The organism is Agarivorans sp. D1326, from assembly GCF_056958115.1.
In genome coordinates this window covers 230,687-288,357 of record NZ_JBTWEN010000006.1, presented here as the reverse complement: position 1 = coordinate 288,357, position 57,671 = coordinate 230,687, and the positions used below count along the sequence as shown (strand labels likewise).

Annotated in this window: 56 protein-coding genes (2 of these 56 running past the window's edge); 18 read left to right on the top strand and 38 right to left on the bottom strand. The window is 43.7% G+C overall.

Annotation, left to right across the window (positions count from 1 at the left end):
• From glnD to ACYFDN_RS13800, 3 genes are all read left to right on the top strand, one after another.
• Positions 1-407, top strand: the final stretch of a protein-coding gene (gene glnD, locus ACYFDN_RS13810; RefSeq protein ID WP_472590593.1) for a bifunctional uridylyltransferase/uridylyl-removing protein GlnD. 2,203 nt of this gene lie to the left of the window's left edge; 407 of the gene's 2,610 nt are visible here — the last part of the coding sequence; its start codon lies beyond the left edge, outside the window; the stop codon is at positions 405-407.
• A gap of 36 nt (positions 408-443) precedes the next feature.
• Positions 444-1,481, top strand: coding sequence for a 2,3,4,5-tetrahydropyridine-2,6-dicarboxylate N-succinyltransferase (gene dapD, locus ACYFDN_RS13805; RefSeq protein ID WP_483511587.1), 1,038 nt, complete (start codon positions 444-446; stop codon positions 1,479-1,481).
• A 190-nt stretch (positions 1,482-1,671) separates the two neighbouring features.
• The gene (locus ACYFDN_RS13800; protein ID WP_016401191.1) at positions 1,672-2,049 is read left to right on the top strand and encodes a DUF3461 family protein; all 378 of its coding nucleotides are present in this window, start codon (positions 1,672-1,674) and stop codon (positions 2,047-2,049) included.
• A 61-nt stretch (positions 2,050-2,110) separates the two neighbouring features.
• Here the strand turns inward: ACYFDN_RS13800 and ptsG are convergent, their stop codons facing one another.
• A complete protein-coding gene (gene ptsG / locus ACYFDN_RS13795; RefSeq protein ID WP_152779264.1) occupies positions 2,111-3,547 on the bottom strand; it encodes a PTS glucose transporter subunit IIBC in 1,437 nt (478 codons plus the stop codon).
• Positions 3,548-4,100: 553 nt separating this feature from the next.
• Here ptsG and lamB point away from each other — a divergent pair.
• A complete protein-coding gene (gene lamB, locus ACYFDN_RS13790) occupies positions 4,101-5,393 on the top strand; it encodes a maltoporin LamB (RefSeq protein WP_152779266.1) in 1,293 nt (430 codons plus the stop codon).
• A gap of 310 nt (positions 5,394-5,703) precedes the next feature.
• Here lamB and ACYFDN_RS13785 read toward each other — a convergent pair whose 3' ends face one another.
• The 4 genes from ACYFDN_RS13785 to ACYFDN_RS13770 all read right to left on the bottom strand — a co-directional run bounded on the left by ACYFDN_RS13785 (position 5,704) and on the right by ACYFDN_RS13770 (position 9,715).
• Positions 5,704-6,702 (bottom strand): MalM family protein, encoded by a 999-nt coding sequence (locus ACYFDN_RS13785; RefSeq protein ID WP_483511586.1) that lies wholly within the window; start codon positions 6,700-6,702, stop codon positions 5,704-5,706.
• Positions 6,703-6,792: 90 nt separating this feature from the next.
• Positions 6,793-8,079 carry a carbohydrate porin gene (locus ACYFDN_RS13780; RefSeq protein WP_406608986.1) on the bottom strand — a complete coding sequence of 429 codons (1,287 nt, stop codon included), beginning with the start codon at positions 8,077-8,079 and terminating at the stop codon, positions 6,793-6,795.
• Between the two features lie 419 nt (positions 8,080-8,498).
• Positions 8,499-9,260, bottom strand: a complete 762-nt coding sequence (gene truC / locus ACYFDN_RS13775) for a tRNA pseudouridine(65) synthase TruC (protein WP_483511585.1) — start codon at positions 9,258-9,260, stop codon at positions 8,499-8,501.
• Complete coding sequence (locus tag ACYFDN_RS13770) at positions 9,260-9,715, bottom strand: YqcC family protein (protein WP_483511584.1); 456 nt, start codon at positions 9,713-9,715, stop codon at positions 9,260-9,262. The genes truC and ACYFDN_RS13770 overlap by 1 nt, the downstream gene beginning before the upstream one ends.
• Between ACYFDN_RS13770 and ACYFDN_RS13765 the strand changes: the two genes are divergently transcribed.
• Genes ACYFDN_RS13765 through ACYFDN_RS13755 form a run of 3 tightly spaced genes read left to right on the top strand, consistent with a single transcriptional unit; the run spans position 9,699 to position 11,815 of the window.
• Positions 9,699-10,745 carry a DUF3549 family protein gene (locus tag ACYFDN_RS13765; protein WP_483511583.1) on the top strand — a complete coding sequence of 349 codons (1,047 nt, stop codon included), beginning with the start codon at positions 9,699-9,701 and terminating at the stop codon, positions 10,743-10,745. The genes ACYFDN_RS13770 and ACYFDN_RS13765 overlap by 17 nt on opposite strands.
• Before the next feature lie 9 nt (positions 10,746-10,754).
• Positions 10,755-11,039 (top strand): hypothetical protein, encoded by a 285-nt coding sequence (locus tag ACYFDN_RS13760; RefSeq protein ID WP_483511582.1) that lies wholly within the window; start codon positions 10,755-10,757, stop codon positions 11,037-11,039.
• A gap of 2 nt (positions 11,040-11,041) precedes the next feature.
• Complete coding sequence (locus ACYFDN_RS13755) at positions 11,042-11,815, top strand: Zn-ribbon-containing protein (protein ID WP_483511581.1); 774 nt, start codon at positions 11,042-11,044, stop codon at positions 11,813-11,815.
• Positions 11,816-12,080: 265 nt separating this feature from the next.
• On the opposite strand, the gene syd is transcribed toward ACYFDN_RS13755, so the two are convergent.
• Positions 12,081-12,623: a SecY-interacting protein gene (gene syd / locus ACYFDN_RS13750; RefSeq protein WP_483511580.1), complete on the bottom strand. Its 543-nt coding sequence runs from the start codon at positions 12,621-12,623 to the stop codon at positions 12,081-12,083.
• Positions 12,624-12,683: 60 nt separating this feature from the next.
• On the opposite strand from syd, the gene queF reads away from it, so the two are divergent.
• The 7 genes from queF to ACYFDN_RS13715 all read left to right on the top strand — a co-directional run bounded on the left by queF (position 12,684) and on the right by ACYFDN_RS13715 (position 22,952).
• Complete coding sequence (gene queF, locus ACYFDN_RS13745; RefSeq protein WP_483511579.1) at positions 12,684-13,547, top strand: NADPH-dependent 7-cyano-7-deazaguanine reductase QueF; 864 nt, start codon at positions 12,684-12,686, stop codon at positions 13,545-13,547.
• A gap of 14 nt (positions 13,548-13,561) precedes the next feature.
• Complete coding sequence (locus tag ACYFDN_RS13740) at positions 13,562-15,736, top strand: tetratricopeptide repeat protein (protein ID WP_483511577.1); 2,175 nt, start codon at positions 13,562-13,564, stop codon at positions 15,734-15,736.
• Positions 15,737-15,850: 114 nt separating this feature from the next.
• Positions 15,851-17,443, top strand: a complete 1,593-nt coding sequence (locus ACYFDN_RS13735; protein WP_483511576.1) for a GGDEF domain-containing protein — start codon at positions 15,851-15,853, stop codon at positions 17,441-17,443.
• Positions 17,444-17,535: 92 nt separating this feature from the next.
• The gene (gene ppnN, locus ACYFDN_RS13730; protein WP_472590580.1) at positions 17,536-18,897 is read left to right on the top strand and encodes a nucleotide 5'-monophosphate nucleosidase PpnN; all 1,362 of its coding nucleotides are present in this window, start codon (positions 17,536-17,538) and stop codon (positions 18,895-18,897) included.
• Between the two features lie 24 nt (positions 18,898-18,921).
• Complete coding sequence (gene xni / locus ACYFDN_RS13725; protein ID WP_483511575.1) at positions 18,922-19,704, top strand: flap endonuclease Xni; 783 nt, start codon at positions 18,922-18,924, stop codon at positions 19,702-19,704.
• Positions 19,705-19,863: 159 nt separating this feature from the next.
• Entirely contained in the window at positions 19,864-21,750 is a 1,887-nt protein-coding gene (locus tag ACYFDN_RS13720; RefSeq protein WP_483511574.1) for a methyl-accepting chemotaxis protein, read from the top strand.
• A gap of 194 nt (positions 21,751-21,944) precedes the next feature.
• Positions 21,945-22,952 carry an isocitrate dehydrogenase gene (locus ACYFDN_RS13715; RefSeq protein ID WP_016401209.1) on the top strand — a complete coding sequence of 336 codons (1,008 nt, stop codon included), beginning with the start codon at positions 21,945-21,947 and terminating at the stop codon, positions 22,950-22,952.
• Positions 22,953-23,019: 67 nt separating this feature from the next.
• Here the strand turns inward: ACYFDN_RS13715 and rlmM are convergent, their stop codons facing one another.
• The 6 genes from rlmM to guaB all read right to left on the bottom strand — a co-directional run bounded on the left by rlmM (position 23,020) and on the right by guaB (position 30,418).
• Positions 23,020-24,081 carry a 23S rRNA (cytidine(2498)-2'-O)-methyltransferase RlmM gene (rlmM, locus tag ACYFDN_RS13710; RefSeq protein ID WP_483511573.1) on the bottom strand — a complete coding sequence of 354 codons (1,062 nt, stop codon included), beginning with the start codon at positions 24,079-24,081 and terminating at the stop codon, positions 23,020-23,022.
• On the bottom strand, positions 24,074-24,439 hold the full coding sequence (locus tag ACYFDN_RS13705; RefSeq protein WP_483511572.1) for a DUF423 domain-containing protein: 366 nt from the start codon (positions 24,437-24,439) through the stop codon (positions 24,074-24,076). Before ACYFDN_RS13705 ends, rlmM begins: the two co-directional genes overlap by 8 nt.
• Before the next feature lie 2 nt (positions 24,440-24,441).
• Positions 24,442-25,368, bottom strand: coding sequence for a transcriptional regulator GcvA (locus ACYFDN_RS13700; protein ID WP_016401212.1), 927 nt, complete (start codon positions 25,366-25,368; stop codon positions 24,442-24,444).
• 426 nt (positions 25,369-25,794) lie between these two features.
• Positions 25,795-26,970: an MFS transporter gene (locus tag ACYFDN_RS13695; RefSeq protein WP_483511571.1), complete on the bottom strand. Its 1,176-nt coding sequence runs from the start codon at positions 26,968-26,970 to the stop codon at positions 25,795-25,797.
• Positions 26,971-27,301: 331 nt separating this feature from the next.
• Positions 27,302-28,882: a glutamine-hydrolyzing GMP synthase gene (guaA, locus tag ACYFDN_RS13690; protein WP_152779295.1), complete on the bottom strand. Its 1,581-nt coding sequence runs from the start codon at positions 28,880-28,882 to the stop codon at positions 27,302-27,304.
• A 75-nt stretch (positions 28,883-28,957) separates the two neighbouring features.
• Positions 28,958-30,418, bottom strand: a complete 1,461-nt coding sequence (gene guaB / locus ACYFDN_RS13685) for an IMP dehydrogenase (protein WP_016401215.1) — start codon at positions 30,416-30,418, stop codon at positions 28,958-28,960.
• A 131-nt stretch (positions 30,419-30,549) separates the two neighbouring features.
• Between guaB and xseA the strand changes: the two genes are divergently transcribed.
• Positions 30,550-31,884 carry an exodeoxyribonuclease VII large subunit gene (gene xseA, locus ACYFDN_RS13680; protein WP_483511570.1) on the top strand — a complete coding sequence of 445 codons (1,335 nt, stop codon included), beginning with the start codon at positions 30,550-30,552 and terminating at the stop codon, positions 31,882-31,884.
• 354 nt (positions 31,885-32,238) lie between these two features.
• Entirely contained in the window at positions 32,239-34,068 is a 1,830-nt protein-coding gene (locus ACYFDN_RS13675) for a bifunctional helix-turn-helix transcriptional regulator/alpha/beta hydrolase (protein WP_338621701.1), read from the top strand.
• Positions 34,069-34,116: 48 nt separating this feature from the next.
• On the opposite strand, the gene ACYFDN_RS13670 is transcribed toward ACYFDN_RS13675, so the two are convergent.
• The 20 genes from ACYFDN_RS13670 to trmJ all read right to left on the bottom strand — a co-directional run bounded on the left by ACYFDN_RS13670 (position 34,117) and on the right by trmJ (position 51,391).
• Entirely contained in the window at positions 34,117-34,350 is a 234-nt protein-coding gene (locus tag ACYFDN_RS13670) for a zinc ribbon domain-containing protein (RefSeq protein WP_483511569.1), read from the bottom strand.
• A 9-nt stretch (positions 34,351-34,359) separates the two neighbouring features.
• Positions 34,360-35,829, bottom strand: coding sequence for a ribosome biogenesis GTPase Der (der, locus tag ACYFDN_RS13665; protein WP_338621702.1), 1,470 nt, complete (start codon positions 35,827-35,829; stop codon positions 34,360-34,362).
• An 84-nt stretch (positions 35,830-35,913) separates the two neighbouring features.
• Complete coding sequence (bamB, locus tag ACYFDN_RS13660; RefSeq protein WP_483511568.1) at positions 35,914-37,104, bottom strand: outer membrane protein assembly factor BamB; 1,191 nt, start codon at positions 37,102-37,104, stop codon at positions 35,914-35,916.
• Positions 37,097-37,732: a YfgM family protein gene (locus ACYFDN_RS13655; protein ID WP_016401222.1), complete on the bottom strand. Its 636-nt coding sequence runs from the start codon at positions 37,730-37,732 to the stop codon at positions 37,097-37,099. Before ACYFDN_RS13655 ends, bamB begins: the two co-directional genes overlap by 8 nt.
• A 13-nt stretch (positions 37,733-37,745) precedes the next feature.
• On the bottom strand, positions 37,746-39,023 hold the full coding sequence (gene hisS, locus ACYFDN_RS13650; protein WP_221077465.1) for a histidine--tRNA ligase: 1,278 nt from the start codon (positions 39,021-39,023) through the stop codon (positions 37,746-37,748).
• 85 nt (positions 39,024-39,108) lie between these two features.
• Positions 39,109-40,206, bottom strand: coding sequence for a flavodoxin-dependent (E)-4-hydroxy-3-methylbut-2-enyl-diphosphate synthase (gene ispG, locus ACYFDN_RS13645; RefSeq protein ID WP_016401225.1), 1,098 nt, complete (start codon positions 40,204-40,206; stop codon positions 39,109-39,111).
• A 15-nt stretch (positions 40,207-40,221) separates the two neighbouring features.
• The gene (locus ACYFDN_RS13640) at positions 40,222-41,259 is read right to left on the bottom strand and encodes a RodZ domain-containing protein (RefSeq protein ID WP_483511566.1); all 1,038 of its coding nucleotides are present in this window, start codon (positions 41,257-41,259) and stop codon (positions 40,222-40,224) included.
• Complete coding sequence (gene pilW / locus ACYFDN_RS13635) at positions 41,249-42,022, bottom strand: type IV pilus biogenesis/stability protein PilW (RefSeq protein ID WP_016401227.1); 774 nt, start codon at positions 42,020-42,022, stop codon at positions 41,249-41,251. The genes ACYFDN_RS13640 and pilW overlap by 11 nt, the downstream gene beginning before the upstream one ends.
• A gap of 22 nt (positions 42,023-42,044) precedes the next feature.
• A complete protein-coding gene (gene rlmN / locus ACYFDN_RS13630) occupies positions 42,045-43,163 on the bottom strand; it encodes a dual-specificity RNA methyltransferase RlmN (protein WP_483511565.1) in 1,119 nt (372 codons plus the stop codon).
• A gap of 157 nt (positions 43,164-43,320) precedes the next feature.
• On the bottom strand, positions 43,321-43,746 hold the full coding sequence (gene ndk, locus ACYFDN_RS13625; protein WP_483511564.1) for a nucleoside-diphosphate kinase: 426 nt from the start codon (positions 43,744-43,746) through the stop codon (positions 43,321-43,323).
• A 61-nt stretch (positions 43,747-43,807) separates the two neighbouring features.
• Positions 43,808-45,103 (bottom strand): aminopeptidase PepB, encoded by a 1,296-nt coding sequence (gene pepB, locus ACYFDN_RS13620; RefSeq protein WP_483511563.1) that lies wholly within the window; start codon positions 45,101-45,103, stop codon positions 43,808-43,810.
• A 43-nt stretch (positions 45,104-45,146) separates the two neighbouring features.
• Positions 45,147-45,347: a Fe-S cluster assembly protein IscX gene (gene iscX, locus ACYFDN_RS13615; protein ID WP_016401231.1), complete on the bottom strand. Its 201-nt coding sequence runs from the start codon at positions 45,345-45,347 to the stop codon at positions 45,147-45,149.
• A gap of 11 nt (positions 45,348-45,358) precedes the next feature.
• On the bottom strand, positions 45,359-45,697 hold the full coding sequence (fdx, locus tag ACYFDN_RS13610; protein ID WP_016401232.1) for an ISC system 2Fe-2S type ferredoxin: 339 nt from the start codon (positions 45,695-45,697) through the stop codon (positions 45,359-45,361).
• 1 nt (position 45,698) lies between these two features.
• Positions 45,699-47,552, bottom strand: coding sequence for a Fe-S protein assembly chaperone HscA (gene hscA / locus ACYFDN_RS13605; protein WP_483511562.1), 1,854 nt, complete (start codon positions 47,550-47,552; stop codon positions 45,699-45,701).
• A 5-nt stretch (positions 47,553-47,557) separates the two neighbouring features.
• Positions 47,558-48,076 carry a co-chaperone HscB gene (gene hscB / locus ACYFDN_RS13600; protein WP_016401234.1) on the bottom strand — a complete coding sequence of 173 codons (519 nt, stop codon included), beginning with the start codon at positions 48,074-48,076 and terminating at the stop codon, positions 47,558-47,560.
• 12 nt (positions 48,077-48,088) lie between these two features.
• A complete protein-coding gene (iscA, locus tag ACYFDN_RS13595) occupies positions 48,089-48,412 on the bottom strand; it encodes an iron-sulfur cluster assembly protein IscA (protein ID WP_016401235.1) in 324 nt (107 codons plus the stop codon).
• An 18-nt stretch (positions 48,413-48,430) separates the two neighbouring features.
• A complete protein-coding gene (gene iscU / locus ACYFDN_RS13590; RefSeq protein ID WP_016401236.1) occupies positions 48,431-48,814 on the bottom strand; it encodes a Fe-S cluster assembly scaffold IscU in 384 nt (127 codons plus the stop codon).
• Between the two features lie 31 nt (positions 48,815-48,845).
• Positions 48,846-50,060 carry an IscS subfamily cysteine desulfurase gene (locus ACYFDN_RS13585; RefSeq protein WP_016401237.1) on the bottom strand — a complete coding sequence of 405 codons (1,215 nt, stop codon included), beginning with the start codon at positions 50,058-50,060 and terminating at the stop codon, positions 48,846-48,848.
• A gap of 35 nt (positions 50,061-50,095) precedes the next feature.
• Positions 50,096-50,569: a Fe-S cluster assembly transcriptional regulator IscR gene (gene iscR, locus ACYFDN_RS13580; protein WP_016401238.1), complete on the bottom strand. Its 474-nt coding sequence runs from the start codon at positions 50,567-50,569 to the stop codon at positions 50,096-50,098.
• Between the two features lie 90 nt (positions 50,570-50,659).
• Positions 50,660-51,391 (bottom strand): tRNA (cytosine(32)/uridine(32)-2'-O)-methyltransferase TrmJ, encoded by a 732-nt coding sequence (trmJ, locus tag ACYFDN_RS13575; RefSeq protein WP_483511561.1) that lies wholly within the window; start codon positions 51,389-51,391, stop codon positions 50,660-50,662.
• Between the two features lie 171 nt (positions 51,392-51,562).
• Between trmJ and suhB the strand changes: the two genes are divergently transcribed.
• Entirely contained in the window at positions 51,563-52,366 is an 804-nt protein-coding gene (gene suhB, locus ACYFDN_RS13570; protein WP_016401240.1) for an inositol-1-monophosphatase, read from the top strand.
• Positions 52,367-52,465: 99 nt separating this feature from the next.
• Entirely contained in the window at positions 52,466-53,002 is a 537-nt protein-coding gene (locus ACYFDN_RS13565; RefSeq protein ID WP_338621710.1) for a hypothetical protein, read from the top strand.
• Here ACYFDN_RS13565 and ACYFDN_RS13560 read toward each other — a convergent pair.
• The 6 genes from ACYFDN_RS13560 to tgt all read right to left on the bottom strand — a co-directional run.
• A complete protein-coding gene (locus ACYFDN_RS13560) occupies positions 52,995-53,264 on the bottom strand; it encodes a hypothetical protein (protein WP_483511560.1) in 270 nt (89 codons plus the stop codon). The two genes, ACYFDN_RS13565 and ACYFDN_RS13560, sit on opposite strands and share 8 nt — an antisense overlap.
• A gap of 4 nt (positions 53,265-53,268) precedes the next feature.
• Entirely contained in the window at positions 53,269-53,640 is a 372-nt protein-coding gene (locus tag ACYFDN_RS13555) for a rhodanese-like domain-containing protein (RefSeq protein WP_483511559.1), read from the bottom strand.
• A 49-nt stretch (positions 53,641-53,689) separates the two neighbouring features.
• The gene (gene secF, locus ACYFDN_RS13550; protein ID WP_016401244.1) at positions 53,690-54,640 is read right to left on the bottom strand and encodes a protein translocase subunit SecF; all 951 of its coding nucleotides are present in this window, start codon (positions 54,638-54,640) and stop codon (positions 53,690-53,692) included.
• Between the two features lie 10 nt (positions 54,641-54,650).
• A complete protein-coding gene (secD, locus tag ACYFDN_RS13545; protein WP_472590558.1) occupies positions 54,651-56,504 on the bottom strand; it encodes a protein translocase subunit SecD in 1,854 nt (617 codons plus the stop codon).
• A 28-nt stretch (positions 56,505-56,532) separates the two neighbouring features.
• On the bottom strand, positions 56,533-56,871 hold the full coding sequence (gene yajC, locus ACYFDN_RS13540; RefSeq protein ID WP_016401246.1) for a preprotein translocase subunit YajC: 339 nt from the start codon (positions 56,869-56,871) through the stop codon (positions 56,533-56,535).
• Positions 56,872-56,976: 105 nt separating this feature from the next.
• On the bottom strand, positions 56,977-57,671 hold the 3' portion of the coding sequence (gene tgt, locus ACYFDN_RS13535) for a tRNA guanosine(34) transglycosylase Tgt (protein ID WP_152779321.1). Its footprint extends 430 nt past the window's final position; only the last 695 of its 1,125 coding nucleotides appear in the window; its start codon lies beyond the right edge, outside the window; its stop codon occupies positions 56,977-56,979.

Genomic DNA, 57,671 nt, shown 5'->3' with positions numbered 1-57,671 from the left:
CCTTTGTGGTGCTCGATCATGAGGGCGAACCTCTCTCACTAGAGCGTGGTATTTTGCTGCAGCAAACATTGGCCGAAAAGCTCCATGTTGCTGCGCCAATTGATTTAAAACAGCGCCGTGTGCCACGCCAAGTGCAGCAGTTCTCTATCGCACCTCGTGTAGAGTTTTTGCCCACTAAAGGTAATCGAACCTTGATTGAAGTTGTCGCCTTGGATAAGCCTGGTTTATTGGCTAAAATTAGCGCCGTATTTCAATCCTTTAATTACACGATTCACGCAGCTAAAGTCACCACCATTGGTGAGAAAGCAGAAGATTTTTTCAGTATTAGTAACTGTGAACGTGAAAAGCTAAGTCCAGAGCAAAAGCAGCAGCTTAAGAGCATTCTGGAACAAGCACTCAAACAATAATATTTAGCAAGCTCAACCACTATTTTGGAGACAACCATGTCTAAAGACTTTTTTAGTTACGCCGTTGGTGTGGGAAGTAAAAACGCAAATGGCCAATGGCTAGAAGTTTTTTACCCTGCTCCGGTTTTAAACCCAAGCGAAGCAGAAGTATCAGGCCTAACTAAAGGTTTAGATTACAACAATGGCAAACAAGACATTGAACTAGACGATGCTGCATTGAACATTCTAATCGCCAATGCTGAAGCTCTAGGTTTAACAGCGCAAGTAACAGCACTTAACGCTTTATTAGGCAGCAAACAGCCTCGCGTTTTATGTTTACTAAGCCAAGATGATGCAGCTGCCTCAACACCAGAAGCTTACCTTAAACTGCACCTACTCTCTCACCGCTTAGTTAAACCTCACGGTACCGATTTAAGTGGCATCTTTGCGGTACTTCCTAACGTAGCATGGACTAACCAAGGTGCTATTGATCTAGCCGAGTTACCAGCCCGCCAGTTAGAAGCGCGTGCTAAAGGTGAATTACTACAGGTTACTTCTGTAGATAAGTTTCCGAAAATGGCTGACTACGTGGTACCAAATGGTGTTCGTATTGCGGCAACTTCACGGGTTCGCCTAGGTGCTTACATCGGAGAAGGCACTACAATTATGCACGAAGGTTTCTGTAACTTTAATGCAGGTACTGCAGGTACTAGCATGATCGAAGGCCGTATCTCTGCTGGAGTATTTGTAGGTAAAGGCTCTGATTTAGGTGGTGGTTGTTCAACCATGGGTACCCTGTCAGGCGGTGGTAACATTGTTATCGCAGTAGGTGAAGAATCGCTAATTGGTGCAAACGCTGGTACTGGCATCCCACTAGGAGACCGCTGTACCATTGAGTCTGGCCTATACATCACCTCGGGTACCAAAGTAGTACTAATAGACGAAAACAAGCAACAGGCAGGCACCATTAAAGCCCGTGAACTTGCAGGTAAATCAGATCTGCTATTCCGCCGTAATAGCCTTACTGGCGCAATCGAATGTTTAACCAACAAAACAGCGATTGCCTTAAACGAAGAGCTACACGCACATAACTAAGTTAAAACGGCTCAAGTTACTGCAGTAGCTTGGGCCTACTTTCCCTCTTAAATTCCTCCACATAAAAAGCCCACTAGTTCACACTCCTTCTACGCGTAATGAGCTATGCTGCAATATACAGGCTCTGCAGAACAATGCGGCGGCGACTGTTTCTAGCACTAGAGTGACAATTCGTTATGAAGGAAATTTTATGTACAAAAATCTAAAAAGCATTGGCATTACCAACCCAAGCGACATTGAACGTTATAGCCTCCGCCAAGAAGCCAATTCTGATACGCTCAAGATTTACTTCCATAAGGAAAAAGGTGACTTTCTCACCCGCAGTGTAAAATTCAAATATCCAAGACAGAAAAAAACGGTACTCATTGATGGTGGTCGCGGCACTTACAAAGATACAACTGAAATAAACGCCAACCTACGATTTATCGTAGAAGAACTAGATAAAATTACTCGCAGAGACCAACAAGAAAAAGATACCAAACAACAAGTACTTTCTGAATTAAGACATTTGGAAAAGGTAGTATCTAATAAAATTGCTGAGATTGAGGCTAAACTAGAGCGTTTATAAACGCTAAAAACAGATACAAAAAAAGGAGGCTTAAGCCTCCTTTTTAACACTTACACTAAACCTAAACGGTTGCGAGGTAAGATTCCATATCAGTTTTCAAGTTGTCTGACTTAGTACCAAAGATAGCTTGAACACCTTGGCCAGCAACTACTACACCAGCTGCACCTAAGCTCTTAAGCTTTGGTTGGTCAACAGATTCTACCGACTTAACCTGAATACGTAAGCGAGTGATACAAGCATCTAGGCTAACAATATTAGCTTTACCGCCAAACGCTTCTACTAGGTTCTTAGACATTTCGTCTTCAGATACCGGAGCTGCAGCACTAGCAGACTCATCTTCGTCTTCACGGCCTGGGGTTTTAAGGTCTAATTTAGCAATAACCACACGGAACACTGTGTAGTAAACAGCTGCATAACCTAAACCAATTACAGGGAATAACCAGAACTTCTGAGCATTAGTAGATAGAACGATGAAGTCAATCAAACCGTGAGAGAATGATGTACCGTGAACCATACCCAAAGAGTTTGTAATAACAAATGCTAAACCAGCAAGTAGTGCGTGAATTACGTAAAGAACAGGAGCAACAAATAGGAACGCAAATTCAATAGGTTCGGTAATACCTGTTAGGAATGAAGTAAGCGCAGCCGAGATCATAATACCGCCAACTTTAGCGCGGTTCTCAGGTTTAGCAGCATGCCAGATAGCAATCGCCGCAGCAGGTAAGCCGTACATCTTAAACATGTAGCCACCGGCTAGTTGACCAAAGCCATTACCCGCAGCGCGAGTAGCTTCATCTGCTTGTAAGTAACAGGTTAATACGCCGTTAGCCACTTCGCCAGCAGCCGTTTTACACTGACCAGCTTCAAAGAAGAACGGTACATTCCATACATGGTGTAAACCAAATGGAATTAATGAACGTTCAACAATGCCATAAATACCAAAGGCTAGCGTTGGGTTTTGCTCTGCTGCCCAGTGAGAGAATGCTGCGATACCACTACCAATAGGAGGCCAAATAAACGCTAGTAGCACACCTAAGAAAATAGTTAGGAAACCAGTGATAATCGGCACACTACGCTTACCCGCAAAGAAACCTAGATAGGCAGGCAGTTGAATGCGGAAGAAGCGATTGAATGCCCAACCGGCAACAGCACCCGCTAAAATCCCACCAAGCACACCAGTATTGATCGTTTCAACGTCCATTATAGGCGCCATAACGGTCAATGTTTTTTCCATAATGGTGAAGCCAACAATAGCCGCTAATGCTGCAACACCATCGTTGTTGGTAAAACCTAAGGCAACACCTACGGCAAACAACAATGCCATGTTACTGAATACAGCATCACCTGCGTTCATCATCAATTGAGATACGATATGCGGCATCCAACTGAAGTCTGCAGCGCCGACTCCTAACAAAATACCCGCAACAGGTAGTACTGATACTGGTAGCATCAGTGCCTTACCTACCTTTTGCGCTTGTGCAAACAAATTTCCAAACATAGTGAGCTCCTAGGGGCTGATAGTAAACTAAATAAAGCCTTAGCCATTTTCCTTCAAAAGGCCAATTTTTAAGCGGCTTAAATATAATTATTTTGATGTTGCCGCTAAATTCGTTTTCTTACGATTTCAGGGCCTTAGTTTAGGCGTGTACGGAATAGAAAAATGCGATTTGGCACAAGTTAAACCTCACTTTTTGTAACACTTTGTAACACTTATTTTCAATTAAGATAAAAATGCCATATCGAGTAACTATTTCGTTTTATTCACCTTCTACCTTCCCATAAATTAACAAGCTGCTAGCTTCCCCCAATACGCACAACAAAAGCATATAAAACCAAACACTCAACCATCAGAAGAATAAAAAACCATCAAATAAACAATTAAAAGCACAAGAAAGGGTTTTCACACTACAACTGTGAGTTTCCTCACACGACAAACCACAAAACTACTGAGACAATGCTTTCGACATAATGTTCCATAGGAATTGGAATTTACAGAACAGGGTGCTTATTTATGTCCTAATTTGGAAATTAATACACATAAGGTTTATGTAATGAAATTAAAAACACTTTCGATCGCAGTAGCATCAGCCGCGATGTCAACTCAAGCAATTGCCGCAACACCAGAATTTAACGGTTACATGCGTTCAGGAATTGGCGCTACCGGTTCAGGCGGCGAGCAAATGTGCTTCCAAGCCGACGGTTCACCATATAAGCACCGTTTGGGTAACGAATGTGAAACCTATGCTGAAATAGCATTATCTGCACCTTTGTATGAAGAGGGCAACAAAGCAATGGGTGTACATACCCTACTTGCTCACTCTGTAGACCAACGTAACGATTGGGAAGAAAGCCCTTCTGCAGTGCGCGAAATGTACGTTTCTGGCCAAAACATGGTTGAATCTTTCGAAGGTTCAAACCTTTGGGCTGGTAAGCGTTTTTACCAACGTCGTGACGTTCACCAAATTGATTACTACTACTTGGCAAATGCTGGTGCAGGTGCTGGTATCGAAAATATCGATGTAGGCTTTGCTAAGCTTTCTGCTGCATGGGTTCGTAATACTTCTGAAGCATTATTTGATGCCAACATTGCCGGCTCTGGCCAAACTATGGCTGATTTCTCTGGTAACAACTTAGATTTACGCCTAGACGGCATCTCTACTAACTCAAACGGCGAGTTGAGCTTAGTAGGTATTTACGGCATGTACTCTGAAGCGGCTGACCAAGATTTCAACATCGAAAACCAAAAAGACAACGGCGTGTTCGTGATGGCTGAGCACACTCAAGGTGATTTCTTTGGTGGCTTTAACAAGTTCTCTGTATCTTACGCAACAGACGCTATGGCGGGTATTGGCGCAAGTGGTCAACTTCGTGGATTTGGCTACGAAAATATGGCTGACGAAGGTGATGATCCGGTTTACCGCACCGACAGCAATGAAGGCAGCTGGTACCGCTTGCTAAACTGGGGTGTGGTTGATTTAGGCGAGTCAGCAGCCATGTCTTACGTAGTTAACTACGAAAACTACGATAAAGATGATAACAAAGGCTCTACCTTGTTCACTGTTGGTGTTCGTCCTCAGTACAACTGGAGCAATAACCTATCTACTATCTTAGACCTAGGCTACGATGTAGTTGAATTCCAAGATGCAGCTAAAGCTAATGGTAGCGAAGATAACAAACTAGCTAAAGTAACTATTGCCCAGCAGTGGCAAGCTGGTCCAAATGTATTTGCACGTCCAGCTCTTCGTGCATTTGCAACTTACGCAAAATCAGACCAATACATCTCTCGTGACTCTAGCTCAAAAGATGAAGTAACCTTTGGTTTCCAAGCAGAAGCTTGGTGGTAAACACCAAATAATAAAAATGCCTATTTTTAGCCCTCGTAAAGAGGGCTTTTTTATTGCTAGTAAGTCTCTCACCTTCACTAACAACCCCAAATGCTCTCATCGATAAGACTCGTAAAATAGGAACACTGATTAACGCAAAGCATTATGCGAACTGCCTTTTTGACTGACCCCAAATAAGACTTTCCCCACTCTACTCACCGCACAAGAAGTTATGCTAAGGCCACAATAACTAAGCCCACCTGTTTCTACCGAATATCGGGCAACAAAAAAGCCAGCTTAACGCTGGCTTTATATCAAACTAAAAGAAGTGTTATTTGTTTTTCACTGCTTCAATAAAAGTATTTCTTGCTGAGCGTGAGCCTGCGTATTCTGCTTCTTCTACCAACTTAAGCGCTTTTTCTACTTCGTCATTGTTAACCATGTCTTCAATTAACTTGTTGTAAAAAGCCTCTGTTTCGGGAAGCATCGCTTTTTTAAGTGTTCTATTATCAGAGCCACTTGAACTTGTTGATGAAACGGCCACTGCTGCTCCAGCGGAGCTTGCTGCTGCCACGGTTCCCTGACTAGAGGGAGAAGGAAGAGGCTCTTCTTTTTTCCCACCAAACCATGCTTGATCAGAAAAAACCGAAGAGTTGGCAGAGTTGAATGTCATATTCACCATTCCCATAGCGGAATGTGGAATTAGTGGATCAGGTAGACCTGGATCAGCTTTAGCCTGAGCTTTAGCATATGTCCTAGCTGGGTGCACAATTTGAGTCTCATCGCTCAATGATTGATCTGTCGTATATACAATCATGTAGCGTTCACGCTCTTCTGGTAAGCCCGACGCCAAGCGGATCTTAAAAGTAGCCGCTAACATATTGGGCTTAAAGTGTTTAGCCTCTACATACTTAAAAAAATCAGCGGGCAATACTCTTAATACTTCAAAATTCTCATTTAATAAAGCAACTGTGGGAGCAAAAACAGTTTCACCAATTTGCGCTTCTAGCGTAATAGGAATGTCTTCGCCCAGATCAGGCAACTTATAAGCCAATATAAAACTTTTTCCCGTATTGAACTGAAATGCTTGACGATTTTGGTCTATCGCTTCTTCAGTTTGGTAGTTATAACTAGTGGCTTTATAGCTGATATCTTGAAAACTATTACAACAAACTGGTGCCGAGTCTAATGTACGCCCTGTAACAAGGGTATCGGCGTATAGGTACCGAGTATCGGCGCCTCCGCTTAGCATAGAGCTATCTGAGCCAGAGCTACACGCTGTCAAACCTATCATTGAAGTTAGAACTACTACACCAAGTTTCGTTCTCATTACTACCTCCTCAAAACTAAAAGACCCTTAAAATATTCTATTTTAAGGGTCTTGACTAGCGTTCTAACTATTTAAGTTAAAAAGCAGTGTTTACCACCAAGCTTCAACTTGAGCGCCGTACATAAGGTCATTTTTCTCTTGAGCCATGTCGCCACCGAACTTCGCTACGAAGATACGGATTTCAGGACGAGCCCAGAAACCACCTTTCTCTTGAAGAGGAGACCAAGCTTGAGCTAATGCAACCTTGTTAAGGTCAGCACTTTCGCTCATCCATGGGTCTTCTGCATTGTAGTATGCAGCTTCAAGGATTGTGCTCATGGTGTTGTTCCACAAGTAACGAGGACGTATTGTTACGCCGTAACGAGTACCATCGCTCTTGTTGTTGTCACCCGCGTCATCTTGATCAAGTTGCGAGTAAAAAGCAGACCAACCCATATCTACATTGCTACCAAATTTAACCACACCGTGGTCAATGATACGCCATGATTTACGACCTAAGTCACCGCCACCACCGATGTTGTATGAATCACCTAAGTGGTTGTTCATACCGTAACCAGACCAACCGTAGCCTTCAGTAGAGTACTGAGCAACTAACTTGTTGAAACCACCTGGTAGACCAACAGCCCACTCAGCAGTTAACTGAACACCAGTTTTGTCGTTGTAGCTGCCATCAGTTTGAGCTTCTTCTTGAGCATCGCTTAGGTTAGCTTTGCCACCCATTGCGATTAGGTCGATAGAACCTAAACCGATATCAATACCACTTAAACGAACGTCTAATTGAGGAGTTGAAGTGAAAGGTTGGCTAGAGTCACCACCTACATCATGCCATTTGTTATGGCGTACAGCTACACCCAAACGAGCGAAGCCTAGGTCAATGCTATCAACACCAGCACCGTAACCAGAACCGTTTACGTAGTACCAGTCGTTGATGTGTACATCTTTACGACCGTAGTAACGGTTACCAGCCCAGATTTCTGTGCCGCTAGCCATAGTGTACTTAGCGTAAGCTTCACGGAAAGATAGACGTTGGCCAGACCATGGGTTCTCTGGGTCACCTACACCTTGCCAAGAGTTACCACGTTGGTCAGTGTTACCTTCTTGAGTACCGTAAGCAACTAAAGTGTGAATAGAGAACTTTTCACCAGTGTTACGTTCTACAACGTTTTGGCTCAATGCTAACTCTGCGTATGTATCACACTCATCACCTAAACGACCAACAACGTGAGCGTTAGGGCCACCATCACCATAACAGTACTGTGAACCACCATCAGCGTTTAAGCCGAAGCCAGCACGGAAGTAACCGTTGAAATCAAGAGCGAATGCGCTTGAAGAAATTGTTGCCGCAGTAACTGCAACAGCAAGTGTTTTCAGTTTCATAATCCTTTCCTTTTCCTTTAGAACTACTAAGTCCCTTACCTTATTTAGTAAGAGCCAGCGGTGCATTTGTAAGTGTGCTTATATCCGCTAACTGAGATGGATTATAGGGAGCCTATTTCCAGACAACTTTGAACTAGCTCACAGAATGATTTTTCTGAAAATCGCTTGAAAACAAGGGTTTCAGGGGTGAAAACAAGGTATGGATCACATCATCAAATAACCATAAGAAAAGCTATGAAAATGCTTTCAATCACAAAGAAAAGGCTTTCAGTAGGTTAATTACTAAAAAAAAACAAAATTTGCACTAATATTTAAGGTTAAGACCTAAAAAAAGTAATTTTTTTTCACGACCATGAAAGCCTTTTCAAAGTTCCAATTACCTTTCACAAGTGTGACGCAGATCACCAATAAAAAGGGAACTATTTCCAAGACATTCGCTTAAATAACTGTTTCCAGCGCTCGGGCAAGGGGCAATCAATGATGATTTCGTTGTCAGTATAAGGATGAACAAAGATTAATTGTTTAGAAAACAACCAAAGCCCAGGTAGCCCCAGCTCACGAAATAAGCGGTTGTGACGACCATCGCCGTAAGTGGTGTCACCGATAATATGATGACTTAGGTGATGCATGTGACGGCGCAATTGGTGCTTTCTTCCAGTTTTAGGTTTAAGTGACACTAAACTATACCGAGAAGTTGCAAATTTACCTGATGGATAAGGTAACTCTGCTTTTTGTAATCCAGTGTAAAAAGTAAGGGCTGACTGGGCAGGTTTATCCTGCTGTGCCTTAGCATCCACCATCTTATCTAGCTTTTCCTTCAACGGATAATCTAGCTGGTGTTCCCCCTCTATATAACCTCTAACCAAAGCAAGATATTGCTTATCTATATGTTGTGCAGCAAATTGTTCGGAAAGCCTGCGGGCAGCTTCAGATGACTTAGCCATGATAAGTACACCACTGGTTGGTCTGTCTAAGCGGTGCACTGGGTAAACATATTGGCCAATTTGATCACGCAAAATCTGTAAAGCAAATTGGGTAGCTTCTTTAGCTATCCAACTTCGGTGAACTAACAACCCAACCGGTTTATATACCGCTACATAATGGTCATCTTCAAACAAGATCTGAAGTTGTTCTGGAATAGCTTCAACAAGCTCTTCATTAGGCTTAGAATCGTCAGTCATTACTTAAAACTCTCATCGATTGTTTTTATAACGTCCAACAAAGGCTTAGCTTCAAATGCCAATTGCTTAACCGCCTCTTCTGCATAAGGGCTTATCTCAACTTTTTGAGGTAACGGAGCGCCGAGTTCAATGAGTTCACGCATTTTAGGGATAAAAATAAACTGTAACCATTGCGGCAAACTTAAGGTGTCGATACAAAATGGCTGAGTACTAGCAAGTAGCTCGTTACTTGGTAGAGTGTTTTGCCAACTATTAGCTTGTTTTAAGCACTGCTCAAGTTCCAAAAGCAATGGCATGATTTGTTGCGGCATCGTATTCATTAAAGCAAAAATGGCAGTGTAACATTCCAATCTAACATTACCTACCAAACTGAGATAATTGCCCTCTCCACTATAAATGTGGATACTGACGCCAAATGTTGTGGATCGAACAGTAACAATGAATAAACTAAGCACATTAAGCGAAATCCTTCAGGCTTCGGGCAGTGACCTACGAGTGTATGAAATGGGTCGACAGATCCATCACATCAGCAACCAAGACTTCTACCAAATGGAAGTAGCAAAGCAGCCCTACCCTGCCCCCATTCAACAACACGCTAGATTTGCAGTTTGTTTTTGGCAAAAACAACAATCTACAACACCTTATATATGGTTTTTGCAATTACCTGTTAACGAGCAAGGTTTTATCAATCTTGCTGCACGCGATCAGTTCATCCAACTGGTTATTGAAGCACTAGGGCAAGAGCTAAATCTGAAACCGAGTGAAGAGCAACAACAGGCATTAGCCAACAATCAATATATCTATAAACCCATTGAGGAAAAGCTCGCTTTTTTTAATGCCTTATATAAAAGAGATACTCAATTAGCGCCATCGGAGCATTACTTGGCTGTTCGTCGCTATTTGCAAAACGATGGTGAATGGGAAAATTGGCAGAACCTAGCACTGCAAGGCATTGCAGACTTAGTGGCAAGGTTAGATAGAGATGATAATAGTAAACTGCTTAGCCAAGCCTTCCCACATCTGCCACTAGAAGTTGCCAACAAAACCCTAGAATTACTTGAACATGCTAAGTTAGATCAGCAGCTTAGTCATGTAATTGCATCTTTGCATCAGCAGCAATTGTTAAGTGATGAAGAGCTTGCAAGTTTGTATCTTCGAGCTTTAGCCGGGGCTTCTGTTAAGCCGCTTACCCATCAAGCAATTAAGCAACAGCTTGCAAATGCAAACTCGATTCATAGCTTTATCGCGGTGGCAGGAAGGTTGTGGCAATCCTTAAGTGACCCCCACTTACTCAAATATTTCTTAGAAACGATTGCGGACCAAAACGACCCAGAGCTGTTTCAACAGATTTTCGCTGATTTAGTATTCATTCCAAGCTTACGTAGTTTTGTATTAGCCCAGCTTCGTGACCCCAATAACTCAGAAGCTCTGCAGCTATCCATTACGCAGTTGATTAAACTGTATCAATCACCTAAACACCATTAAGGATTAGTTATGTCTCAGCAAATTGCATTGATCGCGATAAAAGCCTTATTGGACGAAAACAAACAACCTACCCTTGCTTTAGTAAAAGGTAAGCTCACTACAAGGCTACCAATGCCTACGGTAATTGCAGCGCTAAATGCTTTTAAAAAGGATCCCTCTATCGTTGAGAATCTAATAGCTGAAGCGCCTCTAGTTAAAGAGGCACCAAAGGCTATTGAACAACGCGTTATGGAGCTAGAAAGCCAAGTTCAGCTACTATTGCAACGCATCGAGCAACTAGAAGCGAAGAACTAGCGATGTTCTTAAGCGAAGTAAACTTTGAATGCTATACCGACACAACCGTTACCCGCGCTGAAAAAGCGATAAACCTATTGTTAGATAGTTGGCGTTACCATGGGCAAATCATTGGTCGCGAATTCCCTATTGTATTAAAAGACGCCATTTTTTCAGTGCGAGTTGTTTGCCCCGAAGAAAATAGCCTATTAGACAGTTTTCAAAGTAAGCAAGTAAAACGCGCCAAACTAGCATTAAGTGAGGCAGGTTTACTCAGCCCAAAACTTAAAAATCTTGGTCGAGACATTAACTCAGATGACAGTGATACATGCGAAACACCTAGCTGGCAGGTCTTGTATACTAATTATCTGCAAAGCTGTTCTCCAGTTCGCTGTGGTGACCATTTTACCCCCATTCCGCTTTACCACTTGCCCGCAGTAGCCAATGGCGATCACAAGCAGCTAATTAAGTGGCAAGAAGATTGGTCAGCCTGCGACCAATTGCAAATGAATGGCAGCATATTAGAACATTCTGCATTAATAGAGATGAGTGATATCACTAGTCGCCTTTATCGCAGAGGCTCAGACCTAACCAAACGTTTGGAATACTTAAGCAAAGTACCTACCTATTTGTATCTCTATAGGGTTGGTGGCGAAAGCCTTAAGACAGAAAAAGAACGATGCTGCCCAAATTGCGGTGGAGATTGGTTATTAGAAAATACCATTCATGATATTTTTGACTTCAAATGTGACACCTGCCGTTTAGTGTCCAATATTTCTTGGGATTTTAAGCGCTAAAGTTTGTTGCTCTTTCGAGCAACTCTTTGCAGCAATTTGCGGTTGCTTATACAAATTAGAGGCTTTGAACCAGAACAAAAAGCCGATAAGGTATTAGAACAGCCACAAGCGTTGCCCGAAGGGTTTGGCTAAAATCGTTTGATGCTTTTGGTTACACTTATTCTTAGTTAATAAATGAATACTTAAAGTAACTAGGCTACGCACTCGTAGCCAAAGCCAAAACGATTCTATCTCCAACAAAATTTCATCGCGAAGGTTAATTGGCTTAGTCACACAGCTCAAATTTAGCTACAAACTCTTCCAGTGTTTTTGCCAGCACGCGGTCAATTTCTTTTCCTAACTGCTCTAGTACAACCTCTCCGGAATCATTATCGATGCTAACGACTTGCATCTCGTCTTCTGTACTAGCAATAAACACCGTTTCTTTTTGCTTCAAGCGACGTTGCATTAATACATGACCAATGATGTTCTCAAGTAGCATCTCAAAGTCTTGTTCATTCCAGGCTTGAACCAACTCAATGCGATTGTTTTGAAAGTCCACCGCTAGGGTTTCAGAGAAGTAATCACCGTAAAATGCTTTAATACTAGGGTGTAAAGTTATTTCTAAGGCACGCTCAATGCCAGAGAAATCGCCTTTATCCTCACGTAACACCGGTTTCCAACTCACCTCTTGTTGCTCTGGCTCTCCAATAATGCAAGGAGACAACCATTGCTCATCATACTCAACCTTCGGATAGGCGCTGCTTTGCCAATGCTGTTCAAACTTATTAAAAACGAGAGATAATGGTTGTGATATGACGCTGCTCATGGATGTGTTTCACTAAGAATTAAGATAGACTAAGCCTAACTAATTCCATGTAACAACACCATGAAAAAGCAGCCTTTAAACACTTCGCAACAGTTAAAAGACAGTTTGAGCCTCGGTAAACCTACCGATTACATTAGTAACTACTCTCCCGAGTTATTACAAGGCGTACCTCGAACCTTAAATCGCCAGCAAATAAATTTGGATGAAAGCCATGCCTTGCCTTTTACCGGCTACGACTTGTGGAACTTGTATGAACTATCTTGGTTAACCCCATCGGGTTTGCCCGTTGTAGCAGTAGCCGAGGTGAAAGTGGCGGCTAGTTCGCGCTGCTTAATCGAGTCAAAATCATTTAAGTTATACTTAAATAGCTTTAACCAAAGCCACTTTAAAAACTTTGATGAGGTTGCTGCAACCCTTGAGAAAGATTTACAACATTGTGCTGAAGGCGATGTAGAAGTAAAACTGTTACCTATCTCCAGTGAAATGGACTCAAGGCCAATTCCCGGCGTTAATATTGACCAACAAGAGATTAGCATTAGCAACTATGAGCTAGACCCTAACCTTTTAGAAAATGCAGCCGATCCGCAGCAAGTAGTCAATGAAACGCTAAATAGCCATCTATTAAAATCAAACTGCCTAATCACTAATCAGCCAGATTGGGCCAGTGTTTACATTGATTATCAGGGCTCAAAAATAAACCAAGAAGCGCTACTTCGTTATTTGGTATCTTTTCGTCAACACAACGAGTTTCATGAGCAGTGTGTCGAGCGGATCTTTTGTGACATTATGCAGTTTTGTAAACCCAGTACCTTAACTGTATATGCTCGTTATACCCGCCGCGGAGGGTTAGACATAAACCCTATGCGCTCTAATGACCCTAAGGTTGACGAAAAATTAGGTAACTGGCGTTTATTACGCCAATAAAAGGTAATTATTTCTTGAGAGTTCAAGCTTATTTAACTGGATTGTTGGCCTTAATTACGTGCTTAGTAAGCTTCAATGGTTCTGCTTACGAGCACGGTTTTGTTCATGTACCCAAAGCACTAGAGCCACTCCGCCAGCTACTGATTGCCAATCCTCGAGAATGTATAAGGCAAACCGAGCAGCAACTAAGCAATCAGCAACCATCCCCTCAAAATGCAGAGTCGCAAAGCGTTACCTTACTAAGTTATCAACTCGGTGCGCTATGCGCCTATCGAATCAAAGATACCCGACAGGCTCAGCAATACATTGATCAAGCTATCGAGCTAGCGAAACAACAGCAACATCAAGCTCACTTAACTCAAGCCTACATCATTGCCGCATTAGTGTTGAGCAATGATCCTAACCGAGCAAGTGAAACAGAAACTTACCTCAATCTGGCACAAACTAATTTAGATAAACTCAAAATCTTCCCATTGCCTAACATGCGCTTTCAACTTCAAAAAGTATTGGCGCTTTATCATCTAAACCAAGGTAAAAGCAACGAAGCAAAAACCTACCTACTTAAAGCAAAAGAAGAAGCGTACGCCAGCAAATCCCCCATATTACGCGCCTGGTCCGAAGCATTACTCGCTAATTATTACCTAGCGAACAGTCAACCTGAACTGGCACTTAGCCATTTAAGTGAAGCCGAGTTGGACCAACAAGACATTAATAGTAATGAAGCACTGTTGCTCACCAGCATGCTACAAGCCAATATCGCTCGGGTATATCTTGGGCAAGGAGAGTTGGCAATAGCCCAACAAATTCAACAAGATGCTATTGCCAATGCGGTTGACTTAGGAAATTTTGATTTACAAGCCGAAGAGATTGCCACCTTGGGCAATATGTCTGAGCTCGCCGGTGATATAGACGCAGCTCTAGTGCACTATCTCAATGCGAAAGAGATAGCCAAAGCCAATAACAACCTCCCCTTGTTAGCGGACATTGAGCTGCAACTAGGCAAAACCTATATGGAGTTGTCAGACTACACACCGGCACTAGTCCATTTACAAATTTCTCGACAGCTTTTTATTAGCTTAAATCAACCTGGAAAATTACTGCGCAGCTTATTGTTGTTAGGTGAATTGCACATCAATAATAATGAGAACGGCTTAGCCATTTTGCAGCTAGAAAAAGCAGAAGAGTTGGCTAACACCATGGGGCTAAGTAGCAGCCACAGTAAAGTGTATAAGCTGCTTACTCAAGCCTATGAGAAAAATGGCAACTACGCGTTAGCACTAGAGCAATTTAAGGTTTACCACAGTCTAAATCAGCAGTATCAGCAAATTCGTAATGAACTTAAACGCGAGCAGTTTAAACAACACTATCAATACATAGAGCAAGCTCAGCAACTGTCTGACCTCACTCGTGAAAAAGCGATTATTTTGCAGCAAAGTAACTTTCAGCAATTGGTACTTGTGCTGGTTTGCGTATTTGGCATCATGCTGCTGTTCCTATTCTTAGTGACCCGTCAAAAGCTACTGAGCCGAAACGCTTCGCTTAACGACATAAGCCATCAGCTCAATCACCACCCGGTAACTGGGCTACAACAGCTAGCGAACAGCGACGCACCATTAGTATGTTTACGCGACAAACTGTCCAACAAACAACAAGCTCGTATTCTATTAATGCTTTCGATAGAGAGCATTAGCCTAGCCAGCCAACAAACACTTGGCTTTAAAGCTCAGCGCGACCTAATTAAACGCTTTATTGAAGAATTGATTGAAGACATAGAAGGCGATTTCCACTTAGGTCATATTAGCGACAAGCAGTTGGTGTTATGCATAGAACAAGCAGATTTAAGTCCGCAAGAGTTGGGCGAGCGGCTTAGTGGTCGAGCCAAAATATGTGCAGAACAACAAAAAATAAAACTAATTATGGCCATTGGATGTTGTAGCTTGCCATTTTTAGCTAAAGCTAAAGATGCAATTGACGATAAAGGAATGACCGAAGTTGTATGGTTAGCTCTTGAAGGCGCTCAACAGCTTTGTAAACACACTAATCAAAACCAATGGGTTGAACTTACAGCAATGAGTGGTTCACATGCTGCATTTTTCTGTAGTGACGTTACCCAAGATGTAAAACAAGCGATTGCCAAAGGCTTGGTAAAAGTAAACGCTTCCAGCGATAAGAGCTTAATAAATTGGTAAACTTATGCAAACAGCAGCCAAAAACTATGACACTTGAGCTGCTGTAGTTAATAAAGATCTCATGTTATGCTAATTTTATTATGTTAGGCACGCTAGGAAGTATTGGTTTAAACGATGAGCGATATCATCACTATTAAGAAGCGACTTGCGTTGGTGAGAAACGAAATTGACAGTTCCAACAAAAATCCTTCAAACCAAGATGCAAAGGTTAGAATGGAAAAAAAAGCAATCAGCCAGCTAATTTCTCGCCTGTCAAAAATTTGTTATGGTCTAGACGAACAGCTCGATCAAAAACTTGAACAACTTATCCAAGAAGTTGAAAGTAATGAAGACCTGTCGGCTATTTCTCAATACCAAAACGAATTAGATGGGCTGTTCAAGCAACACAGCGAAACACTAAAAACACTACTGGCGCACAATCAACGAATTATTAAAACGTCGGGCGAATCTCTTAAACGTATCAACGGTTTACCACCGCAATTACGTCGTAAACTAACCGATTTTTTAGAACAAGAGCCTGCTTATTCTCACAACGACAATCAGCAACGCCTTGAACAACTACTAAATTATTACTACCAAGCATTGATCAACAAACCAGCTCTTGGTGGTGCTCCCTTATCAAACGACTCAACATCTGCTGTAAAACCTAAAGAAAGCATCCTTAATAATCGCCTTCACAAGCGAATTTGCGATGACCTTCAACGACTAATTACCGAACTAGATTATACCGGTGATGTAGGAACCAAACTTGGCCAAGTTCGCTCAGACCTATTAGTAGGCATTGAGCCTGAAGAACTACCAAGTTTGTGCATAAAAGTTATTCAACTAGTCATTGAAGGTAGCCGTGAAGAGCGCAAAGCTTCCCAAGAGTTTTTATATTCTCTTAATGAGAGCTTAGGCGGTGTTCACGACCAATTTAATGACTCCTTGAGTCAATCGAAGTCTATTCATAAAGACCAAAAGCAAAGTGACGGCCTACTTAAGAATCGATTGTTAGAGTTAGGTGCCGAAGTTCGTTCAAGCAACGACCTAGATACCCTAAAAAGCTCTATTCAAAATCGCTTGATTCAAATTGCCGACGTGTTCAAAGAGAAAGAACAACTTGAGCAACGTACTAGCGAGTTGTTAGATGAACTAGGTAACGTAGAGCTAAAACTTCGTCTGGTTCGTGAAGAAACTCACGAGTACAAAAAACGCCTTAATGCTCACAAGCACAAATTGTTTATTGATAGCCTAACCCAAGTGTATAACCGCGCGGCTTTAGATGAACGACTAGAGCTTGAGTACAAACGCTGGAAGCGTTACGGCTACAACCTTGGCATGGCCGTTATTGATATTGACCACTTCAAATCAATTAACGACAAATTTGGCCATATGGCAGGAGACAAAGCACTTAAAGTGATTGCCCGTGCTTTGCAAAACAACCTAAGAGACACCGACTTCTTGGCACGTTTTGGCGGCGAAGAGTTTGTGCTACTTATGCCAAATATTTCACCCGACGCGGTAATGGTGCCACTGGACAACATCCGAGAGCAGATAAAAGCCTTGCCGTTTAGGTTTAAAGACCAACAAGTGTCTATCACGGTGTCTATTGGTGCGACCTTGTTTAAAGAAAGCGACAAACCGCTAGATGCTTTTGAACGAGCCGACCAAGCTCTGTATGAATCGAAGAGTAGTGGTCGTGACAAAGTTAACATAATCAGCTAGTTAGTTTAGCGTTGGGTTGAGAAACTCAACGCTAACTTGACGCCTCACGCTATACTCTAAGTTGCGATCCGCAAATTAACCGTGAGGTGTCGATGATTACCCATATAAACCCTGTGGGCAGTATGAACTTACTGTCAAAGCTCGAAGTAGATCAACTCACCTTAAGTGCCTCAGAAGATATTTATCTATTATACCGAAACTGCAGCTTGGCAGTGCTCAACTCCGGCAGTAAAACTGATAGCAGCCGTGAAATTCTAGAACGTTACAAAAACTTTGAGATAAATGTATTAAGCCGAGAGCGAGGAGTAAAGCTCGAACTCGCCAATGCCCCTGAAGATGCCTTTGTTGATGGCGAAATTATTCGCGGTATTCAAGAACACCTGTTTAGCGTACTTCGCGACATTTTATATGTTTCTAACGAAATTAAAGAGCAAGCCCACCTCGATCTCAATCAATCATCGCACATTACTAACCTAGTCTTTTCGATGCTGCGAAATGCCCGAGTTATTCACCCCAGAACCGAGCCAAATTTGGTAGTGTGCTGGGGCGGTCATTCAATTAATGATGTTGAATACCAATACACACGAGAAGTAGGCAGCCAACTGGGATTACGTGAGCTGAACATATGCACTGGTTGTGGCCCAGGCGCTATGGAAGGTCCAATGAAAGGAGCAGCAGTAGGCCATGCCAAACAGCGGGTAAACGAAGGTCGCTATATTGGCTTAACCGAACCCAGTATTATTGCGGCCGAGCCACCCAATCCAATTGTGAATGAACTGATCATTCTTCCCGATATCGAAAAGCGCTTAGAAGCCTTTGTTCGAATGGGACACGCTATCGTTATCTTCCCTGGTGGTGCCGGTACAGCTGAAGAATTGTTATATATTCTTGGCATTATGCTCCACCCCGAAAATGCCCGCCAGCCTTTGCCTATTGTACTTACCGGCCCAAAATCCAGCGAGGAGTACTTTAGAAGCATCGATGAATTTATTGGTGCAACATTAGGGCACGAAGCTCAACAACGTTATCAAATAATCATTGATGATTCGGCTCGAGCTGCACAAGTTATTAAACAGATGATGCCGAAAGTGAAAGACTACCGCCGCGCAATTGGTGACGCCTATTCATTTAACTGGAGCCTAAAAATTGATAGTGACTTTCAACACCCATTTGAGCCGCTACACGAGAATGTAGAGAAGCTTAATTTGCACTTCGACCAAGCACCGCAAGATCTAGCGGCTAACTTACGTAGAGCATTTTCTGCCATTGTAAGTGGCAATGTAAAAGATGAAGGCATCAAACAAATAGAAAAACACGGTCCTTTTATTATTGACGGTGACCCTAAAATAATGAAAATGTTAGATAAACTCTTAAAAGACTTTGTTTCTCAACACCGTATGAAGCTACCAGGAAGCAATTACGAGCCCTGCTACAGGGTTGGAAAAGCTAAATGACATTTGCCATAGGCGAATTCGAAATTGGCTAAGCAACTTGTCATCATCGACGCATTAAACCTCATTAGACGTATCTATGCTGTGCAGCAGCAAAGAACGCCTAATGGGGCTTTAGATAATGCCACCACCATGGCCTTAAGCAGCGCCTGTAAGCGCATTATTGCTAGCCTGAAACCTTCACACATTATTGCGGTATTCGATGGAGAACGCTGCGCTTGGCGTGAACAGCTTTTTCCCGATTACAAACAAAACCGTTCGCCCATGCCGGAGCAACTTGCCAAACAGTTAGAAAGCTTAAAAGACCATCTATTAGATCTCGGCATTGATTCAGTATCAGCTCCAGATGAAGAGGCCGACGATATCTGTGCCACTATTGCCAGCAAAGCAGCTGCGGCTAGTTACCCGGTAACCATAGTGTCTACTGACAGAGGCTACTACAGCCTGCTCAACAACGGGGTTAATCTGTACGATTATTTTCGCCGTGAATACATATCCATAGATGAAGTAGAAAACAAATTTGGCATTACCATCTCCCAACTTACCGACTACTGGGCCCTTGTTGGTATTAGCAGCGTTAATGTTGCCGGCGTTGCAGGAATAGGAGCTAAAAGCGCTAAAACCCTGTTAAACAACTATTCCAATGCACAAGCTATATTAGATGCCCCTACCCCCGACAAACTCGCCCAGAAAGTACAAAGCAATGCCGAACAGCTCAACTTAGCTAAGCAGCTATTAAGCCTGCGAACCGATTTACAACTAGGCTTTTCTCTCAAACAACTGCGCTATCAACAAGCGCACGGTAATTAACACCCTTGGCTCATTTGGTCACGGTCCTTTTAACTGCGTTTTTAATTTAACTCCTAAAAACTATCAAGCTACTTAACACCCGTTTTTGTGGGCTATAGTGTAAGAACAGTTTTTATTTATTACTGCTAATTCTCTTGTAAAAGTTAAAGGACTAACTCTATGAGCGCTAAGGCCAAAATCCTTTCAATAATGGGTTTACTCATTTCAGCCATCATCATTTTCATTTCTGTCATCGGTTTTTTAAATTTTAAGTCTGCATCAGAAGTTAATTACAGCAGCCAACTAAACAATCAGGCGTTTTTAATTTCTAAAGCCATTGAACAAAAAATGAATCGTTACTTCGATACGCTTAAGCTCAAAGCTTCTGAGCTACCTTTAAGTGCTAGCGGAAAAATTGATGAAAAGCCGCTAGTCGCTAGCCTGCACAAAATACAAGACGCCTTAGAAGTACTTAATGCTTATGTAGGTTTGGAAAATGGCGACACTTACGCTGCAAGTAATGACGGTATCATCCCTAACTTCAACGCAAAGCAACTAAATAGGGAGTGGTATCGAAGAGGCATGGCCAATGAGCCTAAGATCGTGACCACTCCTTATACAAGTAGTACCGGTGATGTTGTGATGGCGGTGGCAGTGCCAGTTATTCGAAATGGTAAGCCGGTAGCCATATTGTCGGTCAATCTCGCGCTTAATCAGATCACTAGCTTCATTGACGGTCTATCGGAAAATAACCAATTGTTTGTGAGCCGAGAAGACGGCTTTGTTATAGCCTCGAAGTACACAGACTACATCGGCAAAAACCTATTTGAATTACGTCCATCCTACCGTCAATACAACGATCAAGCTTCCAGCCAGCATGACTACGAATTTGATGGAAATGAGTACTCTGTTGTGTCAGCAAAAGTTGCTAACCTAAATTGGACGGTATGGGCGTGGGACAAGTGGGAAAATATTAATCGAGCATCCAATGAGAACCTTGTGCTTACCATCTCGATAGCAATCTTCCTGCTGCTGCTCGCATTAGCCGTGTGTTATTGGGTGGTAATGAAGCTTATGTATGGCCCTATTGGTGGAGAGCCCGCCACCATCGAAACCATAGTCCAAAATATTGCCAAAGGAGACCTACGTTACTCTTCCCAGCAATCTGGCCAGGAAACGGGCATTTACCAAGCGGTATTATCGATGGTGAATAGCCTAACCAACATTGTTACCGGAATAAACACTGCAACCGAACAGCTCAATCAATCCTCTTCACGCATTCATGAATCAGCAACGTCTGTAAATACCAGCTCAGAATCACAAATGATGCAACTAGAACAAACCTCTACTGCAATGAATCAAATGACCGTGACTGTTGACGAAGTTGCTCGCAACGCTCTGCAAGCATCTAGCGCAGCAACAGAAGCAAATGAGCAGTCAAGCCAAGGTATCAGCGTTGTCAATGAAATGAACAGTAACATAAGCTTATTAGTTTCGGGTATCGAAGAAGTACAGCAAGTAATTGGTAAACTTGAAATGGAAACGGAAGGCATTGGTCGGATTTTGGAAGTAATTAGAGGCATTGCTGAACAAACCAACTTGCTGGCGCTTAATGCTGCAATTGAAGCTGCTCGAGCAGGAGAACAAGGCCGAGGATTTGCGGTAGTGGCCGATGAAGTAAGAAACTTAGCCAATAGAACTCAAGACAGCACCAATGAAATTCAAGAAATGATCACTAATCTGCAAACTGAAGCTAAGAACTCCGTGTCTCTGATGGAGACAAATGCAAAAGATGCCCAACAAACTTCAGAAAAATCAGAGCTAGCCAATCAAGCGCTTAATGCTATTAGCGATTCAATTTCGGTAATCCACGATATGAACGCTCAAATAGCGACAGCAGCAGAGCAGCAAACCCTAGTAGCCGCAGAAATAAACAGCAGCATAGTAGGCATAAATGACTTAGCGAAAACCACTTTTGATAGCTCAGAAAACAATAGCAAAATGGTTGAAGAATTAAGCAATATTGCCACGCGTTTGAATAAATCAGTAGAAGTATTCAAGTTTTAACTAGGCTCAATAGCGGTAATAGATTTTTGTATTGTAATCAAGCTAATACCTTAGTATTAGCTATTTCCTTTTGAGTATTGCGTTAAAAAATTGTAAACTCTGTGTTGCCCGAACACCTCAAACTTCGGGCATTAACACGGAGTGTTACCTCCTCCCCCTTAAATAATAAAAATGCCTACGAATTAGGAAGAGATATGTCAACAAGACGAATCACCGTCATACCTGGAGATGGTATTGGCCCTAGTATTATCGAAAGTGCAATCGCGATTATGGATAAAGCGGGTTGTGGTTTCGAATATGATTTTGCCAACGCAGGTCTAGCAGCCCTAGAAAGCGATGGCAGCCTGTTGCCTGAAAAATCACTGCAACTTATCGAGCAAAATGGCATCGCCTTAAAAGGCCCGCTAACCACACCGGTTGGCACTGGCTTTACATCAATCAACGTGTCTATGCGTAAACACTTTGACCTTTACGCCAACTTGCGCCCTGTGCGCTCTTTTGTAGGTACAAAAGCGCGTTACGAAGACGTAGATATTATTACCGTTCGTGAAAACACCGAAGGCATGTACTCAGGTGTTGGCCAAAAACGTAGCGAAGACGGCACTAGCGCAGAAGCAATGAGTGTAATCACTCGAGACGGCGCAGAGCGTATTGTAAAGTTTGCCTACGAGCTTGCCCGCCGCGAAGGCCGAAAAAAAGTAACGGCAGTTCACAAAGCAAACATCATGAAATCAACTTCAGGCCTGTTCCTAGAAGTGGCTCGTGAAATCGCTAAACAATACCCAGATATCGAATCTGAAGAAATGATTGTTGACGCAGCATGTATGAACTTAGTGATGTACCCAGAGCGCTTCGACGTAATGGTTACCACTAACTTGTTTGGTGATATTTTGTCAGACTTGTGTGCTGGATTAGTGGGCGGCCTTGGTATGGCGCCAGGTGCTAATATTGGTGAACGAGCAGCAATTTTTGAAGCCGTGCACGGCAGCGCGCCAGATATCGCAGGCCAAGATATTGCAAACCCAACGTCCGTTATTCTAGCCAGTATTCAAATGCTTGAATATTTAGGTATGGAAGACAAAGCGGCCAATATTCTAAACGCAGTGAAAGACGTTATTGCCAGCGGTGACAGAACCACTCGCGATTTAGGTGGCACAGCCGGTACTAAAGAGTTTACACAAGCGATTCTAGATCGCCTATAAAGCTTATAGCAGCATAAATAAAAAAAAGGCAGCCTAGCTGCCTTTTTTAATGCTCAGTCTTGCTGCCCTAGTAAACACGCGCAAAAACGGTAATTTCTTCTCGGTCATGGTATAAGTGCTTGGCCCTTACTTCATGCTCAAAACCTAACTCACTCAAGCCCTCTTTAAGTAAATTAAGATCCTGATTCACCTCAGCAAAGCGTTGCTTCATTGGCAACTTCAAATTAAACATTGCATATTGGCACCAGCCATTTGCCAACCACTTCAACATTAAACGACTTACTTTAGCTGGACGCTCTACCATGTCGCAAACTAGCCAACTTACGTTGCTGCGCTCTGGCTGATATTTAAAGCCATCTTCTCGAAAGTGCTGCACTTGGCCAGTATCCATTAGCGATTGCGCCATAGGGCCATTATCAATAGCAGCCACAAACATGTTTCGCCTTACCAGTTGGTAAGTCCAACCACCCGGGCATGCACCCAAATCAACAGCATGTTGGCCATTTTGAATATACTGCTCTCGCTCTTCGTCATTTAGCAACACCATAAAGGCTTCATCTAGTTTAAGGGTTGAGCGACTTGGAGCCTCTGCAGGAAACTTAAGACGTAATATACCGTTATGCTGAGCATTACCGTTGCGGGTATCCGAGTAGCCTATCCAGCAATGGGTTCCACTTACAAAAAATAACTGCATGGCAGGCAGCTTAGGATTCGCTTTTTTAGTCAACCATTGATGCTTCACCAATGCATTTTCTAGGGGGCGGTTAAATTTTTTGCAAAAGCTAGATAAAGCTTTACCGTCATTAGTATCAGGATACTCTAAACGTAGGCAGCCACACTTCGGTAGCTTTTGCTCAATGGCAAGTATAGATGCGACGCGGTTTGCCTCATCGAGTTGTAATTCTGCAAGCGCTAAAAACCAATGCCTAGCAAACACTAAATGACGAAAATCTATCGCTTGATACAAGGCTTGTGAATGCTCAGCTTGATAACAGCTAAACTCCACAAAACCAGCGCCACTGCTCGCTTTGGCAAAACCAAAAAACTCTAGCTGCTCAGCATGATATTGGATCTCTGCAGCACAGTCGCTCTCAAAGCCAGTGCGACAATACAAAATTATACTACTCATTTACACTTCTCTTTGTTGGCAAAGCTAGGCTCAGCCAAGCAATAATCAAAATAAACCCACCAATTGGGGTTATTGGCCCAAACACCTTTGAGCCAAAAAAAGCCAAGCAGTATAAGCTACCGGCAAATAACCAACCACCCAAAATCCAAAGTAAAGCGGTTGTTCGGCGTTTATCTACCACTACCAAAGCAGCGACTAAATGAATGATTTGATAAAACACGCCGGTTTCAATCCACGATAATTGCGCCTCACCCAAAAAACGACTGAAGCCATGCGCAGCACCCGCGCCCATAATCACGGTAACAGCGCCACTTACAGCCAACAGCAGCCTTAAGGGCCAAGCCGTTTGATTCAACATATTCACTCCGCGTCTACCAAACCTTCATTCACAAACTCTTGCTGCTCTTGCTCAACCAAGGAAATCATCCACTCACGGAAGGCAACCAACTTACCTTGTTCTGCTTGGCTGGGTTTACACACCATGTAATAGGCGTTTTTACTCAGTAAAACTTGCTCAAAGGGGCACACTAAACGACCGGCTTCAATTTCAGGTTTAGCCAATACGCTATGACCGAGTGCCACACCCTGCCCATACACCGCGGCTTGTAGCACCATGGTTGAATGCGAAAATATAGGCCCATGATTCACGTTCATTTGTCGCAGCCCGACCAATTTAAACCACGCTTTCCAATCGTGGCGAGCGGTATCATGCAATAGGGTGTGATATTGCAAATCCTCGGGCTTAGTTAAAGCTTTATCACCCACTAACAAACTGGGGGCGCATACCGGAACCAAATACTCTGTGTGCAATTTGTCGGCTCGTAGGCCAGACCAATTACCTCTGCCGTAATAAATTGCAACGTCAACATCTTCCGTTAATGAACCTTCGTATAAATCAACCGCTTTAATACGAACATCAATATCGGGATGCATCTCACTAAATTGAGATAAACGTGGTACTAACCATTGGATGGCAAAACTGGGTTGTAAACTAACCGTTATCGTTCCTTTGGCGCCACGAGCCAACAAACGGTCGGTAGCCTCGGTTAACGAAATAAAAATATCTTTAATATCGAGAAAATAACCTTGGCCTTCTTCGGTTAGCAGTAAGGCTCTGTTTTTCCTTCTAAAAAGCTTTAAACCTAAGAACTCTTCTAAGGCTTTAATTTGGTGACTAACAGCGGCTTGAGTCACAAAAAGCTCTTCTGCTGCTCGGGTAAAACTAAGATGCCTTGCTGCCGCTTCAAAGGCTTTTAAGGCATTAAGTGGAGGCAAACGACGCGCCATTTTTACATCCCATTAACGGATAAGTTTTTCTAATCTATGGTCATTATAATTTATCTGTTGTTGTAGGACCAGTTGCAGATTACTATGCACCCGCAATCAGGCGAAGGGGTCTGACGCAGCACCTAAAATCAAGGTGTTATGTCAGGCCTCTTTGAGTAGTTACCGGATTTGTAATTACTTTGATTGCTATGTTGTGTTTGCATTTGTCAGCCCTTTTGCTGACTTCCCTGTTTCTTATTTTGACCCTGTCTGTCAAAAAGAATTTTGAGCCACTGCTTATGCGGTGGCTTTTTTTTACCTGAAATTCATAGAGATAGACCTATCAGCAAACACATCAGTGGTATTAATCAATAAAAACCGCATGGTTTTAGCATTAAAAAAATTAATCTTTGATGTTACGCACAAAAATCCAGGCTTTAATTAGCCTCATACAGATAGTTGCCTTTTATGTTGACGCTGATAAAACAACAAGCAAATCAAACCAAGCGTCAATATGGGTAAGGCGCTAACATTTACCACTCGCCACCCCAAACTTTGCTCTAACCAGCCAGCAGACAGCGCTGAAATAGCCACTAAAGAGAACACCACAAACTCATTAACAGCTTGAGCTTTAGCCTTCTCATTTAAGTAATAAGATTGAGTTAGCATTTGGGTCGCACCAATAAACATAAAGTTCCACCCTACTCCAAGCAAGGTTAATGCAACTGCAAAATGAATAAAGCTAGTGCCCATTAAATTAACAACAACACAAGCAAACATTAGCGCTAAACCAAGCAGCATGGTTGGGAAAAGCCCCATTTTCAATATTAGCCTTCCGGTAATAAACGAAGGCGCAAACATGCCTAATACATGCCATTCAATGACCGAAGCAGATTGAGCAAAGTGATAGCCATGGTGATGCATCGCTAAAGGCGTTGCAGTCATAAGGAGGTTCATTACAAAGTAACTAACAACGCCAGCCACCACGGCAACGATGTAATTGGCCGAACTAACTATTTCCCTTAGGGGTCGAGCATCAATTGTTGACTGGCTACTTGCTTCAGTATCATTGAAGCGAATCATCAGCAGCAGTATTAACGCGATAATATATAGAGCAAGTAAACCAACAAATGCGCCAATGAAAGGCTGATTAGGCCACCACGATTGACTATACACCGCTAGGCTTGGCCCAATCACCGCTGCGATCACCCCGCCAGCCATAATGGCTGAAATGGCTCGGGGTTGCTGCCCTTCGGAGCAAAGCTCTACCGCCGCAAAACGATACAACATGCCAAAACCAATGCCTATTCCTAATAAAAAGGTTGCGCAACTAAACAGCATAAATTGCTGGTGGTATAGCGCATAAGTAGCTAATAGTGCACCACTAATGCCAACCAAGTTACCAAGTACAAAACCTTTCTTGCGCCCGGTTATCCCCATGATAAGAGACGCAGGTATGGTGGCTAACATTAGCCCTAAAAATTGCATAGCAACAGGAAAGGTAACCCAAGCAGCGGAAGGAGCGAGCTGCTGGCCAATTAAGCCGGTGACTGCCACGAGCAAAATATTTCCGGTGGTTAATAAGGCCTGACAAATAGCCAGCATCCATACAAAAACATTCACGCCATGACTCTCCCTGTTATACCAATCGTACTAAGTAACTAATCATTCTAAATGGTTTAAAATACTCGATAACTGCGTTAGAATTTTTGATTGTAGAATAACTACTTATCGAAAAATCCTGCCTTATTCTCGAGGCTTTTCCCTGCGTTACTTCTGCTCACTTACTTAGTGTGATTGGTATTAAAACATCATCATAGAGCAGATCTTAAAAATAGAGAACGTGAATTAGTTGTTCAGCTTTAAATAGCAAGCAGGCACGTAGAGAAAGCCTTTGACTGAATGTGAGGCAAAAAAAAGCGCCATTACGGCGCTTTATTCAACGAATGGAAGTTTATTCCCACTCAATGGTCGCTGGTGGTTTACCAGAGATGTCGTAAACAACACGAGAAATACCATCAATCTCGTTGATTATACGGTTGCTCACATTACCTAAGAAATCATAAGGTAGGTGCGCCCAATGTGCAGTCATAAAGTCGATAGTTTCAACTGCGCGCAATGATACAACCCAGTCATACTTACGCGCATCGCCCATTACACCTACCGAGCGAACTGGCAAGAATACGGTGAAAGCTTGGCTTACTTTATGGTAAAGATCTGCTTTGTGTAATTCTTCAATGAAGATAGCGTCTGCACGGCGTAGTAAATCACAGTATTCTTTCTTCACTTCGCCCAATACGCGTACACCTAAACCAGGCCCAGGGAAGGGATGGCGGTATAACATATCGTAAGGTAGGCCTAGTTCTAAGCCAATTTTACGCACCTCATCTTTAAACAGTTCTTTAAGCGGCTCTACTAAGCCCATTTCCATATCATCAGGCAAGCCACCTACGTTATGGTGAGATTTAATCACATGCGCTTTGCCGGTTTTAGATGCCGCTGATTCGATAACGTCAGGGTAAATCGTGCCCTGCGCAAGCCATTTAGCATTTTTCAGCTTTTTAGCCTCTTCATCGAACACGTCAATGAACACATGGCCAATAATCTTACGCTTCTTCTCCGGGTCACTTTCGCCAGCCATTGCATCTAGAAAGCGGTTTTCAGCATTTACGTGAACGATGTTTAAACCAAAGTGGTTGCCAAACATATCCATCACTTGCTGGCCTTCATTCAAACGCAGCAAACCGTTATCTACAAATACACAGGTAAGTTTGTCACCGATTGCGCGTTGAACCAACATTGCCACAACCGAGGAGTCAACGCCGCCACTTAGACCAAGAATAACTTCGTCATCGCCCACTTGCTCTTTAATTTGAGCAATGGCGTTCTCGATGATTGATTCAGAAGTCCATAAAGCTTCACAAGCACAAATGTCTTTTACAAAGTGCTCTAGCATGCGCAAGCCTTGACGAGTATGAGTCACCTCAGGGTGGAACTGCACACCGTAGAAATGCTTATCTTGATTCATCATGGCAGCAAATTCACAGCTTGGAGTTTGCGCAACGGTGGTGAAACCTTCAGGAATGGCCGACACTTTATCGCCATGGCTCATCCAAACATCTAGCAAGGCATTGCCATTTGGTGCTACTGCATCTTCGATTGCTTTAAATAATGGAGATTGCGCAACCACTTCAACTTGAGCGTAACCAAACTCACGCTCGCCCTCGCCTTGAATAACCGCTCCACCTAGTTGCTCAGACATAGTTTGCATGCCGTAACAAATACCTAGAACAGGAACGCCAGCATTAAATACGTACTCAGGAGCCCTCGGAGAATCATTCTCCGTAACGCTTTCTGGGCCACCGGCCAAAATAATACCGTTCGGCGCAAACTCGCGGATATCGGCTTCTTCTACATCCCAGCCCCACAATTCACAATACACACCGATTTCGCGAATTCGACGCGCGATAAGTTGGGTATATTGCGATCCAAAATCTAAAATTAGAATACGATGTTCGTGGATATCTCTGCTCATAATCACTTACTTAAAATAGGCTGATAGAACTAAGCGCCTTTCGGCGCTTAGAGAAGAAAAACAAACTTATTAGGCTTAGCCCATACGATAGTTAGGGGCTTCTTTGGTAATGGTTACGTCATGTACGTGACTTTCACCCATACCTGCGCTAGTTACTCGCACAAACTCTGCTTTGGTATTTAACTCGTTAATTGTAGCGCAACCCGTTAAGCCCATGCACGAACGTAAGCCGCCCATTTGCTGGTGAATAATCGCTTTTACTGGGCCTTTGTAAGCTACGCGGCCTTCAATACCTTCTGGAACTAATTTGTCGGCAGCATTGTCTGTTTGGAAGTAACGATCTGACGAACCTTGAGACATTGCGCCAAGCGAGCCCATACCACGGTAAGACTTAAACGAACGGCCTTGATAAAGTTCAATTTCACCTGGTGCTTCTTCGGTACCAGCAAACATGCTACCAACCATTACACAAGATGCACCGGCAACTAAGGCTTTAGCAATATCGCCAGAGAAGCGAATACCGCCGTCTGCAATAACTGGAATATCACGACCTTTTAGCGCTTCAACAGCATCAGCTACTGCGGTAATCTGTGGTACACCTACACCTGTAACAATACGCGTAGTACAAATTGAACCAGGGCCAATACCTACTTTAACCGCACTTACACCTGCGTCAGCTAGGGCTAAAGCGCCTGCACCTGTTGCCACATTCCCACCAACAATTGGTAAGTCTGGGTATTTTTCGTGGGTGGCTTTAATGCGATCAAGAACGCCTTGAGAGTGACCGTGAGACGAGTCAATCAACAATACATCTACGCCAGCTTCAACTAAGGCATCAATACGCTCTTCGTTACCGGCACCAGCACCTACAGCAGCGCCAACACGCAAACGACCAAAGCTATCTTTACAAGCATTAGGTTTACGTTCCGCTTTTTTGAAATCTTTTACGGTAATCAAACCGGTCAGTTTGAAAGCCTCATCTACCACTAGCATTTTTTCAATGCGGTGTTCGTGCATCAGTTTTTCAACGACGTCACGCGATGTATCGGTAGTTGTCACCAAACGCTCTTTAGGTGTCATTACTTGAGAAACAGTTTTAGAAAAATCAGTTTCAAAACGTAAATCACGGCCAGTTACAATACCCACTAGGTCATTCGCTTCAGTTACAACAGGGAAGCCAGCAAAACCATGGATTTGACGCAACTCTGCAATTTGGCCCAACGTTAACTCAGGCGTTACAGTAATTGGCTCTAGAACGATACCGGCTTCAAACTTCTTCACTTTACGCACTTCAGCAGCTTGCTGCTCAATGCTCATGTTTTTGTGAATAAAACCAACACCGCCCTCTTGAGCTAGTGCAATGGCAAAATTAGCTTCGGTTACCGTATCCATGGCAGCAGACACCATTGGAATACTAAGCGGGATATCTTTGGTTAGACGTGTCGCCAAATTGGCAGTATTAGGAAGTACTTCTGAGTGAGCAGGAAGTAGTAGTACATCATCGAAGGTTAAGGCTTCTTTGGAAATTCTCAACATAGCAACATTCGCCTAAATCAGTTAATAAAGGGATAAAATATTGCGGTCGGATTATAGGTATAAAGCTGGCCAAGGTAAATTGAAAAATGTTATTTTCTTACATTATTTTCAATTTAGCTTCGAGTTGGCTAATGCAAAGCAATCAAATCGCCCAAAATATCCTCAGCGTAAGTCAATTAAACCAGCAAGTTAGGCGATTGCTAGAGAACTCTCTAGGCTCAGTTTGGTTGGCAGGTGAAATATCTAATTTTGCTACGCCATTTTCAGGGCACTGGTACTTCAGTTTAAAGGACGATGGTGCCCAAGTACGCTGTGCCATGTTTAAGGGCGCTAATCGCAAGGCTGTCTTCACACCAGAAAACGGCATGCAAGTATTAGTGAAAGCCAAAATCACCATGTATGAACCACGCGGTGATTACCAGCTTATTGCAGAAGCCATTCACCCTGCTGGAGACGGCGCACAGCAGCAAGCGTTTGAACAACTAAAAATGAAGTTGGCCAGCGAAGGCTTATTTGGCCAAGCTGAAAAGCAAACCTTACCCGAATACCCCAGTACCATTGGCGTGGTTAGCTCCGCCTCTGGGGCGGCTTTACAAGATATTTTATCAGTGCTTCAACGCCGCGCACCCGCTATTAAAGTGATCGTTTATCCTGCTGCCGTTCAGGGAGATGCCGCTGCAAGCCAACTTAGCAAGATGATTGAGCTTGCTAATCAGCGTGAAGAAGTAGATCTACTTATCGTTGGACGCGGCGGAGGCTCTAAAGAAGATTTATCCGCCTTTAATGACGAAGCCCTCGCTCGCTGCATATTTAATTCAAACATTCCGATTATATCTGCAGTAGGCCACGAAGTGGACGACAGCATTTGTGATTTAGTTGCCGACATTCGCGCCGCAACCCCCTCAGCTGCCGCAGAAATTGTTAGCCAACAAGCTAGCCACCTTGCGTTAAGCTTAAACAAACTAAGCCAACAGTTAGAACAAAGCTACTTACATATGCTTAGTCGGCAACAGATCCGCCTCAAGCAGCTTCATCACCAAGTAGAAACCCAATCTCCTATCCATTTATTAGAACAGCAACAGCAACGCTTTGACGAGCTTAGCCACCGTTTAAGCTTTGCCCATCAACAAAGCTTAAACCGCAGCAAGCAGCGCCATCTAGAAGCACACTCACGTTTAAAACACTCACTTATAGAACAAAAGCTAAGCCGTCATCAGCAACTGTTAGTTCAGCTTAAGCAGCGGCTAAACCTAGCTAGTGATAAGAACCTTCAACACCAGCAAGATGCCTTAGTCAATGCTTGTCGACAAATGGACAATTTGAGCCCGCTACGTGTATTAGAACGAGGTTTTAGCTTGGTGACTCAGCAACAGAAAATCGTTAAATCTGCTGCAGATTTAAGCGTTGGTGACCAAGTCAATATCAAGTTTGCTGATGGAAACCATAACGCAACAATTATTAAATAAGCTCTAGGGGCTGTTTATCTTTCGAGCTGTTTTTTGCTTTGTTAAGGCGTATTCACTTAGAGTGCTAGGCTACACACGCCTTGCCGCGCCTAAAACGGATTTTTTCGCGAACAAAACTCAACCACGAAAGGCTAACAGCCCCTAGCGTTTTAAACGCCAAGGTCACATCTAGTGAGTTAGTCATCAAAATTGATGGGATTTTAGTTAATTCTGACATAAGATTGACTGGACTAAACCGAATACCTAGTTGGTTCGCAGTTTAGCTAGAATGTCGACTAAACCCACAAAGAGGTAAAGCGAACATTCGGGTAACTAACTAGATATCAATATAAAAAGTAAATTAGCAGCAATACTATGAATTCATTGGATAGCACCAAGGAGCGAGAGCTAACCAGTGTCGATAACAGGGAACAGTTGATCGGTATGATTTACCGTGCGGCGGCAGAACCTGAATATTGGCCCGATTTGCTTGAGCACCTATACATGATGCCAGAACTTCAAAGCACAGAAGATCATGGCCACTCAGACTCCTCTTCGGCACAATTAAGCCAAATGCTCGATGCGGTATCTCCGCAACTATCGATGGCTAAGAACCAATACTCCGAACGGAACCAGATTTTACTTGAACACTTTAACCAAGCATTAAATATCGCAAAGCGTATTTACCAGCTTGAAGAAAAAAACCATTCGCTTAACTCTTTGCTCGACCACATTCCGGTTGGGGTAATTTTGGTGAATGCTAAAAGTGAAATTTTGCTCACCAACGAACTAGCAGAAGAAACCCTGCAGCTCGGCCAAGGACTATACCAACGTAATAAGAACTTGGTAACTCAGCAAAGTGAATCAACTGACTTACTTAATCAATATGTAGAAGAGCTGTCTTCACTGGGACCTAACGAATCCAGCAGCCGGGGTTTACCGATCCAAATTGGTCAAGAAACAGATGTACAAACCATGGTAATTCTTAGCCCGGTAAACCATCTGCAAAACCCCAGTTTAGAGCGAAATGCCAGTGTGGTGGTGTTTATCTCCCCTTCTCGCCCCGATGTAGAGCTTGATTTAGCCGCCTTTGCCGACGGTTACAACTTAACCCCAAAAGAAGCGCGCATCGTTAATTATATTGCGCAAGGTATGTCTCCACCTGACATTGCTGACAAAATTTTTGTTAGTTACAACACCGTGCGTACCCAGCTTAAATCAGTATTCAAGAAAACCAACGTTAGTAGCCAAAGCGAATTAGCTAGTTTGGTGCTAACTGGACCTTGGGGAATGCTATCGCAAAGTAGCCGCCACTTTGACTTTACCGAAGCCCACGACCTTAACGCACGCTACTTTACTTTGCCCGACCAACGTAAGCTGTGTTACCAAGAATACGGTAGTCCAAAGGGCAAACCGGTGGTTTATTGCCACAGTATTTTAGGTAGTCGCTTAGAAAACTTTTTTGATGATGTTGATTTAGCAAAACACCTAGGATTGCGCTTAATCAGCATCGACCGGCCCGGGTTTGGTGGTTCTGACTACTGCGAAAACTACGGCTTTGTAAATTGGTCAAAAGACTTAGCGGCGCTACTCGACCATTTAGAGCTAGAGCAGGTCCAGTTACTTGGCTATGCCACAGGAGGCGTTTACGCAGCCTGCTGCGCAGCCACCATTCCTGAGCGGATCAGCAACATGACAATTGTGAGCTCAGGTGATGCCCTCACCTACGACAGTGATTACGAGGCCACTGCCAAGCTATATCGCATGCACATGAAGCTGGCTCGTGACTTCCCGAGTATGCATCGCCTGTTTACTAATATTCTTGATAAGGGCTTGCACAAAGACCCTAACAAATTATTTAAGGTATTAGCCCGCGATCTAGAAGGTGCCGATGTTGAGTTATTTGAGAGCCCACAATTTAGGGAAAAGTTTGGCCGCTATTTAAAAGAATCAAAGATCCAAGGCGGTAATGCTTTTTCTGATGAGGTTCGTCAAGTAATGTCACCTTGGGGCTTTAACATTGAAGATGTTAAAGTTGCTACGCAGCTATTTCATGGCGAGCAAGACAGGCATATTCCATTAGTGCTTGCCGAGCGCTTTATCGAGCGCGCAGCCAACGCTAAGCTCACTGTCGTTCCTGAACAAGGTCATTACATGATTTATCGACAGTGGCCTGAAATACTAAAAAGTGTTGCAAGTAACTAAGTTGCTAGCTCTACTCTCAAAAAAGGCGGCCAATGGCCGCCTTTTTAATTAACTGTCTAAGCGCTCGAAACGCCGAATAACAGCTCGCTTAGATTTTAACTCGTTGCAGCTATTACAAAAATAATCTACTGCACCGCAGGCCTTTAGCTTTTCAAGCTCGGCATCGCATTTATCGCAATGCACACGCTGCGAAAACATATGGTGGCAGGCGCCACACAACCAGTGGTCATGTTCGTGTTGTAACTGTCCGTCACACTCTGGGCAAGCAACTTCAATTGTCATAGTATTCCTCTACGATTTTTTGTACTTACTTACATTTTGCATTTTTTTACGACGGCGTTCTTGAGCCATGGTAAGTTTTGACTTCTTATCTGAGAATGGATTCTCACCTTCTTTAAACTCTACGCGAATTGGCGTACCCATAATCTCTAGGGCTTTGCGGTAATAATTCATTAAATAGCGCTTATAAGAGTCTGGTAAAGAATTAACCTGATTACCATGTACAACGATGCGAGGTGGATTATAGCCGCCAGCGTGGGCATAACGTAATTTAACCCTACGACCGCGCACTAAAGGCGGCTGATGGTCGTCTTGAGCCATCTGCATAATCTTGGTTAACATAGAGGTAGAAACGCGCTTAGTGGCGCTTGCGTAAGCCTCCTGAACCGATTCATAAAGGTGGCCAACGCCAGTACCATGTAGCGCTGAAATAAAGTGAACGCGTGCAAAGTCAATAAAGCCCAAACGTCTATCCAGTTCAGTTTTAATCCGCTCTTTATGTTCGTTGTCTAAACCATCCCATTTATTAACGGCAAGCACTAAGGCGCGACCGGCATTCAACACAAAACCAAGCAAACTTAAATCTTGATCTGAAATGCCGTCTTTTGCGTCGATTACCAGCATCACCACATTAGCGTCTTCAATTGCTTTAAGGGTTTTAATAACCGAGAACTTTTCTACTGTTTCTGTCACCTTACCGCGCTTACGTACCCCTGCTGTATCAATCAAGATGTAATCTTGATCTTCTCGCTGCATCGGGATGTAAATACTGTCTCTGGTGGTACCTGGCATGTCGTACACCACTACTCGGTCTTCACCCAGAATCCGGTTAGTCAGCGTAGATTTACCCACGTTGGGGCGGCCAACAATGGCCAGTTTAATTGGAAGGTCTGCAAACTTCTGCGCTAACTCATCAAGCTCTGACTCGGTCATTTCTTGCGTATCAGCTTGCTCTAACTCTGGCTCATCCGCTTGATTCTCAGCCTGCTCAGTAACAAAGGGACGCAGAGCTTCTTCTAATAACATGTTTACGCCGCGGCCATGGGCAGCAGCAATTTGATGAACTTCACCTATCGCCAAGGCATAAAACTCGCCACAGGCGGTATCGGCATCAATGCCGTCAGTTTTATTGGCTACCAAGAAAACTTTCTTTTCTTGTTTACGCAAATGATGGGCAATCGCCTCATCAGCAATGGTCATTCCAGCACGCGCATCTACCAAGAACAGAACAGCATCGGCTTCTTCAATAGCTTGCAAAGACTGCTGTGCCATCATTGCGTCGATACCCTCTTCATCGCCATCAATACCGCCGGTATCAATAACAATAAATTCTTGCTCCGCGACTTTAGCTTGACCATATTTACGGTCACGAGTCAGTCCTGGGAAATCAGCGACTAAGGCATCCCTGCTGCGTGTAAGGCGGTTAAATAAAGTAGATTTGCCAACATTTGGGCGTCCCACTAAGGCGACAACAGGAAGCATAAGGGCCTCATTTTCTAGAATACATGACATGACAAAGGCTCATGGTTAATTCACCATGAGCCTTTTGTACACAATTATAACAACTTAACTGCGATCTAGCGCAATTAACTTACCACTTCGTGTTTGAAGGATAATTTTGTCGGAGGTTACCACAGGCGCAACATATAAGCCGCTTTTATCTACTAACATTTTGCTAGCAAACTCGCCGGTTTCACGATCAAGCCAATATAAGTAGCCCTCACTGTCACCCACTAATACCTTATTTCCATCTACTGCGGGTGCAGTAACGATACGGTAAGACAAAGCACCTTGGGTCCATTTCTCTATGCCGTTGTTGCGCTCAATGCTATATACATTGTCGCTAACGTCAGTAACAAATAAGTTTAAACCCGAAGAAGCTATATTCTGATAGGCAGAGTAACTACGTTTCCAGTCTTCTTCACCACTGCGTAAATTAACCGAAATAAGGTTTCCGTTGTAAGCAACCGCATAGAGCTGAGAGCCAATCAAGGCTGGTTTACTATCCACATCTACAATTCGGTCAATCTCAGTAGAACCTTTAGGCTGGGCTAACTTTGTTTCAAACAGCAATTGACCACTTTCTAAAAGATACAGGCCAATTTTACCGTCACTACGACCTAAAATTATCGCGCCGTTAGAAATAATAGGTGGCGCTTTGCTGCGCAACGACAGTGCTGGCTGGTCAATTTTAATATCCCACTTTTGCTCACCAGAGTGAGCATCTAATGCAACCAAATGGCCATTACTGGTGATAACTACCACCAAACTGTCTTCTACAGCAGGAGCCGCTAGCACTTCACCAGCCACTTCAGCCTGCCAAACTATTTCACCGGTTTCTGCATTTAACGCAAATACGTCGGCATTTTCGGTGCCTAAATATATACGGCGATACGCAGCAGTTAAGCCACCAGAAACACGTGCGTTAGGGGTATTACCCGAGAAGCGATTGTTACTTTCAACTCTAGATAAATCTTGGTCCCACAAGCGCTTACCGTCTAAATCAAAGGCACGCACTTGACCATAGCGGGCAGCGGCAAACACAGAATCGTAGGCGATAACTGGCGACAGCGCCGAGAAGTAATCATCAACTCCTTTACCTACGCGGGTTTCCCACTGTTTGCCTACTGTAAACTGGTTTTCAAACTCAGGCACCGGGGCCATTTGCACAACATCTTCTTCAGAGTTGAACAAAGAACACGCCGACAAGCCAACGAGCAAACAAGCTAAGCTAGCAGCACGCCAAGCTTTAACCATTAGCAGCCTCAACTTCAGTTAAATCATTAAGTTTTAGGTTAACACTAGGGTCTTGCTCTGCTGCACCAGCAGCCACTGCCGCTTGATAGGCTTGACGAGCTAATGCTTGCTCACCCTGTTGCAAGTAAATATCACCTTTAATTAGTTCAACGGTTGCCACTAAAGCAGGCTCAGTAACTTTATCTAGGCTGGCTAAGGCATTATCAAATTCGGCTAATTGAGCTTGTACACGAGCGAGTCGAGTATAGATCATGCCTTTAAGCTCTTCGGGCGCACCTTCAAGCGCTAGATTAAGCTGAGTTTGCGCCTGAGCATAATCTTCTTTAACCACTAGTTCTTTTGCTAACAATAATGATGCAAATACTGAATAGTTTTTGTCACCTTGGTTAGCTGCTACAAAATTTGCTAAAGGAGTTAACTCTTCATTATTTGTAGCTAGTTGACTAACCACTTGTTGAAAAGCATCTGAAGCCGCTTCCTTTTGCTCAATTTGGTATTCGCCAAAATAGCGCCAGCCAAATACAGCAGCTAAACCTAGTACCGAACCGCCAATAACTGATGTTCCGTTTTTCTTCCACCAGTCTTTGATGGCTTGAACTTGCTGTTCCTCGGTGGAATAAATGTCCACAGCGTCTCCTTAACTAAACTAATACGGTATTAAGCAAAGCAACTAACTCTGATTGAGCGATGCACTGCTGTTGAATATCTTCGCGTAGGTACTTTACAGTAACCTGCTGGTTGGCTAATTCATCTTCACCGATGATCAATGCCACTTTAGCGCCTGACTTATCAGCTCGCTTAAATTGTTTTTTAAAGTTTCCGCCACCACAGTGACTCATAACCCGAACAGAGGGTAACGCATCTCGCAATTGTTCGGCTAACGAAAATGCTGCGCCAAGTGTTCCTTCTCCGGCATTGATCACATAAACATCGGCACTTGATGGTAAATCACCCAGTAACTCGAGTGTTTCCAGCAATAGAACTAAACGCTCCATGCCCATGGCAAAACCAACAGCAGGCGTTGCTTTGCCGCCCAATTGCTCTACCAAACCATCGTAACGGCCGCCAGCACATACAGTACCTTGTGAACCTAAGCTTGATGTTACCCACTCAAACACAGTGCGGTTATAGTAATCAAGACCTCGAACCAAACGCGGGTTTAGCTCATAAGCAATACCTGCGTTATCTAGCAGCGCACATAGTTGCTCGAAGTGATCTTTACTTTCTTGGTCTAGGTATTCACTAAGGCTAGGTGCGTCAACTAACACCGCTTGCACCTCAGGATTTTTACTGTCGAGAACACGCAAAGGGTTATTGTACATGCGACGTTTTGCGTCTTCGTCTAAGGCTTCTTTATGCTGCTCTAAGTAAGCAATTAAAGCATCACGGTAGTTAGCTCGAGCTTCATTTGAACCTAAGCTGTTAAGCTGCAAAGTAACGTGGTTCTCTAAACCAAAGGCTTTCCAAAAGCGCGCAGACAAAATAATTACTTCAGCATCGATATCGGCGCTGGCAATACCAAAAGACTCAACGCCTACTTGATGAAACTGGCGATAACGACCTTTTTGTGGGCGTTCATGGCGGAACATTGGCCCCATGTACCACAAACGCTGCTCTTGGTTGTACAACAAACCTGCTTGGTTGCCTGCACGTACACAACAGGCTGTGCCTTCAGGTCGCAAGGTTAAGCTATCACCATTGCGATCTTCAAAGGTATACATTTCTTTTTCTACGATATCGGTCACTTCACCGATAGAGCGCTTAAACAAATCAGTGCTTTCTACAATCGGCATTCTTATTTCATTGTAACCGTAGGCTGCCACCACCTCTCGAATTACTGATTCTACCTTCTGCCAAGCGGGAGTATCACTTGGTAGGCAATCATTCATGCCACGTATTGCTTGTATTTGTTTAGCCACATTAATCTCGAATAAAACAGGTCAATAATTATTAAAGGCCCTCGATTATAGGGCCTTTAAGCAAAGAGGTAAATTTAAATGCAGATTAGCTTTCGGTAATGTCTTTAATCGCGATACGCGAGCGGATTTTCGCTTCTAAAGCATCTACTAAGTCGTCATTATCGAAACGCTCTTTTTGGCGCACGCCATCTTGATAAAAGCCGCTTTTTTTGTTGCCACCGGTAATGCCTAAATCAGAGATAAGCGCTTCACCTGGGCCATTTACCACACAGCCGATAATGGATACATCCATTGGCTCTACTATGTCTTCTAAACGCTGCTCGAGAGCGTTAACCGTTGAAATAACATCAAACTCTTGGCGAGAACAGCTTGGGCAAGCAATAAAGTTAATACCGCGAGAGCGAATGCGAAGAGACTTAAGAATATCAAAACCTACTTTGATTTCTTCAACGGGATCGGCTGCTAAAGAGACACGCAAGGTATCGCCGATACCTTGTGATAACAACATACCTAAGCCAACTGCCGATTTAACCGAGCCACTGCGTAAACCGCCTGCCTCTGTAATACCAAGATGTAACGGTTGATCAATTCGGCTAGCCAATCCTTGATAAGCGCCTACGGCAAGGAAAACATCAGAGGCTTTTACACTCACTTTAAACTGGTCGAAGTTCAAGCGATCGAGTATATCCACATGACGCATCGCAGACTCAACTAAGGCTTCTGGCGTGGGTTCGCCGTACTTCTCCTGCAAATCTTTTTCTAAGGAACCACCATTCACACCAATACGAATGGGGATGTTGCGCTCACGTGCAGCATCCACTACCGAGCGAATGCGTTGCTCGTTACCAATATTACCTGGGTTAATACGTAGACAATCTGCGCCATACTCCGCCACTTTTAAAGCAATACGGTAATCGAAATGAATATCAGCCACTACAGGAATCGATACCTGCTGCTTAATTTGTTTGAAGGCTTCGGCAGCATCCATGGTTGGCACGGAAACGCGGACAATATCGCCACCCACTGCAGCAATTCGGTTTATTTGCTCAACCGTTGCAGCTACATCAGTCGTACGTGTATTGGTCATAGACTGCACAGTGATGGGCGCGTCTCCGCCCACTGGCACATTACCCACCATAATTTGTGTTGATTTACGGCGTTTAATCGGAGTTGGTTGATTCATAATAATCGAAAGATCTTAATTGTTTGGTATTTGCATTCGCACAACTTTACCGCGTGTAAATGACGATAAGTCGATTGATTCTTGTCCGTAACTTACACTCACGCCTGCGTTGGTGCCAAGCACGATACTATAGGGAGAAGGACCAGTTACAGAGAGTGATTGGCCGGGCTGTTTAATGTCTGCCACCAAGCGTTTGCCAGTGGCATCTCTAATCTCTACCCAACACTCATTTTCAAAACTCATGTTTAAGGCAGTTAAAGCTGCCACTTGGTTCACTTCTAATTCTGGCTCAGGCTCAGGCTTAGGCTCAGGATCTGGACTGTTTATTACATTGGGCTCCGATGCTTGCGAAGCAGGCTCATTTGACGCTGATTCAGTAGCTGGCTCTAGAGCCGTTTGAGACTCAACTTTTGGTTCAGCATCAATCTCATTGTTAGCTTCTACCACAGGCTCTGAAACAGGCTCTACTGGTTGTGCCGATGGCACCTCGGGAGCTTCAACAGTGCTTAGCACTTGAACATTTTCAGCACTAGGTTCTGGAATTACATCAACTTCGGGCTCGCTGGTCGGCTCTAGAATTCGGCTTTCTGAACTAGCGGGGCTGGCCTGACTAAAATCTACTTGTTGGCTCTTTTCTTGCCACCACCAAATCACCAGCAAAACAACAATGCCAAGGCCCACTAAGTAGGTAAACTTCATCAAGCGACTGTCATGAGTCTCTTGCTTTATCCGCCCAGAAAAACTCTGCATCTCTGTGCGTTGTTCATGGGCATCGTGCAAATGGGTGTAGCTAGAAAGCACTAGGTCTTCAGAAAGATTCAACAAACGCGCATAAGCACGCAAGTAACCTTTGATAAAAGTACTCGATAAACCACTATCGAAGCTATCGCCTTCTATATCTTTGATTACTTGCAAACGCAGTTTCAAACGTTCAGCAACTTGAGCTTGACTTAGCTTGGCGGCAACACGTGCTTCTTGCAGCATTTGCCCAGGGCTAACCACTTCAATGTCTTCACTTAGCTCTGTTTGCTCTGATTCGGCTTTAGTAGTCATTAGCGATGTATCGTTTAGTTTGTTCAGATTTAGGGAACTGCTGTTGTAAGGTTAAGCCCCAACGTGCTTCTTCAGCAAAGTTGTCGGCTGCACTTTCTAAGCGAACCCAAGCAAAGGCGCTTTCCGCCGTAGTTTCAGCCATACTATCATACCGTTGCAGATATAATCGGGCTTGCTCGGGTTTATTTTTTTGTAGGTAAACCTCAGTGGCTCCAAGCAAAGAAGCAGGGCGGCGAATGTTATAGGCTAAGGCACTGGTAAAGTAATCTAAGGCTTTATCCAAGTCGCCAGCAGTTAAAGCACATAAACCCGCGTTCTCATTGGTTCCCGCTACTTGAACGTACTCTGGATTAGCCAAAGCTTGCTTAAATAACTCTTCGGCTTGGTCATATTCTTTCTGCTTACACAGCATCACGCCGTAGTTATTAAGTACATCGCCATTGCGTGGCGCTATAGACTTAGCACGTTTATAAGCATCTAGGGCTCGCTCAGGCTGGCGAACACTTTGGTAGAAGTGGGCTTGGGCGATGTAAACATCAACTAGATTAGGCGCTAACTCTTGCGCTAGCTCCAAATTACGTTTTGCTTGTTCTGCATCGCCAGCTTCTAAATAACGCAGCGCTAAGCTAATTCGGGTTTTAGCGGCAGCGTCTTTATTAAGCTGTTTATCTTTATTGTTTACTTCTTGGCCATTTACACGGGTTTCGGTTACACAACCAGAAACCAAAAATACCACCAAAAACAAGTACAACCAGCGTTTCATATCCGTCCTTCGATAAGGTTAGTTATTGAATTGTGACTGAAATTTCTTGCTGTTGCATCCGTTTTTTCATGGTTCTTTTGGTTCTGTCGACAACGTCACCTGCTAACTGTCCACAAGCCGCATCAATGTCATCACCACGGGTTTTACGAACCACTACTGTTGAGCCATATTCCATCAATACCTTACTAAAACGGTCAACGCGGCTATTACTCGGTTTGGTAAACGGCGAACCTGGGTAAGGGTTAAATGGAATTAAGTTAATTTTGCATGGGGTATCGCGTAAAACTTCCGCTAATTCATGCGCTTGCTCCATAGAGTCATTAACGCCATTGAGTAATACATACTCAACCGTTACCTTGCCTCTATTGGCGTTTGATTTATCGATATAACGTTTTACACCAGCCAAAAATGCTTCGATGTTGTATTTATCGTTGATCGGCATGATTTCACTACGCAGCTTATCGTTAGGAGCGTGCAGCGAAATAGCTAACGCCACATCGAGCTTATCACCTAATTTATCTAAAGCAGGCACCACACCAGAGGTACTTACCGTTACGCGACGCTTGCTCAGGCCATAGCCGTTATCGTCTAGCATTAATTCTAAGGCTGGGATCAGGTTGTTTAGGTTTAGCAAAGGTTCACCCATGCCCATCATTACTACATTGGTAATTGGTCGTTTTCCTTCGATGCCTTTGTGGCCAATCACTTGAGCTGCTCGCCAAACTTGACCAATGATATCAGACACTTTTAAGTTACGGTTGAAACCCTGTTGGCCAGTAGAGCAGAAGGTACATTCCAGCGCGCAGCCAACTTGTGAAGACACACACAATGTCGCGCGGTCACCCTCAGGAATATAAACGGTTTCGATCTCTTGGCCAGCCACTAACATCGCCCATTTAATGGTGCCATCTGCACTGCGTTGCTCAGTGCTAATTTCTGGTGCGCGCACTTCAGCCAAACGCTTAAGCTTTTCGCGTAAGGCTTTATTGATATTGTTCATTTGGTCGAAGTCATCAACACCAAAGTGATAAATCCACTTCATTACCTGATCGGCACGAAATGGTTTTTCGCCTATATCGGCAAAAAACTGACGTAAACCCGCTCGATTAAAATCAAGTAAATTTGTTTTTGTTTCACTCATCGCTTAACTCCACGATCGACCAAATAAAAAAAGCGCCGAATTGTACAAATAATAACAGCAGAAAGCCAGTTAATCTCTGTACTCGGCGCCAATTGGCAGCTAATAAGTTTTTAACTATTAAGCTGCATTTGCCAAAGAAGCTTTTGCCCCGTTTGACTTATCTAGGACAAATCTCATTGTCTTCAAAGAAATAGGCGATTTCTCTCGACGCTGACTGTGGTGAATCAGAGCCGTGAGTGCCATTTGGTGGCATGCCTGATCCAAAGTCATGACGTAAGGTACCAGCAGCGGCTTCTGCCGGATTAGTCGCACCCAATAACTCACGGTAACGCTGCACCGCATTCTCAGCTTCAAGCACTTGCACCATGATCGGTCCAGATGTCATAAACTCAATCAGCGGTGGGTAAAATGGTTTACCCTCATGTTCTGCATAAAAGCCTGCAGCTTGTTCTTGCGATAAATGCACCATTTTGGCTGCAACAATACGTAAACCGGCAGACTCCATACGCGCATAAATTGCACCAATTGCGTCTTTCGCCACCACATCGGGTTTAAGTATAGAAAAAGTACGTTCTAAGGCCATTAACTAGCTCCATCTAAAATTTGGTGAATATCACTCTTTGATATTGTAAGTGAATGATAAGTTAGCTCAACTCAGTTAACAACCGTGAAATGGTGCGAATACCATGCCCCTTTGCCCCAGTTGCCCAAAGTGCATTACCAGATTTTTGATAAGAGCCAGACATATCAAAATGCAGCCAGTTTTCTTCTGCATTTTCAACAAAATGGGCTAAGAAAGCTGCAGCAGTGGATGCGCCGGCCATGCCCTCGCCTGAAGAAATATTGGCAATATCAGCAAAGCTAGAGCCAATCTGTCCTTTGTGGAAAGGTTCTAAGGGCAGAGGCCAAGCTTTTTCCTGCTCCTGTTTGGCGGCTTGTAAGGCTTGGTGAACCAACTCATCATCAAAGCCAAACACTGCATTGTAGTCGCGACCTAAAGCCATTTTAGCTGCGCCCGTTAAGGTAGCTGCATCGATAATAACTTGAGGCTTCTGCTCACTAGCGGCAATTAAACCATCAGCTAACACCAAGCGACCTTCTGCGTCAGTGTTAAGCACTTCTACCGTAACACCATTTTTGTAAGTAATTACGTCGCCCAGCTTGTAAGCTTCTCCCGAAACCATGTTCTCGGCGCAACACAAATATAGTTTCACACGTTTGTTTAAGCCGTTAGCAATTGCTAAACCTAAACCTCCAGTAACCGTGGCAGCGCCCCCCATGTCGCTTTTCATGATTGACATGCCGTCGGAAGGCTTGAGGCTATAACCGCCTGAGTCAAAGGTAATACCTTTACCTACTAGGGCTACGGCCACAGGCTCGTCTGGGTTTCCACTAGGATTAAAATCTAACTGCAACATCGCTGGTGCTTGGGTGCTCCCCTTGCCCACCTGATAAGTCCCTACCCAGCCTTGTTCCAGTAAATCTTCACCAAAGATAATCTCATAAGAAACATGTTCCGGAGATAAACCACTTAAGAAGCTCGCTGCAGATTCACATAGAGTTTGGGGGTAAATAGCTGCTGGACCAAGATTAATCGTTTTACGTGTCCAATCAGCAGCAGACTTAAGCGCATCAAAACGCTGCTGGTCAGCATCACTTAGTACCACTACATCTAATTGGTTATCTTGTTTGGCGTTGTAATAACCTTGATAGAAAGCCCAGCATGCTTCTACATCCCAGCTATCGCCAATAAAAGAGAGGTGCTTTAGGCCTTGCGCATCTAATTTTCGGCCGGCTTTTTGAATATCTTGAAGGCGGGCTACGCCTTCAGAATTGATATGAATATTAACTTGGTTGGCTTCAAAGCTAACTAAGGTATTTTGGCCCCATTGAGCAGCGGCAGGTTTGGCGCATAAAACTAGATCCATAACGGCGGTCATCAATACTTCCTCATTTGAGTAATCGACAACGAGCCCTTGGAACTTAGTCTAGTTCATCCATCCAGGCTAAAATAATTGCTTCCAAAATGCGCTCGTTGCTGTGCTGTGGGTCATCGTCAAAATCATCCAACTGACAAACCCATTGGTGTAAGTCGGTAAACCGAACTTGCTTAGGATCTTGCTCTGGAAATTGCTCGGCCAGTTCTATCGCTATTTGCTCAACATCTATCCAACGCAACCCCATCAGCCTATTCCTTAATGTTGTTCAGACACCATATTAATGGTGTATTTAGGAATTTCCACCACTAAGTCTTCATCGCTTACCATTGCTTGGCAACCTAAACGAGACTCGGGCTCCAAACCCCAGGCTTTGTCTAGCATATCGTCTTCTAGCTCATCGCTTTCTTCAAGCGAATCAAAGCCTTCACGAACAATTACGTGACAGGTAGTACAAGCGCAAGATTTTTCACAAGCGTGCTCAATGTCGATACCTTCGCGCAAGGCAACATCCAATACGCTTTCACCTTGTTTTGCTTCTACTACTGAGCCTTCAGGACATAAGTCCTCGTTAGGCAAGAAAATCACTTTAGGCATCTTAAATCCTATCTACTTGCTGGCCCCTTAGGGCTTGTTTAATGGAATCATCCATTCGCCTTGCGGCAAAATCTTGACTGATACTGTCTAAATGTTTAATGGCTTGCTCTATCTCTGAAACAGAGTCACCTTCGGCCATAGCTTGTAATTGCTGCATGGCTTGTTCAATGCCAAGACGCTCTTCATCTTGCAGCAAACGTTCGCCACTCTCGACTAATGCAGCACTCATATCTTCAATGAATCGAGCTGCTTCGACTTGTTGCTCACGCAACATGCGCATAGTGACATCATGTTTAGCATTGGTGATGGAGTCTTTAAGCATTCTTGCCACTTCTTCATCGGCTAAGCCATAAGAAGGTTTGACCTCAACAGACGATTGCACTCCAGTTGATTTTTCCATCGCAGTAACCGATAACAAACCATCGGCATCCACTTGGAATGTGACTCGAATATGCGCGGCACCTGCAGCTAAAGGTGGAATGCCTTTTAGTGCAAATTTAGCCAAAGAGCGGCAATCATCTACTAATTCGCGTTCACCTTGTACCGCATGAATCGCCATTGCTGTTTGACCGTCTTTAAACGTCGTAAACTCTTGGGCTCGAGCAACCGGGATAGTGGTATTGCGTGGAATAACTTTTTCGACCAAGCCTCCCATTGTCTCAATACCTAGAGAGAGAGGTGTAACATCAAGCAATAACAGCTCACCATCTTTTTTGTTCCCCACCAAAGTGTCAGCCTGAATGGCTGCACCAATCGCAACAACTTGGTCAGGATCAATGTTAGTTAAAGGCTGCTTATCAAAAAAGTTCGCTACGTCGCTACGCACTTTTGGCACCCTGGTAGAACCGCCAACCATAACTACATTGTTAACATCTTCTAGCTCTACTTCGGCGTCACGTAAAGCGCGGCGACAGGCGCGAATAGTGCGCTTAACCAAGCTTTCAATGAGGCTATCGAATAACTCGCGGCTAATGCTGCCCTGCCATTTAACACCGTCAATATCCAAATTGATATTGGTACTTTCTTGGTCAGTTAAGGCTACTTTAACTTGATTGGCTATGCGTGATAATTCGCGCTGTAACTGGGCAGAACGCACTCCACTGACTTGCGCTTGTTCGGCTATCCACGCAACTAAAGCATCATCAAAGTCATCACCACCTAGAGCAGAATCTCCACCCGTGGCTAGTACTTGAAATACACCTTTAGATAAACGCAGGATGGAGATATCAAAGGTACCACCACCTAAATCATAAATCGCGATTACGCCTTCATCACCACTATCTAATCCATAAGCAATAGCCGCAGCTGTCGGTTCATTAAGTAAACGCAGTACATGTAAACCAGCTAATTGAGCCGCATCTTTGGTGCCTTGGCGCTGTGCGTCATCAAAGTATGCAGGCACAGTAATAACCACGCCATCAGGCTCACCTTGTAATGACTCTTCAGCTCTCGCTGCTAAACTTTTTAAAATTTCAGCAGAAACTTGAATAGGATTAACATCGCCCGCTACTGTTTGAATATGCGGGGTTTTAGCATCACTAAAGTTATAGGGAAACAGTTCACGGTCTATATCTGCGCTATCTTTGCCTAATAAACGCTTCACCGAGGTAATGGTGTTATGAGGATCGGTAACCGCTTGTGCTTTAGCTAACTTACCAACTTCTACACCATCTTTGTGATAGCGAACCACCGAAGGAAGTAAAGTATCACCGCTATGATCGGCCAAAGTAACGGCTTTGCCGCTACGTACAGTTGCAACCAAAGAGTTAGTGGTACCTAAATCGATACCTACAGCCAGTTTATGTTGGTGAGGAACAGCCGATTGCCCAGGCTCTGCTATTTGTAGTAATGCCATATAGATTAGTAATCTAAAATTTTCTCTTCAAGTTGAAGCAGCTGCTGTTGCAGGCGTGCATAGAATTTGAGTTTGCGAACATCGTCTGCAGCTTGCTCAAAATTTTGTTCATTGTAGGCTTTTTCAAAGCTTGAGCTCAAGTCGCTTCGTTGCCGCTTCAATAACCTTGAGAAGTTATCAATAGCGTCTTCAGGATCGGCTGCATGCTCTATTTCAGCCAATTGCTCCCTCAACTCCATTTGACTCATCAAGAAGGCAACGTCGTTGATGGTTTGCTGTTCGCCTCCAAGCTCTAAACCTTGCAAACTTAATAAGTATTGCGCTCGGCTAAGAGGGTCTTTCAGCGTTTGATAAGCATCGTTGATTTGCGCAGCTTTTTGCATCACTTGAGCCTGGCGTTCACTAGACTCAGCAGCAAAATTATCGGGATGGTATTGTTGTTGCAGCTCTCTGTAGCTATCAGCTAAACCATTTAGGTCTAGCTGATAAGACGGAAGTAGAGAGAATAACTCAAAATGATTCATAGCGTGTTCCATTTAAACGCTAAAGCTCTCTCCACAACCACATTCGCCATTTACGTTAGGGTTGTTAAATACAAAGCCTTCGTTCAAACCTTCTTTAACAAAGTCTAATTCAGTGCCATCGATGTAAAGTAAGCTTTTCTCATCAACGATGACATTTACACCGTGGCTTTCAAATACTTTGTCGTCTTCAGCTAATTGGTCTACAAACTCCAAAATATAAGCCATGCCCGAACACCCAGAGGTTTTTACCCCTAGGCGCACGCCAGTGCCCGCGCCTCGGTTGTTCAAAAATTGACTTACATGTGTTGCTGCAGCTTCAGTTAGTGATACAGCCATGGTGGCTCCTTAAATCTACTACGCGTTTTTCTTTTTGTAATCAGCAATGGCGGCTTTAATGGCATCTTCTGCCAAAATTGAACAGTGAATCTTCACTGGCGGCAAGGCTAATTCTTCAGCAATATCGGTATTTTTAAGCGCTTGAGCTTCGTCTAAACTCTTACCTTTAACCCACTCGGTAACCAGTGAGCTAGACGCAATTGCAGAACCACAACCGTAAGTTTTGAAACGAGCGTCTTCAATCACACCCTCGTCGCTTACTTTAAGTTGTAACTTCATCACATCACCACAAGCTGGTGCTCCCACCATACCGGTGCCAATGTGGCTATCATCTTTATCTTCGAAAGCGCCAACGTTACGCGGGTTTTCGTAATGATCAATTACTTTTTCACTATAAGCCATGATATCTCTCCAAATCCGTTATTTTTAATACTTAGTGGTGTGCCCACTCAACCTGGCTGAGGTCTACGCCGTCTTTAAACATGTCCCAAAGTGGAGACATTTCGCGGAGTCGGCCAATACCTTCGTTAATCACTTTAACTGCGTAATCGATTTCTTCTTCAGTAGTGAAACGGCCAAAAGAGAAACGAATAGAACTGTGTGCAAGTTCGTCATCTAAGCCTAGTGCGCGAAGTACATACGACGGCTCCAAGCTTGCAGACGTACACGCAGAACCTGATGAAACGGCTAAATCTTTAAGCGCCATTATCAATGACTCACCTTCAACATACGCAAAGCTCACATTTAAGTTAGCCACTACACGTTGCTCAAAGTCACCGTTTACATAGGTTTCTTCAATATCTTTAATGCCTGCCCAAAAGCGGTCACGTAAAGCGCGAATGTGCTCGTTATCTTTTGCCATATCTTGTTTAGCAATAGCAAAGGCTTCACCCATTCCAACAATTTGGTGAGTAGGTAAGGTACCAGAACGCATTCCACGCTCATGGCCACCGCCATGTACTTGCGCTTCTAGGCGAATACGTGGCTTACGTTGCACGTACAGAGCACCAATACCTTTTGGCCCGTAAACCTTATGTGCTGAGAAAGACATCATATCTACAGGAAGCTCTTGAAGATCGATCTCAACTTTACCTGCGCTTTGTGCCGCATCAACGTGGAACAAAATTTTACGAGAGCGACATAACTCGCCAATCGCTTTAATGTCTTGGATTACGCCAATTTCGTTGTTCACGTGCATGATAGACACAAGAACCGTATCTTCACGTAATGCTTCGGTTAAGGTCTCAAGGCTTATAACACCGTTGCTTTCTGGGTCTAAATAAGTCACTTCGTAACCTTCTCGCTCTAATTGGCGACAAGTATCTAGCACAGCTTTGTGCTCAGTTTTACACGTGATGATGTGCTTACCTTTTTTATTGTAAAAGTGAGCAGCACCCTTAATAGCAAGGTTGTTTGATTCTGTAGCACCCGAGGTAAATACGATTTCACGTGGGTCAGCATTTACTAGGTCAGCAATTTGGTTGCGGGCAATATCTACAGCTTCTTCTGCTTGCCAGCCAAAACGGTGTGAACGTGAAGCAGGGTTACCGTAAATACCATCTACGCTAAGGTATTGCATCATCTTTTCAGCAACCCGAGGGTCAACAGGAGTGGTTGCTGAATAATCAAGATAAATTGGTAATTTCATTAAAGTTCTCCGTTACTACTCGGCGAAAGCGAGCGTCATAAACTAATTTGTATCGTGTTGTTATCAACGTGCTGAAGTTGGTCTTGATTATGCGCTACATTAACAATTTGTCGCTCACGCATTAAGCCACCCAAGCTTATGTTATCTAAGAAGTCGGCGATTCTTTCACTTAAGTCATTCCACAATGAGTGGGTAAGACAAGGTTTGCCGCCTTGGCAATCTGCAGAACCATGACAACGTGTTGCATCAATCGACTCATCAACAGCGTGGATCACCATGCCTACTGCAATATCATCAGCGTCCATACCTAGGCGATATCCGCCACCGGGGCCGCGCACGCTGGTTACCAAGCCATGTTTACGTAATTTTGAAAACAGCTGCTCTAAATAAGACAAAGAAATACCTTGTCGCTCAGAAATGTCAGCTAAAGAGACCGGCCCTTCTTCCATATGAAGAGCAACATCTAACATCGCTGTAACTGCGTAGCGTCCCTTAGAAGTTAAGCGCATATCAAACCTATATTTTCCCGTGAACTTGGTCACAATCTTTCCATACCCTAGTAATTTAGTCAAGTATAAAACCTACTAAATTAGTCAGGTTTATTTTTCAGGTTTGGAAATATGCTTATCAAAAGAAGTTAAAATGCCACGCATTACATTAAGCTCTTGTTTTTCCATACGAATACGGTTGAACATTCGTCGTACTTTTTCCATTACTTTGCCCGGGTGTGGCTTGATGATAAAACCCGAGTCAGCAATAGACTGCTCAAAATGCTGATAAAAACGTTCTAAATCATCGGCATGAGGGTAATCCTCAGGAGCAGCTTCCGGGTGTGTGTTTTGCTGGTCTAAAAATGCCATACGCACTTCGTAGCTTAATAGCTGAACAGCCATTGCTAAGTTTAGCGAACTATATTCGGGGTTAGCAGGTACACAAACGTGATAATGGCATTGCTGTAACTCTGGGTTGTTTAAACCACTGCTCTCACGACCGAACACAATAGCTACTTTACCCTGCTGGGCCTCTGCGGCAAGTTTAACGCCGGCTTCTCGCCCATCAACCATCGGCCAATCTAAAGTTCGAGAACGGGCACTGGCGCCAATAACTAGCTGACAGTCTGCAACTGCTTCTGATAACTCTGAGACAATTGTGGTACCACCCAGCACATCCGATGCACCGGCCGATAACGCAACTGACTTACCATCAATCTCAGCTTCTGGAGCTACCAAGCACAAATCGCTAATTCCCATGGTTTTCATTGCTCTGGCTGCAGAGCCAATATTGCCACTATGACTAGTGCCAACTAAAACCACTCGAACATTTTCCAACATTACTTTTACTTCACCCTAAATTTGATGCGCGGGATTGTAACATAGCCATAGCCTTAGCTACTAGATTGGAAAAAGTTTATATGGAGTGCCTATAATCAATTGTGTTTGTTTTTGGTTTTCCCTATAATCCGGCGGTTATTTTATGTTCTTTCTACAAATTGGTGGTAATTCATGCATGCTATGCTAAACATTGCGATTCGCGCTGCGCGAAATGCAGGTAAGGTCGTAACTCAAGCTTACGAACAGTTAGATAAAGTTGAAGCGACAACAAAAGGCGCTAACGACTACGTAACTAATGTTGATAAAGCCGCTGAGAAAAGCATTATCGACACCATTCAAAACGCTTTCCCAGATCACTCTTTTATTGGTGAAGAAAGTGGCTTAACAGCTGGCAAGGATGATGAATATCAATGGGTGATAGACCCATTGGATGGAACCACCAATTTTATCAAAGGTATTCCTCACTTCTCTATCTCTATCGCATTACGCGTTCGAGGGAAAACAGAGCATGGTGTGATTTACGATCCTCTTCGCAATGAGTTATTTGCTGCTTCACGCGGCAAAGGCGCGCAATTAAACGGTTACCGTTTACGTGTTACTAAAGCTAAAGATTTAGAAGGCACACTAATTGGCACCGGCTTCCCATTCAAACGCAAACACTACATGGACAGCTATTTAGCCATGTTCGGAGCAATCTTTGCTGAGTGTGGAGACATGCGCCGTGCTGGTTCTGCCGCTTTAGATTTAGCCTATGTAGCCGCTGGTCGTTTAGACGGTTTCTTTGAATTAAACTTGAAGCCTTGGGACATCGCAGCAGGTGAACTAATTGCTCGCGAAGCAGGTGCCATTGTTACAGACTTTAGCGGCAACACAGATTTCTACCAAAGTGGAAATGTTGTATGTGCAAACCCTAAAGTACTAAAACATATGTTATCTACAATTCGTCCGCATTTAACGGATGCAATTAAAGCTTAATAAAATTAAGCAGAAACAACTTAAAGCGGGCACTGCCCGCTTTATTTTTGTCTTTAAGACCACTATTTTATAAATAGACACCATATTTAGGATGTATTTATGAGATTGCTACCTCTACTGCTTCTGCTGATAGGCGCTTATGCAAACGCCGCTAACTTAACCCAACAGACAATAGACAACTGGTTTGAAGCGAGCAAAATGCTTAAACCAATTGTTGAAAAAATCGAAGAAGAAAACACATTAGAAGAAGTAGAAAACCCTAGCGAGTTAGCCGAACAGATGGTTCTTCAGCTCAATCAAAGTGCTTATGCTAACGAAGTGAAACAAGTATTAGATAAATACAACTTAGACCTAGAGAACTGGGCAGCAACTACCGAGCAAGTAATATTTGCTATCTTGGCCGTTAATTTAGAAGAATATAAACCGCAGCTTGAAGTCTACGAGAACATGAAGCAACAGTTGTTAGATAACCCCGAGCTATCGGCTGAACAGAAACAACAACTGTTGGAATCATTCGAAATCGGCGACCAATGGTTTACCCAACTGCAATCTGTGCCACAAAGTGACATAGATCTAATAGCGCCTCAAGTATCAAAAATTAGCCAAGAACTAGGCTGGGAATTTGATACTAATTAGCACCTAAATCGAAGCTATCAGAACCTAATTCAGCCCGCTCTAGTTGTAGCTCTAAAAACGCGATGCGCTTGGCAAACTCGCCTAACAGCGCATCCTTTATTTTTAGTAACTCAAGCATTGGCGTGGGCTCTCGCCACTCTGGATAGTCACCTTTAGCTTCGGCTTGATGAAAAGCCTGCTCGGCCTCAAGCTGGTCAAAAAAGTAATAGGTATTTTCGGCAATATCAAAAGCGTAAATAGTTGGGTTAACCTGGTCAGTCATCTTTTTATGCGCCTTCTAACGGGTAGCCCGCTTCCTTCCAGCCACGGATCCCACCATCCATAGAAATCACATTGGTGTACCCCATCTTCACCAAATTATCGGCGCTTAATGCAGAGCGAAAACCACCACCACAGTAGATCACTATCATAGTGTCTAAATCTGGGATAAGCGTTTCTACATCACGCTCCATTACCCCACGCCCCATATACTTGGCATTTGGAATACGGCTTTTTTGCCATTCATCTTGTTCACGATTATCAATCAAGATGAATGCTAAACCTTGTTCTAACCATTGATTAACCTGGTGCACATCGCATTCTTTAATACGGCTGCGACAATCGTCAACCAACGCTAAGAATCGAGGGTTATGGGCCATTGCGTTTTCTCCTTAACAACAAAAAACCCGCCGAAGCGGGTTTAGATAATTATGCGATAGGGTCCTGGTCGGCACCTTCTTTCTCTTCGATTTCTTTGGGCATAAAGTCTTCTTTCTTAATGCCTAAGTACAATGCCAGCGTACTAGCAACGTAAATAGAAGAGTGAGTACCAATGAATACACCAAACAATAAAGCCGTAGCAAAGTTGTGAATCAACTCACCACCCAACATGAACAATGATACAAGTACCATGATGGTGGTTAACGAGGTCACAATTGTACGGTTAAAGGTTTGAGTTAAAGAAACATCGATAATTTCTTCAGGGTCGCCTTTGCGTAACTTACGGAAGTTTTCCCTGATCCTATCAGATACAACAATGGTATCGTTCAAGGAGTAACCGACTACGGTTAACAGCGCGGCAATAACGGTAAGATCAAACTCTAACTGTAATAGTGAGAACAAACCTAAGGTTGCTACTACGTCGTGAGCCAAAGCTAGCACCGCACCTAATGCCATTCGCCATTCAAAGCGCATTGCAACATACAGCAAGATACAGCCAAGAGCGGCAATAATAGCTAAGCCCCCCTGCTCTGCTAACTCTTTACCTACCGTTGGGCCTACGTACTCAATACGGCGCATTTCTACATCAGAATCTACTTCACTACGAAGCAAACCCATGATGCTGTCACCTAAATGTTGGCTATCAATTCCTTCACGCGGCATCATGCGCAACAATACTTGGGTTTGAGAACCAAAGTATTGTGCAACGATATCAGGGTAACCATTGTTGCCCATCACTTCGCGCACTTCTGTAAGATCAGCCGCTTGAGAGAATTCAACTTCAATCAAGGTACCGCCAGTAAAGTCGAGACCCCAATTGATTTTGTTAATCGCTAAGCTAGCTACCGAAGCCACCATCAGCAAAACAGTAAACCAAATAAATGGTTTGCGGTGCGACATGAAGCGCACGGTGCCTTTTGGTCTAAATAAATAAAACACGTCGTAGCTCCTAGATAGACAACTTGTCTATTTTCTTACCACCCCATACCCAGTTAACAATTACACGGGTACCTACAATGGCAGTGAACATAGATGTTGCAATACCAATCGCTAGCGTCACAGCAAAGCCTTTTACAGCGCCAGTACCAATCGCGAAAAGAATCAACGCAGTGATAAAGGTAGTGATGTTAGCATCAGAAATCGTTGAAAGTGCGTTGCTATAACCGTAGTGAATTGCTTGTTGAGGGCTGCGGCCGTCGTTTAGCTCTTCACGAATACGCTCAAAGATAAGCACGTTAGCATCAACCGCCATACCAACGGTTAGTACAATACCCGCCATACCCGGTAAGGTTAAGGTAGCACCAGGAATCATCGACATTACGCCAATAATGACCCCTACATTTGCAATCAAAGCAAAGTTAGCCACCAAGCCAAACTTACGGTAGTAAATAGGCATAAAGACTAATAATGCTAATAAGCCAACCACAATCGCCATGAAGCCTTTATCAATGTTGTCTTGACCAAGGCTTGGGCCAACAGTACGTTCTTCAACAATTTGAATCGGCGCAATCAACGCACCAGCACGTAAAAGTAGCGCTAAGTTTTGTGCTTCTGCAGGAGAGTCAATACCAGTAATTCGGAAACTACGACCAAGGCGCGATTGAATCGTAGCAACGTTAATCACTTCCTCTTGACGCTCTAGAATAGTTTTACCTTCAGCGTCTTTATTGCCAGTAGGTTTGTACTCAATGAATAAAGTCGCCATTGATTGGCCAACATTATCTTTAGTGAAGGCAGCCATTTTGCTACCACCTTGACTATCAAGGCTAATGTTAACCTGCGGACGACTGTACTCATCAAAACCCGACTGTGCACCAACGATGTGGTCACCGGTTAAGATAACTTGGTTACGCAATACTACCGGCGAGCCATCAACACGTTTTGCGAGTTGAGAACCAGGAGGCACTCGGCCAGCGGCTGCATCGCGCACATCAGCGTCGGTATTTACCATTCTAAATTCAAGAGTAGCGGTTGCACCCAAAATTTCTTTGGCACGTGCGGTGTCTTGAACACCTGGTAATTGCACCACAATACGCTCAGAACCCTGTCGCTGTACCTGTGGCTCAGCAACACCTAACTCATTTACCCGGTTACGGATAATGGTAATGTTTTGCTGCAGCGCATACTCGCGAGTTTCTTTTAGCTTCTCATCAGTCATTTTAGCGCTAAGACGGAATTGGTCGCCTTGGCTAGCATCACTGAATTGGTATTCATTGTATTTGCGGTCTAAAAAGCTAATGGCTTTATCTAGGGTGGCTTCGTCACGAAAACGAACTACCACAGAATCGCCTTGCGCTCTTACCCCAGCATAACGCAGTTTTTCTTCACGTAAGTCGCTTCGAAAATCTTGAATCATGCCTTCTTGGGCTTTACTGATTGCGGCATCCATATCCACTTCCATTAAGAAGTGCACACCACCACGTAAGTCCAAACCAAGTTTAAGCGGGCCCGCACCGATGGCGTCTAACCAACCAGGCGTTGCTGGAGCAAGGTTTAACGCAACGATGTAATCGTCGCCTAATAAATCATGTAAGAGGCTTTTTACTTTAAGTTGGTCAGCATCGTTACGTAAACGCACTAAGGCTAAACCATCTTCAAAGGCAACAGAGCGAAAGTCGATAGACTGCTCTGTGAGGAAGTTGCGAATCTCGTCTAATTGGGCCAGCTCTACTTGAGCGCCCCGAGTGCCAGACACTTGTACTGCAGGATCCTCACCGTACAAGTTTGGCGTGGCGTAAAGAAAGCCGATGGCAATCACAGCGATTACCATCAGGTTCTTCCACCAAGGGTATCTATTTAACAAAATCTTATCCCTAGTGACCGAATAGCTACTATAGCGACTTCAGCGTGCCCTTTGGCAATACCGCTGATACAAAGTCCTTTTTAAGCGTAACAGTGGTGTCATCGCTTAGGCTCAATTGGAAGTAGTCATTTTCATCTGAAATCTTGATGATTTTACCTACCAAGCCACCAGTGGTGAGTACTTCATCACCCTTAGACAATGAAGACATCAAATTCTTATGCTCTTTAACACGCTTAGATTGCGGGCGGTAAATCATGAAGTAGAAAATTACCGCGAAAATCACCATCATGAAAATTAATTCCATGCCGCCACCAGCAGGTGCCGCTGCACCGCCTTCTGCGTATGCTGGAGAAATAAATAAGCTCATTGTTACCCTCATTAAAAAATTAAAAACTTAAGATAATCTATACAACTACCTTATTAAATGGAGACAGAGCAAGCAAAAACAAGGCTTTGCTTGCTCAATCGGGCATTATTCCGCCAAAGGTGGGACTTCACGCCCCAACTTTGCGTAAAACTCTGCTACAAAATCGTCTAACTTACCGGCTGCAATTGCACCACGTAACCCTTCCATCAAGCGCTGATAGTGACGCAGGTTATGAATGGTATTCAAACGAGCGCCAAGGATTTCATTACACTTGTCTAAATGATGCAAGTAGGAACGAGAATAATTTTGACAGGTATAACAATCACACTCTTTATCCAGTGTATTTGTATCTTCACGGTGGCGCGCATTGCGAATTTTAATCACCCCTTCACTAGTGAATAGGTGACCATTTCGCGCATTTCGAGTTGGCATTACACAATCGAACATATCCACGCCTCGGCGCACACCTTCAACCAGATCTTCAGGTTTACCAACACCCATTAAGTACCTTGGTTTATCTTCAGGTACTTTATGCGCCACATAATCAAGTATGCGGTGCATATCTTCTTTAGGTTCGCCAACCGCTAAACCGCCAATCGCATAACCATCAAAACCAATGTTAGTTAGGCCTTCCAAGGACACATCACGTAAATGCTCGTAAACACCGCCTTGAATAATACCAAACAAGGCATTTTTGTTTTCCAACTCATCGTGACGCTGACGTGAGCGCGCTGCCCAACGCAAGGACATTTGCATCGACTTATCCGCTTCTTCTTCAGTAGCAGGGTAAGGCGTACACT

Excerpts from the sequence above, each read along its gene's own strand:
- ACYFDN_RS13670 (WP_483511569.1), bottom strand. The coding sequence starts at position 34,350 with ATGACAATTGAAGTTGCTTGCCCAGAGTGTGACGGACAGTTACAACAC.
- iscU (WP_016401236.1), bottom strand. The coding sequence starts at position 48,814 with ATGGCTTATAGTGAAAAAGTAATTGATCATTACGAAAACCCGCGTAAC.
- ACYFDN_RS13555 (WP_483511559.1), bottom strand. The coding sequence starts at position 53,640 with ATGGCCCATAACCCTCGATTCTTAGCGTTGGTTGACGATTGTCGCAGC.
- guaA (WP_152779295.1), bottom strand. The coding sequence starts at position 28,882 with ATGAGCAGAGATATCCACGAACATCGTATTCTAATTTTAGATTTTGGA.
- ndk (WP_483511564.1), bottom strand. The coding sequence starts at position 43,746 with ATGGCCTTAGAACGTACTTTTTCTATACTTAAACCCGATGTGGTGGCG.
- truC (WP_483511585.1), bottom strand. The coding sequence starts at position 9,260 with ATGACTGACGATTCTAAGCCTAATGAAGAGCTTGTTGAAGCTATTCCA.
- dapD (WP_483511587.1), top strand. The coding sequence starts at position 444 with ATGTCTAAAGACTTTTTTAGTTACGCCGTTGGTGTGGGAAGTAAAAAC.
- ACYFDN_RS13565 (WP_338621710.1), top strand. The coding sequence starts at position 52,466 with ATGAGATTGCTACCTCTACTGCTTCTGCTGATAGGCGCTTATGCAAAC.
- hscA (WP_483511562.1), bottom strand. The coding sequence starts at position 47,552 with ATGGCATTACTACAAATAGCAGAGCCTGGGCAATCGGCTGTTCCTCAC.
- ACYFDN_RS13640 (WP_483511566.1), bottom strand. The coding sequence starts at position 41,259 with ATGACTACTAAAGCCGAATCAGAGCAAACAGAGCTAAGTGAAGACATT.
- ACYFDN_RS13755 (WP_483511581.1), top strand. The coding sequence starts at position 11,042 with ATGTTCTTAAGCGAAGTAAACTTTGAATGCTATACCGACACAACCGTT.
- queF (WP_483511579.1), top strand. The coding sequence starts at position 12,684 with ATGAAAAAGCAGCCTTTAAACACTTCGCAACAGTTAAAAGACAGTTTG.
- lamB (WP_152779266.1), top strand. The coding sequence starts at position 4,101 with ATGAAATTAAAAACACTTTCGATCGCAGTAGCATCAGCCGCGATGTCA.
- pepB (WP_483511563.1), bottom strand. The coding sequence starts at position 45,103 with ATGACCGCCGTTATGGATCTAGTTTTATGCGCCAAACCTGCCGCTGCT.
- ACYFDN_RS13720 (WP_483511574.1), top strand. The coding sequence starts at position 19,864 with ATGAGCGCTAAGGCCAAAATCCTTTCAATAATGGGTTTACTCATTTCA.
- trmJ (WP_483511561.1), bottom strand. The coding sequence starts at position 51,391 with ATGTTGGAAAATGTTCGAGTGGTTTTAGTTGGCACTAGTCATAGTGGC.
- ACYFDN_RS13675 (WP_338621701.1), top strand. The coding sequence starts at position 32,239 with ATGAATTCATTGGATAGCACCAAGGAGCGAGAGCTAACCAGTGTCGAT.
- hscB (WP_016401234.1), bottom strand. The coding sequence starts at position 48,076 with ATGAATCATTTTGAGTTATTCTCTCTACTTCCGTCTTATCAGCTAGAC.
- xseA (WP_483511570.1), top strand. The coding sequence starts at position 30,550 with ATGCAAAGCAATCAAATCGCCCAAAATATCCTCAGCGTAAGTCAATTA.
- rlmM (WP_483511573.1), bottom strand. The coding sequence starts at position 24,081 with ATGAGTAGTATAATTTTGTATTGTCGCACTGGCTTTGAGAGCGACTGT.
- der (WP_338621702.1), bottom strand. The coding sequence starts at position 35,829 with ATGCTTCCTGTTGTCGCCTTAGTGGGACGCCCAAATGTTGGCAAATCT.
- ACYFDN_RS13705 (WP_483511572.1), bottom strand. The coding sequence starts at position 24,439 with ATGTTGAATCAAACGGCTTGGCCCTTAAGGCTGCTGTTGGCTGTAAGT.
- ACYFDN_RS13765 (WP_483511583.1), top strand. The coding sequence starts at position 9,699 with ATGAATAAACTAAGCACATTAAGCGAAATCCTTCAGGCTTCGGGCAGT.
- suhB (WP_016401240.1), top strand. The coding sequence starts at position 51,563 with ATGCATGCTATGCTAAACATTGCGATTCGCGCTGCGCGAAATGCAGGT.
- iscA (WP_016401235.1), bottom strand. The coding sequence starts at position 48,412 with ATGGCTGTATCACTAACTGAAGCTGCAGCAACACATGTAAGTCAATTT.
- ACYFDN_RS13585 (WP_016401237.1), bottom strand. The coding sequence starts at position 50,060 with ATGAAATTACCAATTTATCTTGATTATTCAGCAACCACTCCTGTTGAC.
- fdx (WP_016401232.1), bottom strand. The coding sequence starts at position 45,697 with ATGCCTAAAGTGATTTTCTTGCCTAACGAGGACTTATGTCCTGAAGGC.
- ACYFDN_RS13700 (WP_016401212.1), bottom strand. The coding sequence starts at position 25,368 with ATGGCGCGTCGTTTGCCTCCACTTAATGCCTTAAAAGCCTTTGAAGCG.
- guaB (WP_016401215.1), bottom strand. The coding sequence starts at position 30,418 with ATGTTGAGAATTTCCAAAGAAGCCTTAACCTTCGATGATGTACTACTA.
- iscX (WP_016401231.1), bottom strand. The coding sequence starts at position 45,347 with ATGGGGTTGCGTTGGATAGATGTTGAGCAAATAGCGATAGAACTGGCC.
- ACYFDN_RS13780 (WP_406608986.1), bottom strand. The coding sequence starts at position 8,079 with ATGAAACTGAAAACACTTGCTGTTGCAGTTACTGCGGCAACAATTTCT.
- pilW (WP_016401227.1), bottom strand. The coding sequence starts at position 42,022 with ATGAAACGCTGGTTGTACTTGTTTTTGGTGGTATTTTTGGTTTCTGGT.
- ACYFDN_RS13760 (WP_483511582.1), top strand. The coding sequence starts at position 10,755 with ATGTCTCAGCAAATTGCATTGATCGCGATAAAAGCCTTATTGGACGAA.
- ACYFDN_RS13785 (WP_483511586.1), bottom strand. The coding sequence starts at position 6,702 with ATGAGAACGAAACTTGGTGTAGTAGTTCTAACTTCAATGATAGGTTTG.
- ptsG (WP_152779264.1), bottom strand. The coding sequence starts at position 3,547 with ATGTTTGGAAATTTGTTTGCACAAGCGCAAAAGGTAGGTAAGGCACTG.
- ACYFDN_RS13560 (WP_483511560.1), bottom strand. The coding sequence starts at position 53,264 with ATGACTGACCAGGTTAACCCAACTATTTACGCTTTTGATATTGCCGAA.
- ACYFDN_RS13715 (WP_016401209.1), top strand. The coding sequence starts at position 21,945 with ATGTCAACAAGACGAATCACCGTCATACCTGGAGATGGTATTGGCCCT.
- yajC (WP_016401246.1), bottom strand. The coding sequence starts at position 56,871 with ATGAGCTTATTTATTTCTCCAGCATACGCAGAAGGCGGTGCAGCGGCA.
- ppnN (WP_472590580.1), top strand. The coding sequence starts at position 17,536 with ATGATTACCCATATAAACCCTGTGGGCAGTATGAACTTACTGTCAAAG.
- rlmN (WP_483511565.1), bottom strand. The coding sequence starts at position 43,163 with ATGAGTGAAACAAAAACAAATTTACTTGATTTTAATCGAGCGGGTTTA.
- ACYFDN_RS13735 (WP_483511576.1), top strand. The coding sequence starts at position 15,851 with ATGAGCGATATCATCACTATTAAGAAGCGACTTGCGTTGGTGAGAAAC.
- iscR (WP_016401238.1), bottom strand. The coding sequence starts at position 50,569 with ATGCGCTTAACTTCTAAGGGACGCTACGCAGTTACAGCGATGTTAGAT.
- syd (WP_483511580.1), bottom strand. The coding sequence starts at position 12,623 with ATGAGCAGCGTCATATCACAACCATTATCTCTCGTTTTTAATAAGTTT.
- bamB (WP_483511568.1), bottom strand. The coding sequence starts at position 37,104 with ATGGTTAAAGCTTGGCGTGCTGCTAGCTTAGCTTGTTTGCTCGTTGGC.
- ispG (WP_016401225.1), bottom strand. The coding sequence starts at position 40,206 with ATGAATCAACCAACTCCGATTAAACGCCGTAAATCAACACAAATTATG.
- ACYFDN_RS13800 (WP_016401191.1), top strand. The coding sequence starts at position 1,672 with ATGTACAAAAATCTAAAAAGCATTGGCATTACCAACCCAAGCGACATT.